Annotated in this window: 52 protein-coding genes, 2 pseudogenes and 1 riboswitch (2 of these 55 cut by a window edge); of the genes and pseudogenes, 35 read left to right on the top strand and 19 right to left on the bottom strand. The window is 63.2% G+C overall.

The features are described 5' to 3' along the window. From CKW22_RS16190 to CKW22_RS16165, 5 genes and pseudogenes are all read left to right on the top strand, one after another. Nucleotides 1–108, top strand: partial view of a hypothetical protein gene (locus CKW22_RS16190; RefSeq protein ID WP_033698126.1) — the 3' portion only. 150 nt of this gene lie to the left of the window's left edge; 108 of the gene's 258 nt are visible here — the last part of the coding sequence; its start codon lies beyond the left edge, outside the window; it ends in the stop codon at nt 106–108. 505 nt (nt 109–613) lie between these two features. Then, nucleotides 614–934 carry a hypothetical protein gene (locus CKW22_RS16180; protein ID WP_033700074.1) on the top strand — a complete coding sequence of 107 codons (321 nt, stop codon included), beginning with the start codon at nt 614–616 and terminating at the stop codon, nt 932–934. A gap of 183 nt (nt 935–1117) precedes the next feature. Next, nucleotides 1118–1375: pseudogene (locus CKW22_RS27885) on the top strand (site-specific integrase); the annotation flags it as partial. A 21-nt stretch (nt 1376–1396) separates the two neighbouring features. Beyond that, entirely contained in the window at nt 1397–2983 is a 1587-nt protein-coding gene (locus tag CKW22_RS16170; protein WP_047583047.1) for an ABC-F family ATPase, read from the top strand. A gap of 192 nt (nt 2984–3175) precedes the next feature. Then, on the top strand, nt 3176–4369 hold the full coding sequence (locus CKW22_RS16165) for an MFS transporter (RefSeq protein WP_033698237.1): 1194 nt from the start codon (nt 3176–3178) through the stop codon (nt 4367–4369). Here CKW22_RS16165 and CKW22_RS16160 read toward each other — a convergent pair. Next, a complete protein-coding gene (locus tag CKW22_RS16160) occupies nt 4331–5377 on the bottom strand; it encodes a dienelactone hydrolase (RefSeq protein WP_095064415.1) in 1047 nt (348 codons plus the stop codon). The genes CKW22_RS16165 and CKW22_RS16160 overlap by 39 nt on opposite strands. 199 nt (nt 5378–5576) lie before the next feature. On the opposite strand from CKW22_RS16160, the gene yghU reads away from it, so the two are divergent. From yghU to CKW22_RS16120, 8 genes are all read left to right on the top strand, one after another. After that, the gene (gene yghU / locus CKW22_RS16155; RefSeq protein ID WP_095064414.1) at nt 5577–6416 is read left to right on the top strand and encodes a glutathione-dependent disulfide-bond oxidoreductase; all 840 of its coding nucleotides are present in this window, start codon (nt 5577–5579) and stop codon (nt 6414–6416) included. A 137-nt stretch (nt 6417–6553) separates the two neighbouring features. Further along, a complete protein-coding gene (locus CKW22_RS16150) occupies nt 6554–8260 on the top strand; it encodes an amidase (RefSeq protein ID WP_095064413.1) in 1707 nt (568 codons plus the stop codon). 72 nt (nt 8261–8332) lie between these two features. After that, nucleotides 8333–9034 (top strand): transcriptional regulator, encoded by a 702-nt coding sequence (locus CKW22_RS16145; RefSeq protein WP_095064412.1) that lies wholly within the window; start codon nt 8333–8335, stop codon nt 9032–9034. 15 nt (nt 9035–9049) lie between these two features. After that, the gene (locus tag CKW22_RS16140) at nt 9050–9967 is read left to right on the top strand and encodes a pyridoxal-phosphate dependent enzyme (protein WP_033698246.1); all 918 of its coding nucleotides are present in this window, start codon (nt 9050–9052) and stop codon (nt 9965–9967) included. Nucleotides 9968–10178: 211 nt separating this feature from the next. Continuing rightward, complete coding sequence (nspC, locus tag CKW22_RS16135; RefSeq protein WP_033698248.1) at nt 10179–11276, top strand: carboxynorspermidine decarboxylase; 1098 nt, start codon at nt 10179–10181, stop codon at nt 11274–11276. A gap of 31 nt (nt 11277–11307) precedes the next feature. After that, nucleotides 11308–12552, top strand: coding sequence for a saccharopine dehydrogenase family protein (locus CKW22_RS16130; protein WP_033698250.1), 1245 nt, complete (start codon nt 11308–11310; stop codon nt 12550–12552). 129 nt (nt 12553–12681) lie between these two features. Continuing rightward, on the top strand, nt 12682–13062 hold the full coding sequence (locus tag CKW22_RS16125; RefSeq protein WP_033698252.1) for a RidA family protein: 381 nt from the start codon (nt 12682–12684) through the stop codon (nt 13060–13062). Between the two features lie 146 nt (nt 13063–13208). Continuing rightward, entirely contained in the window at nt 13209–15209 is a 2001-nt protein-coding gene (locus CKW22_RS16120) for a U32 family peptidase (RefSeq protein WP_033698254.1), read from the top strand. A gap of 81 nt (nt 15210–15290) precedes the next feature. Here the strand turns inward: CKW22_RS16120 and CKW22_RS16115 are convergent, their stop codons facing one another. Continuing rightward, nucleotides 15291–16613, bottom strand: a complete 1323-nt coding sequence (locus CKW22_RS16115; protein ID WP_033698255.1) for a sigma-54 dependent transcriptional regulator — start codon at nt 16611–16613, stop codon at nt 15291–15293. Between the two features lie 342 nt (nt 16614–16955). On the opposite strand from CKW22_RS16115, the gene CKW22_RS16110 reads away from it, so the two are divergent. After that, nucleotides 16956–17222, top strand: a complete 267-nt coding sequence (locus CKW22_RS16110; RefSeq protein ID WP_013972506.1) for a hypothetical protein — start codon at nt 16956–16958, stop codon at nt 17220–17222. A gap of 116 nt (nt 17223–17338) precedes the next feature. Here CKW22_RS16110 and CKW22_RS16105 read toward each other — a convergent pair whose 3' ends face one another. The 4 genes from CKW22_RS16105 to cobW all read right to left on the bottom strand — a co-directional run bounded on the left by CKW22_RS16105 (nt 17339) and on the right by cobW (nt 23845). Further along, complete coding sequence (locus CKW22_RS16105) at nt 17339–17929, bottom strand: VWA domain-containing protein (RefSeq protein WP_095064481.1); 591 nt, start codon at nt 17927–17929, stop codon at nt 17339–17341. Between the two features lie 77 nt (nt 17930–18006). Beyond that, complete coding sequence (locus tag CKW22_RS16100) at nt 18007–19011, bottom strand: ATP-binding protein (RefSeq protein ID WP_033698257.1); 1005 nt, start codon at nt 19009–19011, stop codon at nt 18007–18009. A 1-nt stretch (nt 19012) separates the two neighbouring features. Then, nucleotides 19013–22774 (bottom strand): cobaltochelatase subunit CobN, encoded by a 3762-nt coding sequence (gene cobN, locus CKW22_RS16095; RefSeq protein ID WP_047583043.1) that lies wholly within the window; start codon nt 22772–22774, stop codon nt 19013–19015. A gap of 3 nt (nt 22775–22777) precedes the next feature. Next, the gene (cobW, locus tag CKW22_RS16090) at nt 22778–23845 is read right to left on the bottom strand and encodes a cobalamin biosynthesis protein CobW (RefSeq protein ID WP_033698261.1); all 1068 of its coding nucleotides are present in this window, start codon (nt 23843–23845) and stop codon (nt 22778–22780) included. 98 nt (nt 23846–23943) lie between these two features. Next, nucleotides 23944–24158: riboswitch (cobalamin riboswitch) on the bottom strand. 111 nt (nt 24159–24269) lie between these two features. Between cobW and CKW22_RS16085 the strand changes: the two genes are divergently transcribed. The 5 genes from CKW22_RS16085 to CKW22_RS16065 all read left to right on the top strand — a co-directional run bounded on the left by CKW22_RS16085 (nt 24270) and on the right by CKW22_RS16065 (nt 28521). Further along, nucleotides 24270–24647: a glyoxalase superfamily protein gene (locus CKW22_RS16085; RefSeq protein WP_033698262.1), complete on the top strand. Its 378-nt coding sequence runs from the start codon at nt 24270–24272 to the stop codon at nt 24645–24647. Then, complete coding sequence (locus CKW22_RS16080; RefSeq protein WP_033698264.1) at nt 24644–25003, top strand: hypothetical protein; 360 nt, start codon at nt 24644–24646, stop codon at nt 25001–25003. The genes CKW22_RS16085 and CKW22_RS16080 overlap by 4 nt, the downstream gene beginning before the upstream one ends. A 289-nt stretch (nt 25004–25292) precedes the next feature. After that, nucleotides 25293–26312, top strand: coding sequence for a branched-chain amino acid aminotransferase (locus CKW22_RS16075; RefSeq protein WP_047583041.1), 1020 nt, complete (start codon nt 25293–25295; stop codon nt 26310–26312). A gap of 159 nt (nt 26313–26471) precedes the next feature. Further along, nucleotides 26472–27152: a response regulator transcription factor gene (locus tag CKW22_RS16070; RefSeq protein ID WP_033698266.1), complete on the top strand. Its 681-nt coding sequence runs from the start codon at nt 26472–26474 to the stop codon at nt 27150–27152. Then, nucleotides 27130–28521: a HAMP domain-containing sensor histidine kinase gene (locus tag CKW22_RS16065; RefSeq protein ID WP_033698268.1), complete on the top strand. Its 1392-nt coding sequence runs from the start codon at nt 27130–27132 to the stop codon at nt 28519–28521. Before CKW22_RS16070 ends, CKW22_RS16065 begins: the two co-directional genes overlap by 23 nt. Here the strand turns inward: CKW22_RS16065 and CKW22_RS16060 are convergent. Further along, nucleotides 28512–29279: pseudogene (locus CKW22_RS16060) on the bottom strand (helix-turn-helix domain-containing protein); the annotation flags it as partial. The gene CKW22_RS16065 and the pseudogene CKW22_RS16060 overlap by 10 nt on opposite strands. A 113-nt stretch (nt 29280–29392) precedes the next feature. Here CKW22_RS16060 and CKW22_RS16055 point away from each other — a divergent pair. Continuing rightward, entirely contained in the window at nt 29393–30283 is an 891-nt protein-coding gene (locus CKW22_RS16055) for an EamA family transporter (RefSeq protein WP_095064411.1), read from the top strand. A gap of 71 nt (nt 30284–30354) precedes the next feature. Here CKW22_RS16055 and cysS read toward each other — a convergent pair whose 3' ends face one another. Then, entirely contained in the window at nt 30355–31737 is a 1383-nt protein-coding gene (gene cysS / locus CKW22_RS16050; RefSeq protein ID WP_033698271.1) for a cysteine--tRNA ligase, read from the bottom strand. Nucleotides 31738–31746: 9 nt separating this feature from the next. Beyond that, a complete protein-coding gene (locus CKW22_RS16045; RefSeq protein WP_033698273.1) occupies nt 31747–33450 on the bottom strand; it encodes a glutamine--tRNA ligase/YqeY domain fusion protein in 1704 nt (567 codons plus the stop codon). Nucleotides 33451–33697: 247 nt separating this feature from the next. On the opposite strand from CKW22_RS16045, the gene CKW22_RS16040 reads away from it, so the two are divergent. Together CKW22_RS16040 and CKW22_RS16035 are read left to right on the top strand one after the other, a co-directional pair. Then, the gene (locus tag CKW22_RS16040; protein WP_033698274.1) at nt 33698–34198 is read left to right on the top strand and encodes a peptidylprolyl isomerase; all 501 of its coding nucleotides are present in this window, start codon (nt 33698–33700) and stop codon (nt 34196–34198) included. Then, nucleotides 34199–34930: a UDP-2,3-diacylglucosamine diphosphatase gene (locus CKW22_RS16035; protein ID WP_033698276.1), complete on the top strand. Its 732-nt coding sequence runs from the start codon at nt 34199–34201 to the stop codon at nt 34928–34930. It begins immediately after the preceding gene. 61 nt (nt 34931–34991) lie between these two features. On the opposite strand, the gene CKW22_RS16030 is transcribed toward CKW22_RS16035, so the two are convergent. Further along, nucleotides 34992–37301, bottom strand: coding sequence for an acylase (locus tag CKW22_RS16030; protein WP_095064410.1), 2310 nt, complete (start codon nt 37299–37301; stop codon nt 34992–34994). Nucleotides 37302–37497: 196 nt separating this feature from the next. On the opposite strand from CKW22_RS16030, the gene CKW22_RS16025 reads away from it, so the two are divergent. Further along, nucleotides 37498–37872 carry a fe2+ zn2+ uptake regulation protein gene (locus CKW22_RS16025; RefSeq protein WP_033698279.1) on the top strand — a complete coding sequence of 125 codons (375 nt, stop codon included), beginning with the start codon at nt 37498–37500 and terminating at the stop codon, nt 37870–37872. A gap of 36 nt (nt 37873–37908) precedes the next feature. Here the strand turns inward: CKW22_RS16025 and CKW22_RS16020 are convergent, their stop codons facing one another. Further along, nucleotides 37909–38097, bottom strand: a complete 189-nt coding sequence (locus CKW22_RS16020) for a hypothetical protein (protein WP_033698281.1) — start codon at nt 38095–38097, stop codon at nt 37909–37911. 149 nt (nt 38098–38246) lie between these two features. Between CKW22_RS16020 and CKW22_RS16015 the strand changes: the two genes are divergently transcribed. The 4 genes from CKW22_RS16015 (at nt 38247) to CKW22_RS16000 (ending at nt 40713) form a co-directional block, all read left to right on the top strand. After that, nucleotides 38247–38705 (top strand): hypothetical protein, encoded by a 459-nt coding sequence (locus tag CKW22_RS16015; protein WP_033698283.1) that lies wholly within the window; start codon nt 38247–38249, stop codon nt 38703–38705. Between the two features lie 252 nt (nt 38706–38957). Beyond that, nucleotides 38958–39338 carry a Mor transcription activator family protein gene (locus CKW22_RS16010; protein ID WP_033698285.1) on the top strand — a complete coding sequence of 127 codons (381 nt, stop codon included), beginning with the start codon at nt 38958–38960 and terminating at the stop codon, nt 39336–39338. Nucleotides 39339–39403: 65 nt separating this feature from the next. Beyond that, nucleotides 39404–40090, top strand: coding sequence for a DUF2589 domain-containing protein (locus CKW22_RS16005; protein WP_033698286.1), 687 nt, complete (start codon nt 39404–39406; stop codon nt 40088–40090). A gap of 59 nt (nt 40091–40149) precedes the next feature. Next, nucleotides 40150–40713 carry a DUF2589 domain-containing protein gene (locus CKW22_RS16000; protein WP_033698288.1) on the top strand — a complete coding sequence of 188 codons (564 nt, stop codon included), beginning with the start codon at nt 40150–40152 and terminating at the stop codon, nt 40711–40713. 9 nt (nt 40714–40722) lie between these two features. Here CKW22_RS16000 and CKW22_RS15995 read toward each other — a convergent pair whose 3' ends face one another. From CKW22_RS15995 to CKW22_RS15985, 3 genes are read right to left on the bottom strand one after another with little or no spacing between them, the layout of a single operon-like run. Further along, nucleotides 40723–44397 carry a translocation/assembly module TamB domain-containing protein gene (locus CKW22_RS15995; RefSeq protein ID WP_047583033.1) on the bottom strand — a complete coding sequence of 1225 codons (3675 nt, stop codon included), beginning with the start codon at nt 44395–44397 and terminating at the stop codon, nt 40723–40725. Further along, complete coding sequence (locus CKW22_RS15990) at nt 44394–46136, bottom strand: autotransporter assembly complex family protein (RefSeq protein WP_033700096.1); 1743 nt, start codon at nt 46134–46136, stop codon at nt 44394–44396. The genes CKW22_RS15995 and CKW22_RS15990 overlap by 4 nt, the downstream gene beginning before the upstream one ends. Nucleotides 46137–46187: 51 nt before the next feature. Further along, the gene (locus tag CKW22_RS15985; protein ID WP_033698291.1) at nt 46188–46838 is read right to left on the bottom strand and encodes an N-acetyltransferase; all 651 of its coding nucleotides are present in this window, start codon (nt 46836–46838) and stop codon (nt 46188–46190) included. A 162-nt stretch (nt 46839–47000) separates the two neighbouring features. Between CKW22_RS15985 and xthA the strand changes: the two genes are divergently transcribed. Then, complete coding sequence (xthA, locus tag CKW22_RS15980; protein WP_033698293.1) at nt 47001–47813, top strand: exodeoxyribonuclease III; 813 nt, start codon at nt 47001–47003, stop codon at nt 47811–47813. Between the two features lie 109 nt (nt 47814–47922). Here the strand turns inward: xthA and CKW22_RS15975 are convergent, their stop codons facing one another. Together CKW22_RS15975 and CKW22_RS15970 are read right to left on the bottom strand one after the other, a co-directional pair. Continuing rightward, nucleotides 47923–48675, bottom strand: a complete 753-nt coding sequence (locus tag CKW22_RS15975) for an anti-sigma factor (RefSeq protein ID WP_033698295.1) — start codon at nt 48673–48675, stop codon at nt 47923–47925. Then, on the bottom strand, nt 48672–49193 hold the full coding sequence (locus CKW22_RS15970) for a sigma-70 family RNA polymerase sigma factor (RefSeq protein ID WP_033698297.1): 522 nt from the start codon (nt 49191–49193) through the stop codon (nt 48672–48674). The genes CKW22_RS15975 and CKW22_RS15970 overlap by 4 nt, the downstream gene beginning before the upstream one ends. 131 nt (nt 49194–49324) lie before the next feature. On the opposite strand from CKW22_RS15970, the gene CKW22_RS15965 reads away from it, so the two are divergent. The 5 genes from CKW22_RS15965 to CKW22_RS15945 all read left to right on the top strand — a co-directional run bounded on the left by CKW22_RS15965 (nt 49325) and on the right by CKW22_RS15945 (nt 53119). Beyond that, the gene (locus tag CKW22_RS15965) at nt 49325–50371 is read left to right on the top strand and encodes a catalase family peroxidase (protein WP_047583032.1); all 1047 of its coding nucleotides are present in this window, start codon (nt 49325–49327) and stop codon (nt 50369–50371) included. Then, on the top strand, nt 50368–50901 hold the full coding sequence (locus CKW22_RS15960; protein ID WP_047583031.1) for a cytochrome b: 534 nt from the start codon (nt 50368–50370) through the stop codon (nt 50899–50901). Before CKW22_RS15965 ends, CKW22_RS15960 begins: the two co-directional genes overlap by 4 nt. Nucleotides 50902–50986: 85 nt before the next feature. Next, nucleotides 50987–52192, top strand: coding sequence for an MFS transporter (locus tag CKW22_RS15955; protein ID WP_047583030.1), 1206 nt, complete (start codon nt 50987–50989; stop codon nt 52190–52192). Between the two features lie 79 nt (nt 52193–52271). After that, on the top strand, nt 52272–52817 hold the full coding sequence (locus tag CKW22_RS15950; RefSeq protein ID WP_027594799.1) for a cupin domain-containing protein: 546 nt from the start codon (nt 52272–52274) through the stop codon (nt 52815–52817). A gap of 77 nt (nt 52818–52894) precedes the next feature. Further along, a complete protein-coding gene (locus CKW22_RS15945; protein ID WP_371856430.1) occupies nt 52895–53119 on the top strand; it encodes a hypothetical protein in 225 nt (74 codons plus the stop codon). Here CKW22_RS15945 and CKW22_RS15940 read toward each other — a convergent pair. Then, nucleotides 53092–53706, bottom strand: a complete 615-nt coding sequence (locus CKW22_RS15940) for a 2-hydroxychromene-2-carboxylate isomerase (RefSeq protein WP_033698307.1) — start codon at nt 53704–53706, stop codon at nt 53092–53094. The two genes, CKW22_RS15945 and CKW22_RS15940, sit on opposite strands and share 28 nt — an antisense overlap. A 28-nt stretch (nt 53707–53734) precedes the next feature. Continuing rightward, nucleotides 53735–54466, bottom strand: a complete 732-nt coding sequence (locus tag CKW22_RS15935; RefSeq protein ID WP_095064409.1) for an SDR family oxidoreductase — start codon at nt 54464–54466, stop codon at nt 53735–53737. A gap of 88 nt (nt 54467–54554) precedes the next feature. Here CKW22_RS15935 and CKW22_RS15930 point away from each other — a divergent pair, with 88 nt between their 5' ends. Together CKW22_RS15930 and CKW22_RS15925 are read left to right on the top strand one after the other, a co-directional pair. Further along, nucleotides 54555–55118 (top strand): TetR/AcrR family transcriptional regulator, encoded by a 564-nt coding sequence (locus CKW22_RS15930; protein ID WP_033698309.1) that lies wholly within the window; start codon nt 54555–54557, stop codon nt 55116–55118. Next, complete coding sequence (locus CKW22_RS15925) at nt 55105–55698, top strand: DUF4157 domain-containing protein (RefSeq protein ID WP_047583028.1); 594 nt, start codon at nt 55105–55107, stop codon at nt 55696–55698. Before CKW22_RS15930 ends, CKW22_RS15925 begins: the two co-directional genes overlap by 14 nt. 43 nt (nt 55699–55741) lie before the next feature. On the opposite strand, the gene CKW22_RS15920 is transcribed toward CKW22_RS15925, so the two are convergent. Beyond that, nucleotides 55742–55776, bottom strand: the end of a protein-coding gene (locus CKW22_RS15920; protein ID WP_033698311.1) for a bile acid:sodium symporter family protein. The gene runs 958 nt beyond the window's last position; the window shows 35 of its 993 coding nt (coding positions 959–993); the start codon falls outside the window, past its right edge; it ends in the stop codon at nt 55742–55744.

The following is a 55776-nucleotide window of genomic DNA, read 5'->3' as shown; positions in this document are numbered from 1 at the left end:
CGATTCACGATTACCAAAATGGTGTCGGGTCGATATCGCATCCGTGATGAAGGAGAGAACGCCATCACCGATGCCGGGCGGGCTCGCCTCGAGGTGATTCGAGGCTAGCGCCGCCCTCAATAGAGCGTTCAGCCAGCTTCACCTCAAGCGCTGGGCAGGTATGCACCTCCCGCTTAGCATCGAGGTGAAGCCCCACGCCCAGTTCACAACGAATAAACAGGTCCTGCTTCAGGTGGCCAGAAGATACGCGGCGACACCCTTGATCAAGCGCCAGGGCTTCCAGAGTGAAAGGTGCTCGAACAACCTGCTGGAGTTGCCCGCCAAACCTGCAATCCAGAGATAGACGAACCACTTTCGTAGCAACCTGAGGGCTTTCTTTGTTTTCACTCGCAACAGTCAACACGCCTTGATCAATGCCCCTGCCAGCAAAAATGAGAAGCACGTGAACACGCACACGCTGTGGCAGACAAATCAGTTCCAAAAAAAGCGGGATTAGACCGCCTGTGACCGGCATTCTACAAGGGTCGCCGTTTAAGTTTTTAACGCATTTCAACGAAAACCTTCAGGGTCAGCTAGAGTTTTTCATGAGTTCAAACACCGTGAGATGACGATCATGCTAAAACAAGAAGCGGATGACGTGATTGAGCGTATCAGGGACGATTTAAAAAGGCATGGGGTACTGATCGGCTACGATCCCGAGTTCACCACGCCTGAATTCGGCTGCGACCTGGATCACCACGTTGCTCAGATCAGAGAAGATCCGGAAAGCCATGTCGTGCGCATCGTGATCCATGACGAAGGCTTGTGGGCGCAGCTCAGACAGGGGTCCGTGTATCGCTGCGTCGTCAGTGAATGTAAAGGGAAGCTATTCGGCATGCCAATTACCATCGAACCTCGAACCGATGCGTCCTACACCATCCAGTACAAGCTCTGAAGCTTCTGCAGGGTTGTCTGGCGGCAGGACTGCCCTGCAGGTCGAAAGCCGAACAATTCAGTGAAGCCCACTCGGCCTCCCAGGCCGTAAAGTGCTGGTTTCCGCTCATGCCCGTGTGCATCTTTCTCTCTTTGTCCATCGCGCGCGCCTGCGAGAGAAGGGTTGATTCGTGCGGTTCGAAATCTGCACCCTCAATGGCGCCCGCCCCCTAAGACGCTGGGGATCAGATACCGCCCCCCGTATAACTGCCGCCATACCTATGCGACAATAGGCTCAATGTCTGGTCTCAACCCCGCATTTATCGCCCAACAGCTCGGGCATGGCGTGCAGATGCTCTTATCGACTCATGCGCGCTGGATTGACACGTCCAACGACTGGCAGGAGCTGGAACCGCTCCAGATTGGTCCGAAATGGGCTCGCAGCTGCGACGAAGCCACGTAAGTTATTGATAGGTAAGCTCCTTTGATCTCCACCGCTAACATCACCATGCAGTTCGGCTCCAAGCCGCTGTTTGAAAACGTTTCCGTCAAATTCAACAACGGCAACCGCTACGGCCTGATCGGCGCCAACGGTTGCGGCAAGTCGACCTTCATGAAAATCCTCGGCGGCGACCTCGAGCCGTCCGGTGGCCAGGTCATGCTCGAGCCGAACACCCGCCTCGGCAAGCTGCGCCAGGACCAGTTCGCCTACGAGCAATTCACCGTGATCGACACCGTGATCATGGGCCACGGCCAGCTGTGGAAGGTCAAGGCCGAGCGCGATCGCATCTACTCGCTGCCGGAAATGACCGAGGAAGACGGCATGGCCGTCGCCGAGCTGGAAACCGAATTCGCCGAGATGGACGGCTACACCGCCGAATCCCGCGCCGGTGAACTGCTGCTGGGCCTGGGTATTCCACTGGAACAGCACTTCGGCCCGATGAGCGAAGTGGCTCCGGGCTGGAAGCTGCGTGTGCTGCTGGCCCAGGCGCTGTTCTCGGACCCGGACGTGCTGCTGCTCGACGAACCGACCAACCACTTGGACATCAACACCATCCGCTGGCTGGAAACGATCCTCACGGCGCGTAACAGCACCATGATCATCATTTCCCACGACCGGCACTTCCTGAACAGCGTCTGCACCCACATGGCCGACCTGGACTACGGTGAACTGCGCCTGTTCCCAGGCAACTACGACGAGTACATGACCGCAGCGACCCAGTCGCGCGAGCAACTGCTGTCGGACAACGCCAAGAAGAAAGCGCAGATCGCCGAGCTGCAGACCTTCGTCAGCCGCTTCTCGGCCAACGCCTCCAAGGCCAAGCAGGCCACCTCGCGGGCCAAGCAGATCGACAAGATCCAGCTGGCCGAGGTCAAGCCGTCGAGCCGGGTCAGCCCGTTCATTCGCTTCGAGCAGACCAAGAAGCTGCACCGCCAGGCCGTCGTGGTCGAGAAGATGGCCAAGGCCTTCGACGACAAAGTGCTGTTCAAGAACTTCGACATCACCGTCGAAGCCGGCGAACGCGTTGCGATCATCGGCCCCAACGGTATCGGCAAAACCACCCTGCTGCGCACCCTGGTAGGCGAGATGACGCCGGACGCAGGCTCGGTGAAGTGGACCGACAGCGCCGAAGTGGGCTACTACGCCCAAGACCACGCCCACGACTTCGAAGACGACCTGAGCCTGTTCGACTGGATGGGCCAGTGGACCTCCGGTGAGCAGGTGATCCGCGGCACCCTCGGGCGCATGCTGTTCTCCAACGACGAGATCCTCAAGTCGGTGAAGGTGATTTCCGGTGGTGAGCAAGGCCGCATGCTGTTCGGCAAGCTGATCCTGCAAAAGCCCAACGTACTGGTGATGGACGAACCGACCAACCACCTGGACATGGAGTCGATTGAGGCGCTGAACCTGGCGCTGGAAAACTACCCAGGCACGCTGCTGTTCGTCAGCCACGACCGTGAGTTCGTGTCGTCGCTGGCCACCCGCATCATCGAGCTGTCGCCGGACGGTGTTGTCGACTTCAGCGGAACCTATGACGACTACCTGCGTAGCCAGGGCGTCGTGGTCTGAGGTAGCTGAGATGGCCTGGCCCTTTTGAGCTGGCCAGGCCGGTCTCTTCGCGGGTGAACCCGCTCCCACGATGTGGAAGCGGGTTTCCCAGCGCTCGATACACTCAACGAATAATTCGTTAGCCTGCTTTCATTTCCTTCGCGCAGCGGCCATGATGAAACAACGCCCCACCGCCTGCCCGCGAACGAGCCCATGACCGCGCAACAACCCGCCCCCGCCAGCAACACCTTCAACATCACCCTGCAGATCCTGTCGATCGTCTTCTATACGTTCATTGCCTTCCTCTGCATCGGCCTGCCGATCGCGGTGCTGCCCAGCTATGTGCACGACCAGCTCGGCTTTGGCGCGGTGATCGCGGGGGTGACGATTGGCCTGCAATACCTGGCCACCCTGCTCAGCCGCCCGTTCGCCGGGCGGGTGGCGGATACCCTTGGCGGCAAGCAGGCAATCCGCTTCGGCTTGCTGGGCATCGCCAGTTGCGGGGTGCTGACCCTGCTATCGGCATGGACGCTGACGATGCCGCTGCTGAGCCTGGCGCTGTTGCTGGGCGGTCGCTTGCTGTTGGGCATCGCCCAGGGGCTGATCGGTGTGGCCACCTTGAGCTGGGGCATCAGCCAGGTCGGCCCGGAGCACACTGCCCGGGTGATCTCGTGGAACGGTATCGCATCATATGGCGCCATTGCCATTGGCGCGCCGGTGGGTGTGCTGGCCGTGGATGGCCTGGACTTCAGCGTGCTGGGGCCGACCTTGCTGGTGCTGGCGCTATTTGCCCTGCTGGTGCTGCGCAAACGGCCAGACGTGGTGGTGGTGCGTGGCGAGCGGCTGGCGTTCTGGTCGGCATTCAGCCGGGTTGCGCCCTGCGGCCTGGGCCTCACCCTGGCGTCGATCGGCTACGGCACACTGACCACGTTCGTCACCCTTTATTACCTGGAGCGCGGTTGGGCCGGTGCGGCTTGGTGCCTGAGTGCCTTTGGGGTGTGCTTCATCATTTCGCGGCTGATGTTCGTCAACGCGGTCAACCGGTTTGGCGGCTACAACGTGGCGGTGGTGTGCATGGCCACCGAGGTGGTCGGCTTGGGCCTGCTGTGGCTGGCGCCCTCGCCGCCTTGGGCACTGGCAGGCGCCGGGCTCACGGGCTTCGGCCTGTCGCTGGTGTACCCGGCGCTGGGCGTCGAGGCCATCAAGCAGGTGCCCAGCAGCAGCCGCGGCGCAGGGCTGGGTGCCTATGCGGTGTTTTTCGACATGGCCTTGGCCATCGCTGGCCCGGTGATGGGCGCGGTGGCCGTGCACCTGGGCTATGCCTCGATCTTCTGCGTCGCAGCCCTGCTCGCCCTGCTGGGCGTTGGCTTAACGCTGCTGTTGGCGCGGCGCAGCCGACGCGGCTGAGCGCTGGTCCAGCGCTGGCGCGCCCAAGGTCTGGCTGAAGAAGGCTGCGGTGTCGCGTTGCAGCGAGTGGTGAATATGCCGGCGGTCGACGCCGTCCGCGTCCTTGCACAGTGCCGGCATGCGCGCGCGCTGTTCATCGTCACAGCGCGCCATGAACACAAAATGCCCGGCGCCGGCCAGCAGGCGGTAATCCGGTGTGATGGGCAGCTTGCGGGCCAAGGCTTCGGCGTTGCGGTCCACAGCCACCAACTGGTCACTGTCACCGCTGTAGATCAATGCCGGAATATGCACCCCGGCCAGCGCATGACGGCCGAACAGCAGGCTCAGAGGCGCCATCAGCATCACCGCCCCCACCCGTGAGTCGGCCTCGGGCGCCAGCTCGCTGCGGTCGGCAATCAGCACGCCATGGGTCTTGCAGGCGTCGGCATCGCCGGGGCGCTCCAGGCAGTACTGGCGCAAACGGTCCAGGTCGGGTTGCGCCCCCGACACGATCAGCGCCGTTTCGCCCCCCGCCGAATAACCGATCACACCGACCTTGCCATCGTTCAGGTAGGGCCCCAGCAGCGCATCGTCACGGGCCGCCGTGATCGCGGCGCTGACCTGCAGCGGCCGGCCATACAGGTTGCTGAGGGTACCCAGCCGGCTGTGATCGCGCGCGTTGTCACCCGGGTGCACGACCGCCACCACCACGAACCCCTGGCGCGCCAGAGCGGTGGCCAGGTAATGCAAGGCCAGCGGGCTGCCGGTATTGCCGTGGGAGAGCACCAGCAAAGGGAACTGCCCCAGCGCTACCGGGGCTTCTTCGGCGACATCGACCGGGTAGCCGTCGATACGGCTGCTGCGGGTGGCGCCAATGGCAGGGTAAAACGCCAGCGCCTGCATGGGCTGGTCATCGACGGGGTCGGTCAGGGTCATGTGGTGCAGGCCGGCGACCCACGGCGCGGCTTCGGCCTGGGCCAACAGGCCGCCGAGCAGGACCAGCGCCAGCAAGCAGCGAGGGATGTTCATCGGCCGGCTGTTCCGTGCAGGGCGAAGGGATAGCGCCAGCATAAGGCTGCTGCCGGCAATGACAGATGAAAACTGGATGAAAAACGCGCCATGCAGCCAGCGCCAGCGCCCTATGCAATTGCGCTTTTCCACGAACCCGTGGCATAGATGCAGGTCAACGTCTTTAGCTGACCCTTTCGCGGCATTCAAGGAGCACCCCATGAGCAAGCCCCCTTACGCCCCACCCAAGGTCTGGCGCAATGACGCGGCCTCCGGTGGCCAATTCGCCAGCATCAACCGCCCGGTTGCAGGGCCAACCCACGACAAGGCGCTGCCAGTGGGCAAGCACCCTTTGCAGCTGTACTCCCTGGCCACGCCCAATGGCGTGAAGGTCAACATAGCCCTTGAAGAGCTGCTCGCCCTGGGCCACAGCGGCGCCGAATATGACGCTTGGCTGATCCGCATCGGCGAGGGCGACCAGTTCTCCAGCGGCTTCGTCGAGGTAAACCCCAACTCGAAGATCCCCGCCCTGCTCGACCGCAGCGTCGAGCCACCGGTGCGGATGTTCGAGTCGGGGGCGATCCTGCTGTACCTCGCAGAAAAGTTCGGAGAACTGTTGCCCAAGACCCCAGCTGCACGTACCGAAAGCCTGAACTGGCTGTTCTGGCAGATGGGCGCTGCGCCGTACCTGGGTGGCGGCTTTGGCCACTTCTATGTCTACGCACCGGAAAAGTTCGAGTACGCCATCAACCGCTTCACCATGGAAGCGAAGCGCCAACTGGACGTACTCGACCGCCGCCTGGCCGAAAGCCGCTACCTGGGCGGTGATGAGTACAGCATCGCCGATATCGCCGTGTGGCCGTGGTACGGCGAACTGGTGCGCGGCAATCTTTACGGCGCGGCGGAGTTTCTAGCGGTGCACGAGTACACCCATGTGCAACGCTGGGCCGAAGCGATCGCCCAACGCCCCGCAGTGCAACGCGGGACACGGGTCAATCGCACCTGGGGTGACGAGGCCAGCCAGGTGCCTGAGCGGCACTCGGCGGCAGACCTGGATTGACTGCCCGGGGCCGCCGTGCGGCCCCGACAATGCCTGCCTGCATAAAACCATTTGCCCCTGCGCAAACCTGCGTACACCAATGCCTTCTTGTACACTCCTCGCACTAGCCCCCACCTGCAAAAATTTTTGGTGAAAGCATGATCGAGGTAACCGAGGTTTCCATTGCCGAGCTGCGCGACGCGCTCGAGTCGGGCCGCACCACAGCGGTCGAGCTGGTCAAGGCCTACCAGGCGCGTATCGACGCCTACGATGGCGCCAATACGCCGACCGCGCTCAACGCTGTGGTGGTACGCAACCCAGACGCACTCAAGGAGGCCGAAGCCTCCGATGCCCGCCGCGCCAAAGGCCAGCCGCTGAGCCCGCTGGACGGCATCCCCTACACCGCCAAGGACAGCTACCTGGTCAAAGGCCTCACCGCCGCCTCCGGCAGCCCCGCCTTCAAGGACCTGGTAGCCCAGCGCGACGCCTTCACCATCGAGCGCCTGCGGGCCGCCGGTGCCGTGTGCCTGGGCAAGACCAACATGCCGCCCATGGCCAACGGGGGCATGCAGCGGGGTGTGTATGGTCGGGCCGAGAGCCCCTACAACTCCAACTACCTGACCGCCCCCTTCGCCTCGGGCTCGTCCAACGGTGCCGGTACTGCCACCGCCGCCAGCTTCAGCGCCTTCGGCCTGGCCGAAGAAACCTGGTCGAGCGGCCGCGGCCCTGCGTCCAACAACGGCCTGTGCGCCTATACCCCTTCGCGCGGGGTGATTTCGGTACGTGGCAACTGGCCGCTGACGCCGACCATGGACGTGGTGGTGCCGTATGCCCGTACCATGGCCGACCTGCTGGAAATCCTCGAGGTCGTGGTGGCCGATGACGCCGACAAGCGCGGCGACCTGTGGCGCCTGCAGCCGTGGGTTGCGATCCCGGCCGCCTCCTCCGTGCGCCCGGCCTCGTACCTGGACCTGGCAGTGGATGCCAGCGCACTCAAGGGCAAGCGCTTCGGCGTGCCGCGCATGTACATCAATGCCGACCCCGAGGCCGGCACCTCCGAGAAGCCAGGTATCGGCGGCCCGACCGGCCAGCGCATCAACACCCGCGACAGCGTCATCGAGCTGTGGCAACAGGCCCGCCAATCCTTGGAAGCGGCAGGCGCCGAAGTGCTCGAAGTGGACTTCCCGCTGGTCTCCAACTGCGAAGGCGATCGCCCTGGCGCCCCAACCGTGTACAACCGCGGCATCGTCAGCAAAGCGTTCCTGCATGACGAATTATGGGAACTGTCGGGCTGGGCCTTCGATGACTTCCTGCGCGCCAACGACGACCCCAAGCTCAACCGCCTGGCCGATGTCGAAGGGCTGAAGATCTTCCCCCACGACCCAGGCACCCTGCCCAACCGTGAGGACGACCTGGCCGCCGGCATGGACGAATACGTCAACATGGCCAAGCGCGGCCTGAAGACCTGGGACCAGATCGAGACCTTGCCCGATGGCCTGCGCGGGCTGGAAAAAACCCGCAAGCTGGACCTGGAAGACTGGATGGACGAGCTGGGCCTGGACGCGGTGCTGTTCCCGACCGTGGCCGACGTGGGGCCGGCAGATGCCGACGTCAACCCGGCTTCGGCGGACATTGCCTGGAGCAACGGCATCTGGGTGGCCAACGGCAACCTTGCTATCCGCCATCTGGGTGTACCGACAGTGACCGTGCCGATGGGCGTGATGGCCGATATCGGCATGCCAGTGGGGCTGACCTTCGCTGGCCGTGCCTATAGCGACAACAACCTGCTGAGCTTTGGCGCGGCGTTCGAGGCAACCGGCTCGCGCCGTATGATCCCGCCGCGTACGCCAGCACTGGGCGCGTAAATTCGCACCTGCATCGCCAATTTCAACTTTGTGTGTAAAAATGCACAAACCGTTGAAATTGGTGATGCTTTCATGCCGCTTTCCCCGCCCGAAGAACGCCAGCTAACCCTCACCATCCTCAAGGCTGCCATCCAGGCCCTGGGCAGTGTTGCCGCCCGCAACATGGAAATCCTCCTGCACGACCTCGACCACCCGGAGCGCTCCGTCGTGGCGATCGTCAACGGCCACCTTTCCGGCCGCGTCGTCGGCAGCCCGATTCTCGCCGCCCCCGAACAGGATCAAGGCTTCAAGGCACTGATGCAAGCCAGCGCCGAACGGCACGGCTGCGACCCTGTGGTGCTGCCCGACTACCCCACCACGCTCAAGGGCCGCACCCTGCGAAGCGCCACGGCCATCTTCCGCGACAGCAGCGGCCACCCCTTTGCCAGCCTGTGCATCAACACCGACGTCACTGGCCTCGACACCGCCCTGAGCTTCTTGCAGCAGTTGCAGCCAGTGGGCGCTTCGCCTGCATCGACCCCCCCCCAGGAACCTGCAGACATGGAACTGTTGATGAGCGAGATCATCCAGAACTCGCTGTTGCGCAGTGGCCAGGGCCGGATGAACAAGCAAGCCAAGGTCGAGGCCGTGCGGGTGATGCAGGAGCGCGGCCTGTTCATCGTCAAGGGCGGCGTGGAAAAGGCCGCCAACGCCCTCGGCGTGACCCGTTACACCGTTTACAACTACCTGGAGCAACTGCGCGGCGAGAGCCCTTCGGTTGCCCGTGAAGACTGACCTGTGGAGCACGCCATGACCTTGCATATCCAGACCCCCCTGATCGAATCCCGCCCCCTGTCGCTGGCCGCTGGCCGTACGGTCTGGCTCAAGCTGGACGCCCTGCAGCCTTGCGGCTCGTTCAAGCTGCGCGGCGTGGGCCATGCCTGCGAAGTTCACCATGCCCGGGGCGCACGCCATTTCGTCTCGTCGTCCGGCGGTAACGCCGGGCTGGCGGTGGCCTATGCCGGCCGCAAACTGGGGGTGCCGGTGACGGTGGTGGTGCCCGAGACCACCACCGAGCGCGCCAAGGAACTGCTGCGCCTGGAAGACGCCAATGTGGTGGTGCACGGCAGCTCCTGGCAGGAGGCCAACGAGCTGGCGCAGACCTTGCTCGGCACCGGCGATGCCTTTATTCACCCCTTCGACGACCCCCTGCTGTGGGCCGGGCATGCCAGCCTGATCGACGAAGTGGCCGCCAGCAGGGTCAAGCCCGATGCGGTGGTGTTATCGGTCGGTGGCGGCGGCTTGCTCAGTGGCGTGGTCGAGGGCCTCAAGCGCAACGGCTGGGATGATGTGCCGGTGCTAGCGGTGGAAACCACGGGCGCTGCCTCGCTGCATGCAGCTGTACAGGCAGGCCACCCGGTTGAACTCGAGCGCCTCGCATCGGTGGCGACGTCCCTGGGCGCCAAGCGCGTAGCCGACCAGGCATTGGAATGCGTGCGTAGCCACCCGGTGCACAGCCACCTGGTGAGCGACCGTGCGGCACTTGAAGCCTGTGAACGCTTCTTGCTCGACCACCGGGTACTGGTAGAGCCCGCTTGTGGCGCTGCGCTGGCACTGGCTTATGAGGCCGATACCCTGGCCCGCTACAGCAACGTACTGGTGGTGGTCTGTGGCGGTGCGACCGCAACGCTGGAGCAGATCCACACCTGGTTACAACAGGCCGATTAAGCCCTGCCTGTCCCCCCTGGCCGTGACCGTTTTGTACGGGCAATGATTACGACGGTCACATGAGCCTGATCTACTGAGCCTGCCGCAACCGGAAAAAACCCTGCGCAACGTCTGCAACAGTGACGAAATGCATGCCTTACCCTTTCGGTCTGCGGCAAGTGAAGGCACAATGCGTGTCCTTTTTTTGGCCGGCCTTGCCGGGGGCCTTTAAATGATCAAGACGCCGTACTACCTCATCGATAAAACCAAGCTGCTGAGCAACATGGAGAAGATCGCCTACGTGCGTGAACACTCCGGTGCCAAGGCGCTGCTCGCCCTCAAATGTTTTGCCACCTGGTCGGTGTTCGACCTGATGCAGCAATACATGGACGGCACCACCTCTTCGTCGCTTTTCGAACTCAAGCTCGGCCGCCAGAAGTTTGCCGGCGAGACCCACGCCTACAGCGTGGCCTGGGCCGACGACGAGGTCGAGGAAATGCTCGAAAACTGCGACAAGATCATCTTCAACTCGATCGGCCAGCTGCAGCGCTTTGCCGAACAGTCCGAAGGCAAGGTCCGTGGCCTGCGCGTCAACCCGCAAGTCAGCAGCTCCGACTACCTGCTGGCCGACCCGGCCCGCCCGTTCAGCCGCCTCGGGGAGTGGGACCCGGAGAAGATCGAGAAGGTCATCGAGCAAATCTCCGGCTTCATGTTCCACAACAACTGTGAGAACGGTGACTTCGGCCTGTTCGACAAGATGCTCAGCCACATCGAAGAGCGCTTCGGCCACCTGTTGCACAAGGTGCAGTGGGTCAGCCTCGGTGGCGGCATCCACTTCACCGGTGAAGACTATGCGGTCGATGCGTTCTGCGCGCGTCTCAAGGCCTTCTCGGAAAAATACGGCGTGCAGGTTTACCTGGAGCCGGGCGAAGCCGCCATCACCAACAGCGCCTCGCTGGAAGTGACCGTGCTCGACACCCTGTACAACGGCAAGCACCTGGCCGTGGTCGACAGCTCGATCGAAGCGCACCTGCTCGACCTGCTGATCTACCGCCTCAACGCCAAGATGGCCCCCAACGATGGCGAGCACACCTACATGGTCTGCGGTAAATCGTGCCTGGCCGGTGACATCTTCGGCGAGTACCAATTCGATCGTCCATTGGCCATCGGCGATCGCCTGTCGTTCATCGACACGGCGGGTTACACCATGGTCAAGAAAAACTGGTTCAACGGTCTGAAAATGCCCTCCATCGCGGTCAAGCAGCTCGACGGCAGCGTCGAAGTGGTGCGCGAGTTCGGTTTTGAAGACTACGTTTCCAGCCTGTCGTAAGACCGGCATTCAGTAAGGAGCAAGGGATAAATTGAAGAAGAACGTTCTTATCATTGGTGCAGGAGGTGTCGCCAAGGTGGTGGCCCACAAGTGCGCGCAGCATAACGACGAACTCGGTCGTATTGCTATTGCGTCACGGAACATCTCCAAATGCCAGGCCATCATCGACAGCGTCAAGGCCAAGGGTAGCCTCAAGGTACCCGCCGACATCCAGGCCTTCTCGCTCAACGCCCTCGATGTCGAGGCGACCAAGGCACTGATCCGCGAGACCGAATCGCAGATCGTGATCAACGTGGGCTCTGCCTTCCTCAACATGTCGGTGCTGCGTGCCTGCATCGATACCGGTGTCGCCTACCTGGACACCGCGATTCACGAAGAACCAGGCAAGATCTGCGAAACACCGCCCTGGTACGGCAACTACGAGTGGAAACACCTCGAAGAGTGCCAAGAAAAGAACATTACCGCCATTCTCGGCGTCGGTTTCGACCCGGGTGTGGTGAACAGCTACGCAAAACTTGCGCAGCAGCAATACTTCGACCGCATTGATTCGATCGACATCCTCGACGTCAATGCTGGTTCGCATGGCAAATACTTCGCCACCAACTTCGACCCGGAAATCAACTTCCGCGAGTTCACCGGGCAAGTGTGGAGCTGGCAGAACAGCCAGTGGACCAGCAACACCATGTTCGAGGTCAAGCGTACCGACGACCTGCCGGTCGTAGGTTCGCAAAACCTGTACCTGACCGGCCACGATGAAGTGCATTCGATTTCGAAGAACCTCAACGTGCCGAACGTGCGCTTCTGGATGAGCTTCGGCGAGCACTACATCAATGTGTTCACCGTGCTGAAAAACCTTGGCCTGCTCTCCGAGCAACCGGTCAAGACTGCCGAAGGCCTGGAAGTGGTCCCGCTGAAAGTGGTCAAGGCCGTGCTGCCTGACCCGGCCTCCCTGGCCCCGGGCTACACCGGCAAGACCTGCATCGGTGACCTGGTCAAGGGCACCAAGGACGGCCAGCCACGCGAAGTGTTCATCTACAACGTGGCGGATCACGAAGAAGCCTACGCCGAGACCGACAGCCAGGGTATTTCCTACACCGCCGGTGTACCGCCAGTGGCTGCCGCCCTGCTGGTCGCCCGTGGCGAATGGGATGCCAAGCGCATGGTCAACGTCGAAGAACTGCCAGCCGAGCCGTTCCTCAAGGCGCTGGACGTGATGGGCCTGCCGACCCGCGTCAAAGATGAGAAAGGCGATCGTCCGTGGGACGCTGAAGCCTAAGCAACACCAGGAAGGGCGCCAACAGGCGCCCTTCTTTTTATCCTGCATTCGCCACTGCCCATGGCTCGACCCCTGCCGTTTGCTCGCGTAGGCTTGCCGTTTTCCTTCCGTCGCAAGGCAAACGTTCCCATGGCAAATACAGACATCACCTACACCCCCGACCCGGATGCCGATTCCATTTCGTCCGACGTCGCCGAGTACAACGGCGTATTGGTCACCACCCAGATCCCAACCCACGCCGATGGCAGCCTTGAGCTGGGCGATATCGTTGCGCAAAGCGAATGTACCCTGCAGGCGCTGAAAGTGGCCCTGGAGAAAGCCGGCAGCGGCATGGACCGCGTGCTGCACCTGACCATCTACCTCACCGACATGGCCGACCGCGCTGCGTTCAACGAGGTGTACCAGCGCTTCTTCAGCAACCCGTGGCCGGTACGCGCTGCCGTTGGCGTGGCATCGCTGGCGTTCGACGGCATGCGCGTGGAAGTGACCGCGATGGCGGCCAAGCGCTGATCCCTTTGTGAACGGCCTAGCCGGGGCGCCGGCCAGGCCGCTCACACACAGGTTGCGCAAGCAGGGTATGCAGCGCAGGGATGCCACCAACCCGTTTCACCGCTACAATGCCCGCCTAAACCGTGACCGCCCGAAAATATAACGACATGTCCCTTCCAAAGAATCACCTGGAACTGCTCAGCCCTGCCCGTGACGTGGCCATCGCTCGCGAAGCGATCCTGCACGGCGCTGACGCCATCTATATCGGCGGCCCGAGCTTCGGCGCGCGCCATAACGCCTGCAACGAAGTCAGCGAAATTGCCGAACTCGTCGAGTTTGCCCGTCGCTACCATGCACGCGTGTTCACCACCATCAACACCATCCTCCACGACAACGAGCTGGAGCCCGCGCGCAAGCTGATCCATCAGCTTTACGACGCCGGCGTCGATGCCCTGATCGTGCAGGACCTGGGGGTGATGGAGCTGGATATCCCGCCGATCGAGCTGCACGCCAGCACCCAGACCGACATCCGCACCCTGGAACGGGCCAAGTTCCTCGACCAGGCGGGTTTCTCGCAGCTGGTACTGGCCCGCGAGCTGAACCTGCAGCAGATTCGCGCCATTGCCGCCGAAACCGATGCAGCCATCGAATTCTTCATCCATGGCGCGCTGTGCGTGGCCTTCTCCGGCCAGTGCAACATCTCCCACGCCCAGACAGGCCGCAGCGCCAACCGTGGCGACTGTTCGCAAGCCTGCCGCCTGCCCTACACCCTCAAGGATGACCAGGGCCGCGTGGTTGCCTTCGAAAAACACCTGCTATCGATGAAGGACAACAACCAGACCGCCAACCTGCGCGACCTGGTCGACGCCGGCGTGCGCTCGTTCAAGATCGAAGGCCGCTACAAGGACATGGGCTATGTGAAGAACATCACTGCCCACTACCGCAAAGAGCTGGACGCCATCCTCGAAGACCGCCCGGGCCTGGCCCGTGCCTCTAGCGGCCGCACCGAACACTTCTTCGTCCCAGACCCGGACAAGACCTTCCACCGCGGCAGCACCGACTACTTCGTCAGCGACCGCAAGATCGACATCGGCGCCTTCGACTCGCCGACCTTCACCGGCTTGCCGGTGGGTGTGGTGGAAAAGGTCAACAAGCGCGACATGCTGGTCATCACCGATGTGCCGCTGACCAACGGCGACGGCCTCAACGTGCTGGTCAAGCGTGAGGTGGTGGGTTTTCGCGCCAACATCGCCGAACCCCGCGGCGAATTCGAGGAAGACGGCCAGAAGCGCTACCGCTACCGCGTCGAACCCAACGAGATGCCCGACGGCCTGTACAAGCTGCGGCCGAACCACCCGCTGTCGCGCAACCTCGACCACAACTGGCAGCAAGCCTTGCAGCGCACCTCGGCCGAGCGCCGGGTGGGCGTCGAGTGGCACGCAGTACTGCGTGAGCAGCGCCTGATGCTGACCGTCAGCAGTGAAGAAGGCGTCAGCGTGCAAGTCGCCCTGGACGGCCCGTTCGGCGCGGCCAACAAGCCGCAACAGGCACTGGAGCAGTTGCACGACCTGCTGGGCCAATTGGGCACAACCCAGTACCACGCCAACGCCATCGAGCTGGATGCACCGCAGGCGTACTTCATCCCCAACTCGCAGCTCAAGGCCCTGCGCCGTGAGGCCATCGAGGCGCTGACCGCTGCCCGGGTCAAGGCGCACCCGCGTGGCGGGCGCAAGGCCGAGACCACACCACCACCGGTGTACCCGGAGTCGCACCTGTCGTTCCTGGCCAACGTGTACAACCAGAAGGCCCGCGACTTCTACCACCGTCACGGCGTGCAACTGATCGACGCGGCCTACGAGGCCCATGAAGAACACGGCGAAGTGCCGGTGATGATCACCAAGCACTGCCTGCGCTTCTCGTTCAACCTGTGCCCCAAGCAGGCCAAGGGCGTGACCGGCGTGCGCACCAAGGTCGCGCCGATGCAGCTGATTCAGGGTGACGAAGTACTGACCCTGAAGTTCGACTGCAAGCCGTGCGAGATGCACGTGGTCGGCAAGATGAAGAGCCACATCATCGACCTGCCGACCCCCGGCAGCGCGGTGGCCCAGGTAGTGGGGCATATCAGCCCGGAAGACCTGCTCAAGACCATCCACCGCGCCCCGCACTGATCGATCGGGGTATCAGGAAACTGTGGGGGCGGGTTTACCCCCCCACAAGGTCGGCAGCTATGCACAGCCTAAGGCCTGTTGTCAGCGGATCTGGTGCTTGTGCAACAGCCGATAGAACGTCGGGCGTGAGACCCCCAGCACCTTCGCCGCGATGCTCAAATTGTCGCTGTGCCGGTTAAGCACATCACACAAAGCCTGGCGCTCCGCCCGGTGCTTGTACTCCTCCAGCGTCCCCAGCGGCTGCTGTTCCTGCTCGATCTGCAAGCCCAGGTCCGGCGCTTCAATCTGCCGCCCTTCAGCCAACACCAACCCGCGTCGCACCCGGTTGGCCAGTTCGCGCACGTTGCCGGGCCAATCATGCCGGCCCATGGCTGCCAAGGCATGGTCACTGAACGAGCGCGGCCTGCGCCCAGTTTCAAGGCTGTAGAAATGCGCAAAATGGCTGGCCAGCATCGACAGGTCGCCATGCCTGTCACGTAGCGGCGCGGTCACCACCTGCAACACATTGAGCCGGTAATACAGGTCCTCGCGAAAGCGCCCCTGTTCGATGGCCTTTTCCAGGTCCACGTGAGTGGCCGCAAGCACCCGCACATCCACCGGGATCGGCTGGCTGCCTCCGACCCGTTCGATGTGCTTCTCCTGCAGAAACCGCAGCAGGTTGGCCTGCAGCTCCAAGGGCAAGTCACCGACCTCGTCCAGAAACAGGGTGCCGCCATGGGCCGCTTCGATTCGCCCGGCCTTGCGCTGATGGGCGCCGGTAAACGCGCCCTTTTCGTGCCCGAACAACTCGGACTGAATCAGGTGTTCGGGTATCGCCCCGCAGTTGATGGCAATAAACGGCTGATCGCGCCGCTGTGACTGGCGATGCAGGGTGCGCGCCACCAGTTCCTTGCCTGTGCCGCTCTCACCGCGTATCAGCACCGGCGATTCGGTGGGCGCCAGCTTGCCCAGCAATTTGCGCAGTTCGCGAATAGGGCGGCTTTCACCCAACAGCTCATGCGTCGCCTCGTCCACCCGCGCCGTGCCCTTGCCGCGCAGGCGTGCCATGCCAAAGGCACGCCCGAGGGTGACCTGCACACGGGAAACATCGAACGGCAAGGTATGGAAGTCGAAAAACCATTCGCAGACAAAATCACCCACGTTCTGCATGCGCAACTGCTCGGCGCTGAGCACGGCAATCCACTCGGTATTGCTGCGCTTGATCATGTCCTTCACGGCGTCGGGATGGCGCAGGTGCGATGCCTGCAGGCGCAGCAGGCCAACATCGCAGGTGTGCTCCAGCGCGGCGCCGAGGATACAACTGTCCACGTCCCAGCCGGCACTGCGCAGGCCCGGCAGCAATTGGTGGCAGTCGTCGCAGGGGTCGACGATGAGCAAACGGCGTTGGGAAGCGGGTTGCTGCATGACCGTTCCTTGGCGCCAGAGTTTGGTTTTGTGAAGTAAAACAGCAAGTTGTGGCGCCCAATTAACAGTAGCAACGAACTTGACGGTGCCCAGTACCGTCTGTCTGCCGAATCATTTTTTTACAATCCATGACGGGAATTTTCGCACTTTATCGACATCACATGGCGGCGTAAGCGTGAACAGATTCGCCCCTGACAAAAATTTTTACACCCAATGTGTGACTTACCCCCGGACAACGAGCATCAGTACACATAACCCCGCGCTGCACTTCGCGATTATTGAGGCGACTTTGAAGCAACGCGGACTTTACTTCGATGTTTGGGACCATAGAGAGACCGAACCATGAATGCCCCGCTCCGTGTCAACGAAGCACTGCTGATTGCCGACCACGCCTTCGAACCTTTCCAGTGCGTAGCCTGGGATGCACCCAACGGTACTGGTGAGCTGAGCCTGGCAGTGATCGACCGGACCAGCACCCGCATCGGCAGCAAGCAAGTGTCCTCGCGCATTTATTCCGACCCTGCGCAATGGGCCAGCCTGATCGAGGAAGTGCGCGCCGAACTGTGCGAAAAAGGTTACGACCTGCAACCGTGGTCGATGCCGAAGTAATACCGATTACCCCGCCAAGTGCGTGCCCTGTCACGCACTTGCGCAACTTTCCAGTTGCGGCTCTCGCAACTTTTGTTATTGCGACATAGTGTCGCAACCTCCCCCGCCGCCGTAACTCAATCCACAACCTTGAACTGTTCCAGGTGCTGATAATCCGCCTGCAGTTGTTCTGCCAACTGTTGTGCGCGCCCCAGACGAACGGGCGCCAGTTCCATGTCGACCAATAGCGTGGCACACGGCATGGGCTGCACGGCATCCCAGCGCTGCAGCCGTCCGTCGGTGAACACCAGGCAACGCACAGCCTCATTGGGGTGGGCCTGCTGCCGAGTCTGCAGCCACTGCCGTGCCTGCTCCAGCGCAGCGATCAACGGCGAACCACCGCCCGCTCCCAGCGCTTGCAACCAGGGCTGCAGGGCTGCCGAGGCCTTCAGGCCGTGACGCTGCCACTGCGGTGTCCGCCCACTGGCGGTCAGCAAGGCCAGCCGGGCGCGCTGCCGGTATGCCTGGTCGAACAACGCCGCCAGCAAGCCTTTGGTCTGCGCCAGTGCCTGATGGCGGCGGGTTGACGCAGATGCGTCGATAATCACCAGCCACAGTTCGTTAGCCTGGCCCTGGCGCTGTTGCCAGCACAGGTCGTCACGCAGCCGGGGCCGCCCCTTGAGCAAGGTCGGCAACCACGCCACCCGGCCCGCCGCGGCACTGCGCACACGGCCACGGCTGGCGCCTGCCAGCTTGCCCACGCGTGGTCTGGCATCCGCCCCTTGAGCCTGCCGTGGGCGGATGCTCAGGGCTTTTTTGCCCAGTTCGGCACCTCGCGACGCGCGCCACTCACTACCGGTTGAGGTGGCAGCGCACCCCAATCACCCTGCCCGCCTTGATTGTCTGCGCCCTGCTGGCCTGCCTCGGGCGGTGTCGAAGGCGGCTGTTGTTGCTGCGGCGTCACCCGGCGGCGATGGCGCAGGGCGAACTCGGCCACCGCGTCCACATCGGCTTCTTCTATGGCCGCGCCCCCGCGCCAGGCGCAATGCGCCCGTGCAGCGCGCAGCCAGACCAGGTCAGCACGCAGGCCATCGACCCCGGCGGCATAACAGCGCTCGGTGATCCAGGCCAGGGCCTGATCGTCCAAGGCAATCAAGGCAAGGGCGTGGCGCGCTTGCTGGCAACGCTCACGCAGTTGCGCCTGGGCGGCCGCCCATTGCGCGCAAAAGGCCTGCGGGTCGCTGTCGAACGCCAGGCGGCGACGGATGATCTGCTGGCGCGCGTGCGGCTCGGGCAAACCTTCTAGTGCCACATTCAAGCCAAAACGGTCGAGCAACTGCGGGCGCAACTCGCCTTCTTCCGGGTTCATGGTGCCAATCAGCACAAAGCGGGCGCTATGCCGGTGCGAGATGCCGTCGCGCTCGATGCGGTTGGTGCCGCTGGCTGCCACGTCGAGCAACAGGTCGACCAAGGTATCGGGCAGTAGGTTGACCTCGTCCACGTACAGCACACCGCCATCGGCCTGGGCCAACACGCCCGGCGAAAACTGTGCCTTGCCCTGCCCCAATGCAGCGTCCAGGTCGAGGGTGCCGACCAGGCGCTCTTCGCTGGCGCCCAATGGCAGCGTGACGAACGGGCCTTCGCCGAGCAGGTCGGCAAGGCCGCGGGCCAAGGTGCTTTTGGCCATGCCGCGCGGGCCTTCGATCAGCACGCCACCGATCTTCGGGTCGATGGCGGTCAGGCACAGGGCCAGTTTCAGCTCATCGGCACCGACCACTGCAGCCAGCGGGAATTGTACGGGTTCACTCATTTCAAGCCTGTTCCTCGCCGTCGAGCAACTGCTCCTCAAGGGCTTCGCGGTAGTCGCCAGGCGCCTCCCAGAGGCCGCGTTGCTGGGCCTCCAGCAAACGCTCGGTAAGGTCGCGCAGGGCCTCGGGGTTATGCTCGCGCATGAAGTCGCGGGTCGCCGGGTCGAGCACGTAGGCATCGGCCAGGGACTGATAATGATGGTCGTCGATCAGGTGCGTGGTAGCGTCGAAGGCGAACAGGTTGTCGACTGTCGCCGCCATCTCGAAGGCGCCTTTGTAACCATGGCGCTTCACCCCGTCGATCCACTTCGGGTTGAGCGCACGGGCCCGGATGACCCGGTTCAGCTCTTCCTTGAGGGTGCGGATACGCGGCCGGTCGACCTGGCTGTGGTCGCCGTGATAACTGGCTACCGACGCGCCAGACAAGGTTTCAGAGGCGGCCAGCATGCCACCTTGGAACTGGTAGTAATCGTTGGAATCGAGCACGTCGTGCTCGTGGTTGTCCTGGTTCTGCAACACCGCCTGGACCTGGCCCAGGCGGTGCGCGAACTGGGCGCGGGCCGGGGTGCCCTCGTCGCTTGCGCCGTAAGCGTAGCCGCCGTGATTGAGGTAGACCTCGGCCAGGTCGTCACGGCTGTGCCACAAACGGCCATCGATGGCGTTCTGCACGCCAGCGCCATAAGCACCGGGCTTGGCCCCGAACACTCGCCAGCCAGCCTGGCGGGCCGCCTGCTCGGCGTCGACGCCCTGTGCCTGCAGCGTTTCGCGCTCGTTGCGCACCCGTGCTGCCAGCGGGTTGAGGTCATCGGGCTCATCCAGCGCCGCCACGGCCTGAACGGCGGCATCGAACAAGCGAATCAGGTTGCCGAAGGCATCGCGGAAAAACCCCGAGACGCGCAAGGTCACATCTACCCGCGGGCGATCAAGCACACCCAGCGGCAGGATTTCGAAATCGTCGACCCGCTGGCTGCCGGTGGCCCAGACCGGGCGCACACCCATCAAGGCCATGGCCTGGGCGATGTCGTCACCGCCGGTGCGCATGGTTGCTGTGCCCCATACCGACAGGCCCAGTTGCCGCAGGTGGTCGCCGTGGTCCTGCAAGTGGCGTTCGAGAATCAGGTTCGCCGACGCGAAACCCAGGCGCCAGGCCGTGGTGGTGGGCAGGTTACGCACATCCACGGTATAGAAGTTGCGACCGGTGGGCAGCACGTCCAGGCGCCCGCGGCTTGGCGCGCCACTGGGGCCCGCCGGGACGAAGCGGCCAGCCAGGGCCGCCAGCAGGCCGTCGATTTCTGCCGCACCACAGGCATCCAGGCTCGGCGCCACCGTTGCACAGAGCGCTTGCACCACTTCGTGCACCGGTTGCCATTCGCTCACTGCAGGCAGTGCCGAAGCTCCGCCCAGTGCCTGCTCGATCATCTGCAGGGCCAGCAGTTCAAGGCGCTCACGGGTATCACCGCAGGTGCGCCATGGCGCGTCGCTCACTGCCTGCAAAAACGCTGGGCACGCGCCCTGCCAAGGCTGCCCGAGGTCGCAGTCGAGTGGGTCGAAGCCGGGCACCAGGGCCTTGGCCAGTGTGCGCAACAGGCTGGCATTGCCACCCCGGCCATCGCCGCGCTCCACGCGCAGCAACGCCAGCAAGGTGTCCAGGCGCAGCCTACCTTCAGGAGACTGGCCAAACACATGCAAGCCATCGCGGATCTGCGATTCCTTGAGGTCGCACAGGTAGGTGTCCAGGCGCGGCAGCCATACGGCGGCATCGTCCAGCTGGCCTTCCAGTTGCAATTCGCGATCGATGTGGTTGGCCTTGACCAGTTCCAGGATGTCGCGCTGCAGCTCACGGGCACGCCGCGGGTCGAGCAGCTGCGCTTCATAGAATTCGTCGGCCAGTTGCTCCAGGTGACGCAGCGGGCCGTAGGTTTCGGCGCGGGTCAACGGCGGCATCAGGTGATCGATGATGACCGCTTGGGTGCGACGCTTGGCCTGCGCGCCCTCCCCCGGGTCGTTGACGATGAACGGGTAGATGTTCGGCAACGGGCCGAGCAGCGCGTCTGGCCAGCATTGCGCCGACAGGCCGACCCCCTTGCCGGGCAGCCACTCCAGATTGCCGTGCTTGCCAACGTGAATCACCGCATCGGCAGCAAAGGCATGGCGCAGCCAGAAATGAAACGCCAGGTACCCGTGTGGCGGCACCAGGTCGGGGTCGTGGTACACCGCACTTTGATCAACCTGGTAGCCGCGTGCCGGCTGGATACCGACGAAGGTCTGGCCGAAGCGCAGGCCTGCCACCATCAGCCGCCCACTGCGGTACATGGGGTCGTGTTCCGGCGCCCCCCAACGCTCCAGCACCGCTTGGCGATTGGCCTCCGGCAGGCGGGAAAACGCTGCCTGATAGTCATCCAGGCTCAGGCTCTGCGCGCAGGGGCGCTGGTCGAGATGGTCGAGGTCGTTGGTCACGCCGCCCAGCAACTGGTGGATCAATTGGGTGCCCGTGCCCGGCAGGTCGGCCAGCGGATACCCTTCGCCCTGCAGCGCCTTGAGGATGTTCAACGCAGCCGCCGGCGTGTCCAGCCCCACACCGTTGCCAATTCGGCCGTCGCGGGTCGGGTAATTGGCCAGCACCAGGGCCACGCGTTTCTGGCCATTGGGCAAGCGGGCCAGCGCTACCCAGCGCCGGGCCAGCTCAGCGACGAAGTCCATGCGCTCGGGATGGGCGCGGTAGCAGACCACGTCGGACTGGCTGCGCTCGCTGCGCCAGGCCATGTCCTTGAAGCTAACCGGGCGCGTGATGATGCGCCCGTCCAGCTCCGGCAAGGCAATGTGCATGGCCAGGTCGCGCGCGCCCAGGCCTTGCTCGCTGGTTTCCCAGGCGGGTTGGTTGTCTTGCGCGCAAATAGCCTGCAGTACCGGGATATCGCGGCGGAACGGGCGCAGGTTGGGGCGCTCGGGGCTGGACAAGGCAAACCCCGTGGTATTGATCAACACCTCGGCACCGACCTCGTCCAGCCAGGCCTCGACTTGTTCCAGGCAGGCACTTTCCTTGAGGCTGGCGACGGCGATCGGCAAAGGGTTGAGCCCGGCCGCCAGCAAGCGTTCGCAGAATACGTCGATGAATGCGGTATTGGCCGCCTGCAGGTGAGAGCGGTAGAACAGCAGCGGTGCCACCGGGTGTTCCGGGTGCCACTGCGTATACCATTCTTCAAGCGCTGCACTGCCCTTGGCCGGGTGGTACACCGAGGTGCGCGGCAAGGGCTGCGGCTCGTCCCAGCGATAATCGCGGCCCAGCCACTGGTTGGCCAGGCAGTTGAAGAGGTTGATGGCGTTGGCCTTGCCGCCCTGGCGCAGAAAGTGCCAGAGGCGCTCGGCCTGCTCGCCGGTCACCGTGCCCAGGCCCGTCAGCTCCGGGTCCGGGCGGTCGTCGCCCGGCACCAGGATCAGCTGCACACCTTGGGCCGACAGCGCGACCAGTTGCTCGACGCCATAGCGCCAGTAGCCAACGCCACCGTGCAGCGACACCAGAATGACCTTGGCATGGCGCAGTACCTGGTCGACATACAGGTCGACCGAGGCATGGTTCTGCACCTGCATCGGGTTGGCCAGGCGCAAACTGGGGAAGTCGTCAGGCAATTGCTCGGCCGTGTCGGCGAGCAATGCCAGGTGTGAATCACCGCTGCAGAGGATCACCAGGTCGGCGGGGCTCTGGCCGAGGTCGGCGATGCTGTCATCCGGCACGAAGCCGCCGGGCTGGGTCCGCAGCAGGTGCATGGGTCAGGCGCCCAGTGCTTGGCGCAGACGCGCTTCGAGTTGCGCAGCGTCAAGCGCTTGGCCGATCAGTACCAGGCGCGTGATACGCGGCTCGTCGGCGCGCCAGGCGCGGTCGAAGTGCTTGTCGAAGCGGGTACCCACGCCCTGCACCAGCAGGCGCATTGGCTTGCCCGGGATGGCGGCGAAGCCTTTGGCGCGGAGGATGCCGAACTCGACCACCAGTTGGGTCAGGGCATCGAGCAACAGGCTTTCGTCAGCCTCGGGCAGGTCGATGGAGATCGAATCGAAGGCGTCGTGGTCATGATCGTCGTGGTCGTCGCCATCGTGGTGCGAATCATGGTGGGTACGGCGGCCGTCGATGTGCGCCTCGGACTCGGCGCCCACCCCCAGCAGCACTTCCAGCGGCAGGCGACCGCTGCTGGCCTCGACCACCTTGACGGCGGGCGGCAGCTCTTCGGCCACTTCGGCGCGGACCTTGGCCAAGCCTTCGGCGTCGATCAGGTCGGCCTTGTTCAGCACCACCAGGTCGGCGCTGGCCAACTGGTCGGCGAACAGTTCGTGCAGCGGCGACTCGTGGTCCAGGTTAGGGTCGAGTTTGCGCTGTGCATCCACCTGGTCCGGGTAGGCGGCAAAGGTACCGGCAGCCACGGCCGGGCTGTCGACCACGGTGATCACCGCGTCGACGGTGCAGGCGTTGCGAATTTCCGGCCACTGGAAGGCCTGTACCAACGGCTTGGGCAAGGCCAGCCCACTGGTTTCGATGAGGATGTGGTCGAGGTCACCACGGCGCGCGACCAGTTCGCGCATTACCGGGAAGAATTCTTCCTGTACGGTGCAGCACAGGCAGCCATTGGCCAGTTCGTAAACGCGGCCGCTGGCTTCTTCTTCGGTGCAGCCGATGCTGCACTGCTTGAGGATGTCGCCATCGATGCCCAGTTCGCCGAATTCGTTGACGATCACCGCGATACGGCGGCCCTGGGCGTTATCGAGCATGTGCCGCAGCAAGGTGGTCTTGCCCGAGCCGAGGAAGCCGGTAACGATGGTGACAGGGAGTTTGGCCAGTGTTTTCATGTCGCGGTGCCCTTGGCAGATGGCGCGGGCATGCAGGACGACAGCCACGGGCCAGGTCGGCCGGGCTTGTTCGCCACCGGATCACCCCGCCCGGTTGAAAGTCGAAAGCGCTTCGAGGCAGGTCTCCTGGCTCGCACCATGCCCGCCGCTCGGTAAAGAGCAAGGCTGGCCGGATGACGCCTTCCCGCGCGGTTTACGCAGTGGCTGTGTCGATCCTTTGTCGGTGCTTACAGTTGCGGGGGCAGCCGCGGCATGTACCGCGTTCCCGTCTTAGCTTCGGCCTGGCCGAAGAACCTCGAACTGGCAAGGCTACGCAGTGGCCGGCAGGTGGTCAACCATTGCCGTCGGCCCGGCAGCCAGAGACGCGCAGGCGACCGCCTAACTGCGCTACAGTGGCACCTTTGCCAACGGTCAAGGACGCCTTATGCCGCTCGCCCCCGCCATCCCGGTACTGCGTATTTTTTCGGTCGACAAGGCCAAAGAGTTCTACCTCGATTTTCTCGGTTTCAGCCTCGACTGGGAGCACCGCTTCAGCCCGGACCTGCCCCTGTACGCGCAAATTCATCGCGACGGGCTGATCCTGCACCTGACCGAGCACCATGGAGACGCTACCCCTGGTTCAACCGTATTTGCCCGCATCGACGACCTGCGCGCCCTCGAAGGCGAACTGCAGGCCAAACGCTACGGCTACGCCCGACCTGAGGCCGAACGCCTGGACTGGGGCCTGCAGATGCAGGTGTACGACCCGTTCGGCAACCGCCTGCGTTTTTGCCAGCAAATAGATGATGAGGCCGCCCAATGAAGGCTATGGGTAAGCGCGAGGTGGCACGTGTGGAGCGTGAACTGGTAGTTTGCCTGACGGAGGCCTGCGATACGGCCAAGGCAGAAATCGTCGGGTTCACCTGGCTCACCCACCGCCTCGACCCCGACAACTTTCCCGCAAGCTTGCGCATCACCTGGGTTTTCCAGCGCGAGGCAGACAAAGCTGCAGCGCTGACCGGGGTGGCCAAGGCGCGCATGCTGGCGCTGACCTGTCAGGCGCTCGATGAAGTAGGGATACGCTTGGATCATCCGGCCTGGCATGTGCGTTTTGACAGTGAAGAGGCCTGTAGCCGCAGCCATGGAGGGGATTGGAACAGGCGGCTGCGGGGGGGCTGAGGGTGTTGGCAGAGATATGCATTATGGCCCCATATGGATGACGAGAGATTTTCAGCGCCTGTGAGATCGAGCGCCGCGCGGACGGCGCTCGATCTCACAGGCGCCAGAACCCTCAAGGCATGCCCCTACCCCCCTCCCGCAAAACCCAAGACACGCCTCAGCAAGCCCCCAATCGCAAGCTGTTTCGTGACTGGCCGTTCCCGATCCGCGACGGATGTATTATCGTGGCGTGGTGCGCATATAACAGCAGCCCGAGCAATCGGGCATCTGCAAGACAATCGAGGGTGTCATGAGTAACGAGAGCATTAATTGGGACAAGCTGGGCTTCGACTACATCAAGACCGACAAGCGCTACCTGTCCGTATGGCGCAATGGCGAGTGGGACAAGGGCACCCTGACCGAAGACAACGTACTGCACATCAGTGAAGGCTCCACTGCCCTGCACTACGGCCAGCAGTGCTTCGAAGGCCTCAAGGCCTACCGCTGCAAGGACGGCTCGATCAACCTGTTCCGCCCAGACCAGAACGCCGCGCGCATGCAGCGCAGCTGCGCCCGCCTGCTGATGCCGCACGTGCCAACCGATGTGTTCATCGAGGCCTGCAAGCAAGTGGTCAAGGCCAACGAGCGCTTCGTGCCGCCACATGGCAAAGGCGCCCTCTACCTGCGCCCGTTCGTCATCGGCACCGGTGACAACATCGGCGTGCGTACCGCACCCGAGTTCATCTTCTCGGTCTTCGCCATCCCGGTGGGTTCGTACTTCAAGGGCGGCATGAAGCCGCACAACTTCCAGATTTCCAGCTTCGACCGCGCCGCCCCGCAAGGCACCGGCGCAGCCAAAGTCGGTGGCAACTATGCCGCCAGCCTGCAGCCGGGCGCTGAAGCCAAGAAGGCCAACTTCGCCGATGCCATCTACCTCGATCCGCTGACTCACACCAAGATCGAGGAAGTCGGTTCGGCCAACTTCTTCGGCATCACCGCCAACAACGAGTTCATCACGCCGAAATCGGCCTCCGTGCTGCCAGGCATCACCCGCCTGTCGCTGATGGAACTGGCGTCCTCGCGCCTGGGCCTGAAAGTGATCGAAGGCGATGTCGAGATCAACAACCTCGACCGCTTCATCGAAGCCGGCGCTTGCGGTACCGCCGCGGTGATCACCCCGATCGGTGGCATCGAGTACAACGGCAAGCTGCACGTGTTCCACGACCTGGAAAAAGTCGGCCCGGTCACCCAGAAGCTCTACAACGAGCTGACCGGCATCCAGAGCGGTGATGTCGAAGCACCGGCAGGCTGGATCGTCAAGGTCGCCTGAGGCGCTGCGACAGCCTGAAAACGGGGCATGCCAGGCAATGGCATGCCCTTTTTTTTTGGCCGCTTGGTCGACCGTGCTTTGCCAGATGAATTTTTCTTAAATCGCCGTTTGTCTATTCTTTGGCACAATCAAGCCTCTATTCGCCGCCCAGGAACCAGCATGCCACGCGTACTGACCATCGAAGACGACGCCGTCACCGGCCAGGAAATCGTCGCCGAACTCTCCAGCCACGGCCTGGACGTGGATTGGGCCGACAATGGCCGGGAAGGCCTGGCCAAGGCGATTGCCGGTGGCTACGACCTGATTACCCTGGACCGCATGCTGCCCGAAGTCGATGGCCTGACCATCGTCACCACCCTGCGCAGCCTGAAGATCGCCACGCCGATCCTGATGATCAGCGCCCTGTCTGACGTCGACGAACGGGTGCGCGGCCTGCGTGCCGGGGGTGATGACTACCTGACCAAGCCCTTTGCCTCGGACGAGATGGCCGCCCGGGTCGAGGTACTACTGCGTCGCAACAGCGTGCCCATGACCCAGACCCGCCTGCAGGTCGCCGACTTGCAACTGGACCTGATCAGCCACGAAGCGCGGCGCGGCGAGCACACGCTCAACCTGCTGCCCACCGAATATAAGCTGCTGGAATACCTGATGCGCCACAGTGGCCAGGTCATCACCCGGATGATGATTTTCGAGGAGGTCTGGGGTTATCACTTCGACCCCGGCACCAACCTGATCGATGTCCACATTGGCCGCCTGCGCAAGAAGATCGACTCTCCCGGCCAATCGCCGCTGATCCGTACCGTACGGGGCTCGGGCTATGCCATTGCTGAACCCGTCTAAGGGCTGGAGCTCCTCGACCAGCCGCCTGCTGGCGCTGTACAGCTTTCTGTTCGTGGCCTGGAGCAGCATCCTCATGGGGGTGCTGTACTTCGAGGTGTCCAGCTACCTGAACAAACTCACCCGCCATTCCATGCTGCAGCGCCAGCACCTGTTCGCACACATGAGCGGCAAGCAACTGGACGACGCGCTGATTGCCAGCCAGGCCTTCGAAGAGCGCAGCTTCGACGCCTACGGCCTGTTCGATGCCCAGCTCAACCCGCTTGGCGGGCGTATTCGCACCCTGCCCTCCGAGCTTGGCCTGGACGGCAAGGTTCATGAGCTCAAACGCTGCCTGGACGCCGACGACCCGCACATGCCACGCGACAGCTGCGATGCCGTGGCGATCAAGGTGCAGGATGGCCGCTGGCTGGTGCTGGTGCGGGACAACGGCTCGTTGTTCGTGGTCACCCGGATCATCCTGCATGCCCTGCTTTGGGGCATCTCCCTGACCCTGATCCCAGGCTTTGCCGGCTGGTACCTGCTGCGGCGCAGACCGCTCAAGCGCATCCGCGCCATTCAGGCCCAGGCCGAACTGATCGTGGCGGGCGACCTCACCCACCGCCTGCCGCTGTCGGCCCGGCGCGACGAGCTGGACATGCTGGCCGCCATCGTCAATGCCATGCTCGACCGCATCGAGCGGTTGATGCATGAGGTCAAGGGCGTGTGCGACAACATCGCCCATGACCTGCGCACGCCACTGACCCGCCTGCGCGCCCAGCTGTACCGCATTCGCCAGCAGAGCGACAGCGATTCGGCGCAGGCCGAGGCACTCGACCAGGCGATAGGTGAAACCGACACACTGATGGCACGCTTTCGCGGCTTGCTGCGTATCAGCGAACTGGAAGACCGTCAGCGCCGTGCCGGCTTCGTTCAGCTCGACCCACATGGGCTGCTGGTGGAACTCCACGACTTCTACCTGCCATTGGCCGAAGATGGCGCTATTCGGCTTGAATTGGACCAGCCCGAACAGTTACCGGCGCTGCACGGTGACCGCGAATTGTTGTTCGAGGCGCTGGCCAACCTGGTGGGCAACGGCATCAAGTTCACGCCAGCGGGCGGCTGCGTGCGGGTTTCGGCGACGCAGGATGAACGGGGCCTGCATATCGCCATCGAGGACACTGGGCCGGGCATTCCTGAAGAAGAGCGCACCGCTGTGCTGAAGCGCTTCTATCGCAGCGAGGAAGGCCACCGTCACCCGGGCTTCGGGCTGGGTTTGTCGATCGTGGCGGCGATCGTAGACCTGCATGGGTTCGGATTGGAAATCGGCTCCAGCGAACTGGGCGGGGCCAAGCTGGTGCTGCATTGCCCATTGGCGGGATCGGCGAAGTAGCGGCTGGGAGCAGCACCGAGAAAACGCTTGAAAACCGTCGCGAAAGCGCTTGGAGTGCTGTACCCAAGCGCTGTCGCAACACGCGTAACGGGCTCACCATTGCCCAGCCGAACCACGGCTGCCAGCAAGCATGCCTGCTGGCGCCATTCGTTAAAACTGATCCCGGTGTGCAGGCGAAACTGGCGGGTGAAGGTGCGCCGGCTCATGCTGGCGCGCTCCGCCATCCCGTCGATGCCTGTTTGCAACGAGGGCTCCGCCAGAAACGCCCTGCACGCCCGTGCAAGGCGTGGCTCCTCGGGCATAGGGGCATTGAGTGACACACCCGGCATGCCGGCGATCTCATGAAGCAGCAGCCCCATCAAACACGCATCACGCCCCTGCGCGGGATACTGGGCAGGCACTTCAATAGCCTTCTCAAGCAGCTCGCGCACCAGGGGCGAAACTGCAAAAACCTGACAGTGCTCAGGAAGGCCGACCCGCTTGGCTGACTGCGGGCAAATATAGGCGTTGAGCATGGTGACGGGGCCGCGCATGTGCATAGCGTGCGCAAGCTCGGCAGGCACCCAGATGGCCCGCAATGGCGGCACTGCCCAGGTGCCCGAACCGGTTGCAACCGTGATCACGCCACAGGCGGCGTAGGCAAACTGGCCCCGCCTGTGGCTGTGCATCGGGAACAGTTCGCCATCGGCAAAAGCCCTCCTCGTCACCACCACATCGCAAGCGGTGTCTTCGTACAGCGTGTCATCTGCATGCGTCATGGCCTGATTTTAATGGTATTTGACCTTGGATTGAAAGCGGGCCAAACCAGGCCCCGGCATATTGGCAAATGCGTCAAGGCCCCCTGCCGCGACTTTCACAAGGCTGTCAAACCATGCGTAGAAAACACCTGATCCTCGCAGTGCTGGTTACTGCGCTATGGGGCATCAACTTTCCGATTACCAAACTGGGCTTGGCCCACGTCGACCCGCTCCTGCTCTCAGGCATCCGCTTTGCGCTGTGCGCCTTACCGTGGGTGTTTTTCGTGAAGCGCCCGAATATCGCGATCGGCTGGCTGGGTGCTTATGGCTTGATCTTTGGCGTCGCTATGTGGGCTTTGATCAACCTGGGGATTGCCATGGGTGTGCCGCCAGGCAGCGCCTCGTTGCTGATCCAGTTCAGTGCATTCTTTACGCTGGCCTGGGGCTGTTTGCTGTTTCGCGAACCCTTGGCCTGGCCCCAACTGATCAGCATCGTGCTGGCGGCAACCGGCTTGCTTGGCATCCTCGCCGCGAGCCCTGGCAAGACCACGACCATCGGTTTGACGCTGGTGATGATCAGCGCACTGGCCTGGAGCATCGGCAACGTCATCATCAAACTGTCAAAGGTGCGGGAGATATTCGCCTTCGTCGTGTGGGCCAGCCTCTTCGCGCCGGTACCCTTGCTGTTGCTGACCTGGTGGCTGCACGGCACAAGCCCGTTTGTGGCGCTGGTTACACAAGCGAATACCGTCGTCGCCTGTTCACTGGCATTCCAGGTGTATGCCGCGACGCACTTCTGCTATTGGGGGTGGAACTGCCTGCTGCGCGAGTACCCGGTGTCGACGGTGGCGCCGTTGTCGTTGCTGATTCCGGTGTTCGGCATCGTCAGCTCGGCCGTGATCGTGCATCAGGTTCCGAGCGGATGGGACTGGCTATCGATCGCGTTGATCTTGTTGGCGCTGGCGGTCGGCATGAAGAAAGGGCGTGCGGTGTTGGGAAGAAAAGCGGTTTCTGCTGTTTCGTAGTGTGCCGCAAGGCTTGAAGCCTGGGCCAGGTGTCGTGAAAGGGCTGCCTGGCAGCCCCTTCACAGCGCCGATCAGTCAGCCAGGCGCCAGGTGGTTGCGCCTTTGCTGTCTTCCAGCACCACCCCCATGGCGGTCAACTGGTCGCGGATACGGTCCGACTCGGCCCAGTTCTTGTCAGCCCGTGCCTGCAGCCGCGCCTGGATCAAGCTTTCAACCTCAGCAGCATCCACCTTGCCTTCAGCGCCGGCCCGCAGGAAATCATCAGCCTCCAGCTGCAGCACACCCAGCACATCACCCAGCTCACGCAGGCGACCCGCCAGGCCAGCAGCAGCCTCAAGATCGCTGTCACGCAGGCGGTTGATCTCGCGCACCAGGTCGAACAGCACAGCGCAGGCTTCCGGGGTGCCGAAGTCGTCGTTCATCGCCATGCTGAAGCGCTCGACAAACGCTTCGCCACCTTTGGCCGCCACGCGCGGCAGGCCGCGCAGTGCGTGGTAGAAGCGCTCCAGAGCGCCCTTGGCATCGCGCAGGCTGTCCTCGGAGTAGTTGATGGCACTGCGGTAGTGGCTGGCCACCAGCAGGTAACGCACCACCTCCGGGTGGTACTTCTCAAGCACGTCGCGGATGGTGAAGAAGTTGTTCAACGACTTGGACATCTTCTCGCCATTGATACGGATCATGCCGCAGTGCATCCAGGCATTGGCGTACTGCTTGCCGGTCGCGGCCTCGCTCTGGGCAATCTCGTTCTCGTGGTGCGGGAACTCAAGATCGCTGCCACCGCCGTGGATGTCGAAGCTTTCGCCCAGGCAGCAGGTGGACATCACCGAGCACTCGATGTGCCAGCCCGGACGGCCCGGGCCCCACGGCGATTCCCAGCTTGGCTCGCCCGGCTTGACGCCCTTCCACAGCACGAAGTCCAGCGGGTCCTGCTTGGCCTCGTCGACTTCGATGCGCGCACCGATGCGCAGGTCTTCGATCTTCTTGCGCGACAGCTTGCCGTAACCGACGAATTTGCCTACCCGGTAGTACACGTCGCCGTTACCTGGCGCGTAGGCGTAACCTTTGTCGATCAGCGTCTGGATCATTGCGTGCATGCCAGCGATGTGGTCGGTGGCACGCGGCTCCTGATCCGGCGGCAAAATGTTGAGGCGGCGCTCGTCTTCGTGCATCGCGTCGATCATGCGGGCGGTCAGCGCATCGAACGTCTCGCCGTTCTCGTTGGCCCGGTTGATGATCTTGTCGTCAATGTCGGTGATGTTGCGCACATAGGTCAGCTCATAGCCGCTCTTGCGCAGCCAGCGGGTGACCAGGTCGAAGGCCACCATGCTGCGACCATGGCCAAGGTGGCAGTAGTCGTACACGGTCATGCCGCAGACGTACATGCGCACCTTGTTGCCATCGAGCGGCTTGAAGGCTTCCTTGGTTTTGCTCAGCGTGTTGTAGATGTTAAGCACGACGGTTCCTTAGCTGCCCCAGGAGTCACGCAGGGTGACGGTGCGGTTGAACACCGGGCGGCCCGGCTGGCTGTCCTTGAGGTCGGCGCAGAAGTAGCCTTCACGCTCGAACTGGAAGCGGTCTTCAGGCTGCGCCTGACCCAGCGACGGTTCGGCACGGCAGCCAGTCAGCACTTGCAGCGAATCCGGGTTGATGTTGTCGAGGAAGCTGCCGCCGTCCTCGGTCTTTTCCGGGTTAGGCGAGCGGAACAGGCGGTCGTACAGGCGCACTTCGCATTCGACGCTGCCTGCGGCCGGCACCCAGTGGATCACGCCCTTGACCTTGCGGCCCTCGGGGTTCTTGCCCAAGGTGTCCGGGTCGTACGAGCAGCGCAGCTCGACGATGTTGCCGTCGGCATCCTTGATCGCCTCATCGGCGCGGATCACGTAGCTGCCACGCAGGCGCACTTCACCGGCTGGTTCCAGGCGCTTGTAACCCTTCGGCGGCTCTTCCATGAAGTCGTCACGGTCGATGTACAGTTCGCGTGCGAACGGCAGTACCCGCACACCCATGTCTTCCTTCGGATGGCGCGGCAGTTCGAGTTGCTCGACCTGGCCTTCCGGGTAGTTGGTGATGACCACTTTCAGCGGGCGCAGCACGCACATGGCGCGTGGCGCGGTGCGGTCGAGGTCGTCACGGATGCTGAATTCGAGCATCGACATGTCGACCACACCGTCGGAACGGTTGGTGCCGATCATTTCGCAGAAGTTGCGAATCGACGCCGGCGTGTAGCCGCGGCGACGGAAGCCGGACAAGGTCGACATGCGCGGATCGTCCCAGGCATCGACGTGTTTCTCGTCGACCAACTGCTTGAGCTTGCGCTTGGAAGTGATGGTGTAGTTCAGGTTCAGGCGGCTGAACTCGTACTGACGCGGGTGCGCCGGGACCGGCAGGTTGTCCAGGAACCAGTCGTACAGCGGACGATGCCCTTCGAATTCCAGGGTGCAGATCGAGTGGGTGATACCCTCGATGGCGTCCGACTGGCCGTGGGTAAAGTCGTAGTTGGGGTAGATGCACCACTTGTCACCGGTCTGGTGGTGGTGGGCATGACGGATGCGGTAGAGGATCGGGTCGCGCAGGTTCATGTTCGGCGACGCCATGTCGATCTTGGCCCGCAGCACGCGCTCGCCGTCCTTGAACTCGCCGGCCTTCATGCGGGCGAACAGGTCGAGGTTGTCTTCGACGCTGCGCTCGCGGAACGGGCTGTTCTTGCCTGGCTCCTTGAGGTTGCCGCGGTACTCCTTGGCCTGATCAGGGGTCAGGTCGCAGACATAAGCCTTGCCACGCTTGATCAGCTCGACGGCCCAGTCGTGCAACTGGTCGAAGTAATTGGAGGCGTAGCGCACATCGCCGGCCCAGTCGAAGCCCAGCCACTTGACGTCGCTTTGGATGGCGTCGATGTACTCCTGGTCTTCCTTGGCCGGGTTGGTGTCATCGAAACGCAGGTGGCAGACACCACCGAATTCCTTGGCCAGGCCAAAGTTGACGCAGATCGACTTGGCGTGACCGATGTGCAGGTAGCCGTTGGGCTCCGGCGGGAAACGGGTGACGATGCTGCTGTGCTTGCCCGAGTCCAGGTCGGCCTGGATGATCGGCCGCAGGAAGTTCGCAGGGACAGCGGGGGCGCCTTTGGCAGCGGCGTTGGGCGCGTTGTCGGCAGTGGGCTTGCTCATAGGATCCTTGAATGCACGTGTCCGGCCTGGGTAGGCCGATTGAATCAAAGGGCCTATCATAGCCGAAGCAGTCAAGCTGCTGACAGCCGGCCGCTGACAAAGTGGCGCGATTTATCGCAGCAAATTGTCGCGATCCGGCAAAATGGGCCCCGCGTACGTGTGCCGCGGCAGCCCGATCCAGCGTCAGGTGACTGAGCGTGAACCTGCGCAACCTATTTCCGAATGCCCTGTGAGAGCGAATTTCAGCATGTCCAAAGTCAAACTGAGCACCAACCACGGCGACATCGTCCTGGAACTGGACGCCGATAAGGCCCCTCTGACCGTTGCCAACTTCCTGGCCTACGTTGAAGCCGGCCACTACTCGAACACCGTGTTCCACCGCGTGATCAAGGGCTTCATGATCCAGGGCGGCGGCTTCGAGCCAGGCATGAACGAGAAGAAAGACAAGCGTGCCAGCATCCAGAACGAAGCCGACAACGGCCTTAAGAACGACAAGTACACCATCGCCATGGCCCGTACCATGGAGCCGCACTCCGCCTCGGCGCAGTTCTTCATCAACGCCTCCAACAACGACTTCCTCAACCACAGCGCCAAGAACACACAGGGCTGGGGTTACGCCGTGTTCGGCAAAGTGACCGAAGGCCAAGACGTCGTCGACAAGATCGAAGCCGTTTCCACCGGTTCCAAATCCGGCCACCAGGACGTGCCTAAAGAAGACGTGATCATCGAGAAAGCCGAGATCGTCTGAGTGATACTGCTGATCTCTGATCTGCACCTGCAAGAAGAACGCCCGGATATCACCCGGGCGTTTCTTGATCTGCTCGACGGCCGTGCGCGCCACGCCAAGGCCCTGTACATCCTTGGCGATTTCTTCGAAGCCTGGATCGGCGACGATGCCATGACGCCCTTCCAACAATCGATTTGCCAGGCCATGCGCCAGTTGAGCGACAGCGGTACGGCGATCTACCTGATGCACGGCAACCGTGATTTCCTGATTGGTCAGGATTTCTGCGATGCCGCCGGCTGCACCTTGCTGGCCGACCCGAGCGTGATCGAACTGGGCGGTGAGCAGGTATTGCTGATGCACGGCGACACACTGTGCACCCGGGACCTGGCCTACATGAAGCTGCGTCGTTACTTGCGCAACCCGTTGAGCCTGTGGATTTTGCGGCACCTGCCGCTGTCTTCGAGGCACAAGCTGGCGCGCAAGCTGCGCAGCGAAAGCCGCTCGCAGACCCGCATGAAGGCCACCGAGATCGTCGACGTCACGCCAGAGGAAGTACCTAAGGTGATGGCGGCGCACGGTGTCAGGACGTTGGTGCATGGCCATACCCACCGGCCGGCGATTCACAAGCTGGTGGTGGACGGCCAGCCCGCACGGCGCATCGTGCTGGGGGACTGGGACCGCCGAGGTTGGACCCTGCAGGTTGACGAGCAGGGTTTTCAGCTGGCGCCGTTCGAGTTTTCTGCAAACGGATGACAACCGGCTTGTAGGAGCGCCCGGCGAGGCCGCTCCTACGACAACCGCCTCGGACAGAGGCTCAATGCTGGGCCACTGCCCCTTTATCCCCCTCACTGATCACATATTCACGATACTCGGGGTCCGCCTTGATCTGCGCCTCGGTAAACGGAATCACTGCCAGCTGCTTGGCCGAGAACGCCTTGGTCTGGTCATGGGCATGCGCCGAACCCGCCTCGCTCGACTGGGAGAACGCCAGCAGCCCCCGAGCCTGTGGGCCCTGATCGGTGAAGCTGACCAGTTGCAGGTAGCTGGTACCACTGACCACCAGGCGCTTGCCCGGCCCATGCGGCACGCTGTGGATCGCGTTATAGACCCCAAGCCCCTGCGGGCCACCCGGTACAGGCGTACCGTCAAGAGCCTGCTGCACCTGCCCCCACTGGCTGTCGCGCCCTACTCCGCTTTTACCCACCTGTTGCAAGGACGCCAAGGCCGCCTCGCGCAACAGCTTGCGCACCGCCGCCTGTTCGACCGCCAGGCCGCGCGGCGTGTGCTGCGGGTCCGCCGGGTCGAAGGCCACCCGCCAGCTTTCAGGGTGGGCCGCCAGGGCATTGAACATGTTCTCGAAATGCACCAGGCCAATGCCGCTGTCCAGGTCTGCCTTGCCGTTCCAGGCCAACAGGCTGTCACACACTGGCTGCAGGTCCGCTTCGGCTCCTTTGCACCACGCCAGCAGGTCCGGCAGCAGCAAGCTTGCGAGGTAGACTTCATCGTCCGTGACCATGCGCTGCAGGTCGTCGACGCCAAGCTTGGCGCTACCTTGCAGGCGGTTCAGGGCAAAACGCCCGCGCATGCCCAGCGGCTGGTCGTTGCGGCTGACCAGCGGTGAAAAACCGGTCAAGGGCTGCGCGGGGTTGGCCATCCAGGCGGGGTCGTTGGAGTTCTGCACAAAGTCCTTGCGCTCAAGGCTGGGCAGCAATCGCGCCGGGAAGATCCCGGGCTGCGCGGCCTGCGCATCGACCTTCCACGCACAGCCACTGCGCGAGCCATTCAGCACCACCAGGCGCCCTGAGGCCTTCGGGTTGCTGCAGGTGCTCAGCAGTTGCTGGTCGACATAGGGCACCACCGACTGGTTCAGGTACAGCGCTTGGCCACCTTCATCCACGGCAAGCGTGTTGACCCAAGGGATGCCCTGCAACTGCTCCACCGAGCCCTTCAGCGCGTCCAGGCTGTCGGCCCGGTTGATGCGGTACCACTGCTGCAGCACCCGCGTATTGTCCAGGTTGGCGTCGCGGAGGCTGTAAGCGGCTTGCGCGTCCCAGTCCAGGCGCCCTGGCCACTGCACCACGGGCCCGAACTTCGAGCTGTAGACTTGGCGTTCGACCTGGCTCAAGGTGCCATCCTCGGCCTTGACCGTGACGCTGACAGCTTGGCGCATCAACGGCAGCGACTTGCCGTCGAGCAGGTAGCGGCTCGGGTCCTTCGGATCGAGCTGAAGACGGTAGAGCGTGAAATGGTTCGACGTGTCGACCGTGTGCGTCCAGGCCAGGTGGCGGTTGAAGCCGATGTTCACCACCGGCAAGCCTGGCAATGCAGCCCCCATCACGTCCAGCTGGCCCGGTATGGTCAGTTGCATCTGATAAAAGCGCATACCGCCCATCCACGGGAAATGCGGGTTGGCCAGCAACAGGCCACGGCCGTTGGCCGAGCGCTGCGACCCGACAGCCACCGCGTTGCTGCCTCGTTCCGAAGCGAAACTCGCCTGCCGAGCCAGCGCCCTGGCAAAACCGGCCGCCGCGCGTTGGCTGGTCAGCGAAGGGGGCTGCGCCCCTGCCAACGCCTCGACGAACTGGCCGACACCCCCCTCAGCCAACAGCCGGCGGGTCAACTTGACCAGGTCCTGGCTGGTGATCGACCGCACCCACTCCCCAGTCCCGCACTCTGGCGGCAACCCTTGGCTGCGGCGCTCGGCCAGGGCGCGGTTGAAGCCACCTGCATAGCCGTCCAGCAGGTCACGCACCGGCGCTGGCTGAGCGTTTAGAAACGCACCCACGGCAGTCGGCGTGTTGAGCCAGGTGAAAAACAGGTCACTGGCCAGGTTGTCGCGTTGTTCGAAGGTCTTGGCCTTGGCACCAAAATAGCGCGAGCGCTCGCCGCTCACCGTCAGCACCTCGTTGGCCAGCAGGCACAGGTTGTCCTGGGCATACGCATAACCAATGCCATAGCCCAGGCCGCGCTCATCCTTGGCCACGATGTGCGGCACCCCGAAGCTGGTACGGCGGATCTGCGCGCTGGCATCGGCGCTGGCGGGCTGCGCTTGCAAGGCAATGCTGAAGGCGACCAGGGCAGCGGCCAAGCTGGCACGGGTCATGGGACGCGAAATTGAGAACACGGGCACACCTCGGAGTCAGGGGTCATCCCGATCAGACGAATGGCTGAATGAAAATTTTACGTATTACAACGAGGTAGAACGTCTTGAACAGCAACAGGCAATTTTTTTGCGAGCGGGCTGCAGATTTTCCGTTCTCATTCGTCCTAGTAAGTGAGGCAACCACATTTCGGGTTAGTCCACGAAAAGGAGCATTCACATGTACAACCCGCAACCCTCAATGCAGGCCGGGCACATCCCGGGGAAGGCGCCCAAAGGACAGGACGCTTTCGCCGAGGAACGTGTTGGTAACGAACAGATTCGCGAGCTGCTGCGCACCTTTGGCCTGCGCACCAGTCTCATTCGGCTCAAAGTGATTGATGCCCTGCATGCGGCAGACCGCAATGGCCGCAGCATCGGCGTGCGTGGTGTGCACGCACAACTGGAACAACTGGATATCCCGCTGTCGTTCCTCAGTGTGCGCGAAGTACTCAAGCGGCTGTGCGCCGAAGGCGTCATCAACCTGGGCAGCGACAAATGCTACAGCCTCAACCCCCAGGCCCGCGCCGTGCTGGATCAAACCGCCCCCCGCTGAGCGTATGGCCGGCCACAGCTGGCCGGCCCGCACAGCTCAGCGCTTGACTTTGCGCCGCAGAATGCCGTTTATCACGACCACGACCACGGCAATGGCGATCGCCAGCATCTGGAAGGTCTGCTCACTGATCGTGCCTTGCTTTTGCAGGTGGGACAGGCCCAGCATTAGGCCCAGTACCACCAGGATGATCAGAAGTGAATATTTGAGGCGCTGCACGTGTGTCATTCAAAGTTCCTTGCAACATCAGGGGCAAATGGCTCGCAACGAGCCGCGGCAATGATACAACGCTCACCCGCACCAGCGCTGCATTTCCTGCTTAGCGTGGTGCCGTTCGCCTGAAAGCATGGGTCCTCATCGCCCGTGCCGGAGGCACCATGTACAGATCCATGCTGTTCGCATCCCTTGCCCTGACTTACCTCCCTGTCTACGCGCTGGACACTCGCCAGGCGCCCGCCGAGCAGTTGTTCAAGCTAGGCAGCGAACTGGCCGCCAACGCCGGCTCTAGCCAATGGCAGCAACTCTGGCAGCGCGCTCGCGAAGCCGGCTACCTGCAAGCCCGCACCGGTCAGGTTCATTTCACCGTGCCTGCATCGCTGCTGCCAGAGCTGGCCCGCCAGACCTTGGCGCAGGCCGATCAGGTTTACCCCGTGCAGCAGACCCGAGCACTTTATCGCCGTGACTTTCCCGATCGCACTGTAGGAAAGCGCGGCGAGCATGCGTTCAGTGCTCTGTGCCTGCTGGTCGACTGGCGCGCCCTGCCACAGGGCATGAGCACAACCCCCAAGGCCTACTTGAAAAGTGCCAGCCTGTTGAGCAGCTATCCGTGCGACTGAGGGTCCCCGCCCCCAACTTGCAAGCTGTGAAGTGCGACAACGGAAAATCAACAGCTGCGGCGAGTAGTTGAAGCAGCGTCCTACAACAAGCGAAATCGCTGCCTGCAACCCCTGCTCACCGAGGCTACAAACCCCAGCCTAAATGCCGCCTAGCGACGCGCCCTGGCTCTACCTGAGAATCCAGTCACACCTTCGACATAACGCCGCGGGTGATCGCTTACCGCATCGCAACCCTGAACGAAGGAGCGTCGCATGGAGTTACCAGACCTCACCTGCATAGACATCAGCCATTTGCCGCATTCATTGCAAGCGCTGATCGACTGCATCGGTATCGAAAACGCTTTCCAGCTGACCTGCGCCTATGGCGGCAGACCCAAATACATCCCCAAGCACCGCGAGCGGACCAAGCTTGCCGATGTACTCCCGGCCGAGGCGCTCGATGCGCTGATCAAACGCTTCGCCGGCGTAGCCCTGGAAATCCCCAAGGCCGATCACTTCATGCGCCAGCTGCGCAACCTGCAGATCCAGAAAGAAAGCGCCGATGGTTTGTCACGCAGCTTGCTGGCCGACAAATACGGCTTGAGCCTGCGCCAGATCGGCAATATCCGCCGCCAGGAACCTTGCGTTCGCTAGCCAATGAGCAACGAGGTCGTTACTGACGACCCTTCATGCAACCCCACTAAAAAGAGAATCCAGCTATGTCGATAGACTCTAGCCTCATCGGATCCGTCATCAATGCCTTGCCGATGGACCGTATGATTGCAGGCCCCCTGCAAGCTATGGTCCAAGCACAGGTCACCGCCAGCAAGTCCTATGCAGACTTCCTGATGCAAGTCTGCGTTCAGGAAGGCAAGGCCGTCGCGATCCAGTTCGACTATGACGAAACCATCGTCGATGAACAGGGCGAGTACCAAGGCGTCGTCAGCAAAACGATGAAAGTGCCGCTGGTGGCAGCGATCACCCACCCGAACATCTCCATCGAAGAAGGCAAAGTCGAGTTCGAACTGACCATCAATCAGATGTCGGAAGATGTAACCGACAAAAACATGGCCGCAGAAGCCACCGGGTCCCTTGGCTGGGGGCCATTCAGCCTCAACGTCAAGGGCAGCATCAGCCACAAGTCCACGCAAACCCGCAAGACCGATACCCGCGCCCGCTACGCGTTCAACACTACCTTGAAGCGGCAGGACCCGCCCGAAGCAATGATGAGGGTCATCGACTTCCTGACCGAAGCCGCAACCAAACCCACCATCGTCAAGAGCGCGACGCTTGATAGCCCAGACGCTATCTCGCAGGCCGACAGGTTGAAAGGCCCCACGGCAGGCACCAATCCGCAGGCCCCTGGCAAACAACCAGCTGACAGTGACACCCCGCCAACAAATTGAAGCTGGCAAGAATCGCCCCCTCGCAGCAGGGGGCACCACCCCACCCAGGAGCCGAATGATTGGACAAGTCCCTAGCCCCCATGACATCCATCGACCTGCGCGAGATCACGCGGGGCCTGCAAGAAGCCGCCAGTGCCACCAACAGCCTGATTGCACAACAGTACATCAACCTGTTCGATCAGTTCTTCGACTGTGACACCGAAGCACTGGGCGCCCCGATGAAGGCCAAGATGGTCGAAGTGGCCATGGATGAGCAGCACATCATGCGCGTGCCCTTGTTTGCGCTGGTATCACCCAAGGGCCTGGCCCTGGAACGCATGCAGGTCGACTTGTCGGTTCGGGTCAAGGGCACCGAGGCGCAAGAAGCATTGCTGACCGCCAGCGAGCAAACTGCGGCCAGCTTCAAGGTCACCATTGGCGGCCAAGGCCGCCAGGGCGAAAGTCGCGACCCCGACGAGGTACAGATCCGCATGCAGTTTCAGGCCAGCGAGCCGCCTGAAGCGCTGAACCGGCTGATCGAGGAATACACCAGCCTGATCACACCGGTACGCCTACCCAGGTCCAGTCCCCCACCCCTCTCCGGCTCCAATGAATTCATCGAAGCGGCCACGGTCCGTTGCTGACCGCGGCGATCAGAAGTCCCGCTTGTAGAAGATATCCAACGAGCTGGCCAACCCGCTTGCCGCCTCGAGGTAGACCATCCGGCTCAACTTGTAGCGCAACGCGATGGTGTTGGCAGGCTCGAACACCCCTACCCCGTAACGCAGGCTCAGTTTCTCGGTCAGGTTGCCGCTGGCGACCACGCTGGTGGTGTTGCCCGAACCTTCGGTATCCAGCTGGAAATCATCGATGCCCAGGCTCGACGCCAGGCTCCCAGTGATACCGGCACTGCCGGCAAGCCCCAGGCCCAACGCTGCTTCGGCAAGCATGTTGTTGTCTTCACCCGATGTGCCCAACGGGCGCCCCAGCACCAGGTACGACAGCGCCTGCTCCTGGCTCATGGCGGGTTCGGAAAACACCTGCGTGGTCGGTTGCTCGGCACTGCCACTCAAACGGATACCGGCAATCACATCATCGACCTTGCGAATGGCCTCGATGTCCAGATACGGCTGATCAATCGGACCAGCGAACAGCAGCCGCGCCCGGCGAATGGTCAGGCGCTGCCCATAGGCACGGTAACGGCCATCGGCCAGGCTCAACTCACCCCGGGTATCGAGGTTGTCGCCGATGTGCACATGGCCGAGCAGGTTGGCAGTGAGGCCAAAACCACTGAACGACAGCTTGTCTCGCCCAACCTCGACATCGATGTCCATCGCCATTGCCAGGGGCTGTTTACCCTCTTCGGTCTGATGGCCGATGATCACCGTGTCATCGGACACCTTCACGGTCGATGGCGGAAGTTCGCGTACCGTGATCTTGCCTTTTGGCACTTGGACCTTGCCCGTCACTGCCAGCTTGTCGTCGATCAGGCGCAAGTTCAGGTCAGGGGCGACTTCCAGGGTCGCGTAGGGCTCCACCGTCACCGGCAATTGCTGCCCCTGCAAACGCAGGTCCATGCCCAGCGCCTGGCCCCAGGTCAGGTTACCGGTCAGTTGGCCGCGCCCTGCTTCGCCACTGCGCCAGTTGCCATTGAGCTGAACCTGCTCGCCCGCAATGGCTGCCTGCAATGACAAGTCTTGCAGGCTTAGCGGCAACTCGGCGCCGCTGACCTCGCCACCGCTCAACACCAGGTTGCCGTTGACCTGTGGCGCAAGCAAGGTGCCCGACAAACGACCGCTGCCATTGAGTTGCCCGGTCAGGCGCTCGACCATGGGCACGAATGGTCGGGCCACCGACAGGTCCAGGCCCGTCAGGCTGAAATCACCCGACAGCGGTTTATTCTTGCCCAGTGGGTCAATGCGGGTATTCAAGCTCAGTTCACCCAGGCGCTCGCCGCGAAATGCCAGGCGGGCATCGATACGTCGTGGCGCCAAGGTGCTGTCCAGGCGCAAGGCCTGATAAGGGAAGTCGACCCAGCGGTCCTTGTCACGCACCCGCAGGGTGCCGCCACTGGCGTCGACTACGATGCTGCCCTTGGGGCCACTGGCCGGCACATCGAGGTTGACGTCGGCGTTCAGCAGGCCTTGCCAGGCAAAATCTTTTGGCAGCCACTGGGCCAGGCTGTCCAGGGGGAACTGCTTGAGGTGATAACGCAGGCGTGGCTCCGGTGCCAGGCGCTGGTCTTCACCACACAGGCTGGCTTGACCGGAACGCCAGCAATGGGCGCCGAAATCTAGCTGGCCGCTGGCCAAGCGCTGCAAGCGTGCCGGAGCCTGCAACTGCCAGTCCTGGCCACCGGCCTGGATCCGCCCACTGGCCAACCGACCACGCCAATCGCCCTTGTTCAACTGGCCGTCCAGGCCAAGGTCGAGCTTGAGCTGCGGGCCGTCGAGCGCCAGCGTCAGGGCCTGCTGGCGAATGTCACCTTTGCCATTGGCCTGCAAGGTGCCCAGTGCCGTGTCACCCAGGTGTATGCCGCCCGCCTTGAGCTCGATCACACCACGCTGGGCGTTATCCAGCCGGGCGTCGAGGTCCAGTCGCTGGATACGGTTCTCGGCCTGCGCCAGTTGCTGGCCCTGCAGGGTGAGCGTGCCCTGGGGCGCTTGCAAGGTGCCAGCAATGTCCAGCCGGCCTTTGACTTGCCCCTGCAGCCTCGGCCATAGCTGGCCCAGGCGCGGCAGGTCGAGATCCACCCGCCCCGCCAGCCGCTGTTGCAAGCTGCCACTGCCATTGATGCGGTTGTCACCCAACTGGATCGCCAGGGCGCCGAGGGTCCAGCTCTGCCCTGCCCCTTGCGCTTCGACCTTGAGCACCGCCGGCTGACCGCGCAGGCGGCCTTTGAGGTCGAGCTGGGCATCGAGCTTAAGCTCGTCACCCTTCATTTCACCTTTGCTGCGCAGAGGCCCGGCCAGGGTACCCGGCAGTTCGGCAAGCCAATACGCAGGGTCCAGCGCCGAAAGCTGCACATCGACGTCCCATGCCAGGGTATCGGCGAAGCGCACCGCGACACTGCCGGCGGCCTTGCCCTGCCCCGCGGTGAGCGCCAGCTGCGGCAGCTTCACCTGGGTCAGGTCACCCTCGAACGGGCTGGCCAGCGTGAAGGCACCCGCCGGGCCGTCAAGGTCGCCATTGAAGGTGCCCTGGTAGTTGCCATCGCGGTAGCGAACCTGGGCGTTGAAGCGCTTGAGCGTGACGTCGGGCGGCGTTTCCAGTGGGTACAGGCGCAGCCATGGGAAATCCAGCCATTCGAGCTGGGCATCGGCGCTCAGGCCCTGTTGCCAGTCGGCACTGGCCTGTAGCTTGAGCCGCTGGCTATCGCTGGCGCTGAGGTCAAGGGCATCGAGCTTGGCACCCTTGCTGTCGACCCGCCCGGACAAGGCCAAGGCGATCGGCGACTGTTCGGCGGGCAAACTGGCCGAACCCGACAGTAAATAGCCCTTGAGCAGATCGCCCTTGGCGTTGAGTTCGAGCTGTTTGAACTGCAGGGTATCTGGCAACGAAGCAGTCGGTTTGAACGCCTCGGAGCGAATCTGCAGCGTTGCTGGCAGGTGTTCCGCCAACGCCTGCAACTCACCGCTCAAGCTTGCATCGAGGTAACCCGAGCTGGTGCCTTCGAGCGTGAGGGTTTTCTGCAGCTCGCCTTTGGCTGCCAGTGCCAGCTGCCAGCTTTTGCCCTCCACCGAGGGCAGTTGAACCTGCCCCTGCAATTGCACAGGCCAGTCGCCTTCAGGCTGCAAGTCACCTTGCAGGTCCAGGCGCAGGTCGTCCCGTTGCAGTTGCAGGCTATCGATGCGCATCCCGGTCCGGGTCCAGTGCGCCGCCAGTTGCAGATCACCGAGCAGGTCGCTGCCGTCCAGGCGCAACTGGCCGACCTTGACCTCACCCAGTTCGATGTCAACCGGCAAACGCAAGGCCGGGAGCTGCAAAGGGCCACTGTCGACTGGCGTTTCACTCGGCGCAAACGCCATGTCGATGCGCTGGGCATGCAACTGCTCGATACACAAGGTGCCACGCAACAGGCACGCGGGCGACCAAGCCAATAGAGGCGCCTGTACTTCGACTCGGTTACCGCCGTCGACCCAGCTCAGCCGACTGGCTTGCCAAGTGCCGGCCAGTCGCCCCGTGAAATCAGCAACCTCAAGCCCCGGCACCTTTGCCAACGCCCAGCGGCTGCCGCTTTCGGTACCTACCAGCATGCCAAGCGCCAGGCCCACGGCCAATACCAGGCCGAGTAGACCCAGCAGAATGAATTTGAACACACGTGTCACAGCTCAGGCCCCATGGAGAAGTGCAGGCGGATACCACCCTCGTCATCGAGTGCCTTGGCCAGGTCCAGGCGCAGCGGCCCAACCGGTGAAACCCAACGCACGCCAATACCTACCCCAGTCTTGAGGCTGGGCAGCTCGAGCGTGTTGAACGAGTTGCCTTGATCGACGAAGGTCGCCACCCGCCACTTCTCAGTCACCGAATATTGGTACTCGACGCTGCCTGCCACCAGGTAGCGCCCACCAATGCGGTCGCCATCACTGTTTTTCGGCGACAGGGTCTGGTAGTCATAGCCGCGCACGCTCTGGTCACCACCGGCGAAGAAGCGCAGCGAAGGCGGGATGTTGTTCTTGTAACCGTTGGTGGCGCTGCCGCCGAACTGCACCCGGCCGAGGAAGCGATGGTTGTGGCCGAGCGTGGTCAGGCCTTTGAGCAATACGTTGCCGTGCAGCAGGTTGGTGTCGGAAACCAGCCCTTCCTTGGCCACCTGTGTGTCGAACTGCAAGCGGTAGCCGTTGTGTGGGTCGATACGGTTGTCGCTGCGCAGGTACGAAAAGCTCACACCCGGCATCAGCAGGTTGCTCAGCCCCGAGTCATCACCCAGGCGGTATTCCTCACGCTGGTACTTGAGCGAGATGACCCGCTGCCAGCCACTGGGCAACTTGCTGTGCCATTCCGGGCCAACCGTCAGCAGCTTGCTGAGGGTGTCGGTACCGGCGATTTCCTCGTTCTGGTAACCGCCAGCAAAGCGCAACTTGTCGGTCAGCGGCGGGTCCAGCGGGATGTCGTACCACAGGCCGACGTTCTGCCGGGGGGCCGACAGCTCGGTTTCCCAGCCATAGCTGTGGCCTTGGGGGTTGACCCAGTGCCGCGTCCAGTTCGCCTTGCCGCGTGGCCCGACGTCGGTCGAGAAGCCCAGGCCCAGGCCCATGGTGCGGGGTTTGCGGGTTTCCAGGCGGACATCCACGGGGATGTCCTCACCTACGGCAGCGGTCGGCGCGGCATCTACCCGCACGCCTTCGAAGTAGCCACTTGATTGCAGGTCGTTGTTGAGCTCGGCGATCAGCTCGGAATCGTAGGGTGTGCCGGGTTTGAACGAGACCATGCGCTGCAGCAGGTCATCATCGAGGGGGGTGTCACCACCGAACTTGACTGCGCCCAGGCGATAGCGAGGGCCGCTTTGGTAGACCAGTTCGATGTCGGCCACACCGGCCTGGGGGTCGACCGCCAGGCGCTGGCGGCTGAAGCGGCCGGCGAAGAACCCATAGCGCGAGGCCTGATTCTGGATCAGCCGCTTGGCATCCTCATACAGGCCGTGGTTGAGCTGCTCGCCAGCGCGCAACGCCTTGCTGTCGGGCACCCGGAACGCCTTCATTTCACTGGCAGGGCCTTCGATACGCACGGTCACGTCGCGCAGCCTTACCGGCTCGCCCGGCGTGATCTGGATGATCAGTTGCGCGGGTTGCTCGGCCTTGGCAGGGGGCTTGACCTCGGTTTCGATCTGGGCCTGATAGTAGCCAAGTGCCTGCGCTGCTTTGCGCGCCTGCTCCTCGGCCCCGCGGCTGAAGCGCAATAGCGCTTCTTCGTCGCGGTCGCCAAGGTTGCCAATATAGCCTTCGACATTGGCCTTGAGCGCTTTGTTGGCGGGCTTTACCTTCACCAACAACTCGCTCTGGCCCCATGCTGCAAAACTGGCGACCCAGAAAACCAGGCCCCAGGTCAATCTTCCTGAATACGTCATGCGGCGCATGCTACCAGAGCCGGGCGCTCAAGGGAGCCGTCTGGCGGCCTGTCAGGCAAAAGCAGGATTCGAAGAGACCGGGTTGGGGTGAAAAAATACCCGCTCGCGGATAGGCCCTACAGCAACCTCGCCAATTTCCTCATAGCCCTGACGCTGATAGAACGCCAGGTAGTGCTCATTGCCGGTGTCCAGCACCACGCCCTGGGTGCTCGGGTCTTCTGCGCACCAGTCATGCACAGCCTGTAACAATTGCTCGCCGTACTGGCGCCCCTGAAACTGTGGATGCACCCCCAGCAACGGCAACACGTGCACCTGGTCTGTGGGCAGGCAACTGGCCAATGCCGCCTGGTAATCCATATAGCGCCGTGTGCAGCGCAGGCCAGTACCCAGCATCATGCGCAAACGCCAGGCCCAGCTGTCGGCCACCCCCAGCCTGCGCAGCGGCGGCACGATCAGGGCCACGGCAATCAGGCGGTCATCCACCAACAGGCCGATTGCAGGCAATTGCAGATAGAAATGCTGGCGTACCCATTCACGCACCATCACGCGCAAACGCCGCTCATAGCCTGGGCGCTGCGCTTCGAAAATGTAGGCGAACGTAGGCTCGTGGCGGTAGGCGTTGTACAGCAGCGAACGTGCCTCGCGACTGTAACCATCGTCGAGCTGGCAGATACGGGCTGGGGTGGCAGTGGTGTCGGGCATTGCGGGCAGTCCTCCTGGAATGGGCTTACAGTGCCTTGGAGGGGCGCCACCGCGCATCGTTCACCCCCTACAGCACGTTAGCAGCAGCACCCGCAACCCGCCATGCTGGTGATGACGCGCGATGTCGGCTAGCATCGCGGCTTTTGCCAGGATTGTCTTTCCATGAAGATCGTCTGTTTCAACATCAACGGCCTGCGTGCCCGCCCGCATCAGCTGGCGGCCTTGATCGACAAGCACCAGCCGGACGTGATCGGCCTGCAGGAAACCAAGGTCAGTGACGATCAGTTCCCGCTGGCCGATGTCCAGGCGCTGGGTTACCACGTGCACTACCACGGCCAGAAGGGTCACTACGGCGTTGCCTTGCTGTCGCGCCAGGCCCCCCTGAGCCTGCACAAGGGCTTTGCCACCGATGAAGAAGACGCCCAGCGCCGTTTCATCTGGGGCACCTTCGCCGATGCCGATGGCAACCCGGTCACCATCATGAACGGCTACTTCCCCCAGGGTGAAAGCCGCGACCACCCCACCAAGTTCCCGGCCAAGCAGCGCTTCTACAGTGACCTGCAGGCGTTGCTCGAAGGTCAGTTCCGCAATGACCAGCCGGTGCTGGTGATGGGCGACATGAACATCTCGCCCCAGGACTGCGACATCGGCATCGGCCCGGACAATGCCAAACGCTGGCTCAAGACTGGCAAATGCAGCTTCCTGCCCGAAGAGCGCGAGTGGATGGAGCGCCTCAAGGGCTGGGGATTGGTCGACAGCTTCCGCCACCTGTACCCGGAAGTGGCCGACCGCTTCAGCTGGTTCGATTACCGTAGCCGTGGTTTCGAGGACGATCCAAAACGTGGCCTGCGCATCGACCTGATCATGGCCTCGCAGCACCTGGTGCCGCGGATCAAGGCAGCGGGCGTGGACTATGAACTGCGTGGGATGGAAAAGCCGTCAGACCATGCGCCGATCTGGCTGGAGTTGAGCTGATCGAGGCTGGGTGTAGGCGGTAGATTTGCAGCGCCTGGGAGATCGAGCGCCGCGCGGGCGGCGCTCGATCTCATAAACGCTGAAAATCCACCGCCCTGCACCTGCCGCTCTACAACCCCAACCGCAACGCCGCCCCCACCCCTGCCCCACGCGTATCGTCCGCCGCGCTGACCAGCGCAAAGTTGTAAGCCCCATGTGACCAATACCGCGCCTCCAGTTGCCCATCAACCCGCTGCCCATCAGGCATGCGTTGGTAATGCTCGCTGGGCGAGCGCATGAACAGGCTGATCCGTTCACCCTTGCCATCCTGAAACACCAACAATGCCGCCGGCCCCTGCTCGTTGCTGAGCAATCGCGCGCCCACCGGCCGGAACCCGTAACCCGCCAGATCCGGCAACTGCCCTACGCGGTTGAAGTGACGCCCCAGCCATTCACGCAATTGGGTCGGGTCGCTGGCCTGGATATCCAGCGCCTCACTGCCGGCAAACAACCGATGAGCCTGGACCGCATCGGCCATCGGCAGATCGACCCTTACCAGCGTGGCATCCCGCATCTGCCAGCCGCCCATCCCCCCCACGCCGAGCGCCAGCAGCAACACCGCCGCCGACGCCCAGCGCCGTTGACGACGCTGGCGCAGCCGCAGGCGCAGCTGGCCCAGGTCGAGTTGCGCAGCCCCTGGTTGTTCACCCAGGCCGGCCAATGCCGCACGCAGGCGGCGGGCATCACTGCGCCAGGCCTCGACCCTGGCCGCTTGCTGCGGGTTGGCCGTAAGCCAGGCCTGCACTTCGGCCCGACGCCCCGGCGCCAGGCGTTCATCGACATAAGCATGCAATTCGTCTTCGCTGGGGATCAGGCGCGTCATTTCAGTCTCCGCAAGGCCGGGGGTTGAGGGTTGCCCTCGGTCAGTTCGCGCAAGGCATTGCGGGCGCGCGACAGGCGCGACATCACAGTACCGATGGGGATGCCCAAAGCCTGGGCGGCCTCCTTGTAACTCAAGCCTTCGATGCTCACCAGCAACAGCAAGGCACGCTGCTCGGCAGACAACCGGGCAAACGCCTGCAGGTCGGCCTGGGCCAGGACGATGGCCTCGATATTGCCGCCGACCGGCTCGCTTTCCACCTCGGCACGGCCAAACCAGGACAGCCAACGGGCATGCAGGCGGTCGCGACGCTTGCCGTCGAGAAACAGCCGGTAAAGGATGGTGAACAGCCAGGCGCGCAGCGCCTCTGCCTCGCGTTGCTGGCCATGGCGGCTCAAGGCGCGCTCGACGGTGGCTTGCACCAGGTCGTCGGCGCTGCCGGGTTCGCGCGTCAACCACAAGGCAAAGCGCCGCAGACGTGCAAGCAGCTCGCGCCATTGGTGTTCGTCCAGATCGTGCATGGCAAATGTCCCGGCCTCTGGGGTTGTCAGTGTATGGGGCAGACGCCCGGCAACAAAATCTATTCCCTCCCAGGGAATAAGTTTTGCCCTGCCCCGTCGTACCGGCATCTTCACTGAACCGGACGACAACCATGAACTCACCCTTGTACGGCCCCGCCAAGGCCCTGCGCCTGGCCGCCATCGGCGCTGTGATGCTGGCAGCGGGCGTTGGCTTTGCCTATGCCGCAGGCTGGATCGGCGCAGCCAAGCTGACGCCGCAGCGCATCATCGACACCTTCGAAGCCCAGGCCGGGCACTACCCGGGCTACCGCAAGAACCACGCCAAAGGCCTGTGCGTCAGCGGCTACTTCCAGGCCAGCGGGCAGGCTGCCAGCCTGTCCACGGCGCGGGTGTTCAGCCAGGCACGGGTGCCGGTGATCGGCCGCTTCGCCATCGGTGGCGCCAACCCTTATGCGCCAGACACCGCCATCCCGGTGCGCAGCCTGGCGCTTCAGTTGAGCAGCGACGACGGGCAGGTCTGGCGTACCGGCATGAACAACCCGCCCGTGCTGGCGGTGAGCACGCCGCAAGCCTTCTATGAACAGGTACTGGCGAGCACGCCTGACCCAGCCACCGGCAAACCGGACCCTGCCAGGCAGCAGGCGTTCTTCGCGGCTCACCCTGAAAGCGCGGCGTTCCGCCAGTGGGCCGCGAGCTACAAGCCAAGCAACAGCTTTGCCAGCACCCAGTACCACAGCATCAATGCCTTTCGCCTGATCGACGCCGCCGGGGCAGCCCAGCCAGTGCGCTGGCAACTGGAGCCGCAGACGGCGTTTACGGCGCTGCCAGGGCAGGTGGACGACAAACTGTTCCTGCAGCATGACCTGCAACAGCGCCTGGCCCAAGGGCCGCTGCGCTGGACCCTGCGCCTGGTCCTGGCCGAGCCCGGTGACGCCGTGGACGACCCCGCCAGCCCCTGGCCTGCACAGCGGCGCAGTGTGGATGCCGGCACGCTCGTGCTCGAACAGGTGGACGCTGCTGAACAAGGCGCTTGTCGAGACCTGAACTTCGACCCGCTGATCCTGCCCCATGGCATCGAAGCGTCCGCCGACCCGATCCTCGCCGCCCGTTCGGCCGCGTATTCGGAATCGTTCAACCGCCGCAGCCGCGAATCGCTCGGCACCGGAGCCCGCCCATGAAACCCGAAGCCTTCCATCCCCTCGCTCGCCTGCTGCACTGGCTGATGGCCGTGCTGATCGTGGCCATGCTGTTCATCGGCGTGAGCATGGTCAGCGACCTGTCACTGCGCCATCCATTGCTGATCGAGCTGCACAAGGCAACGGGCCTGGCCTTGCTGGTACTGGTGCTGCTGCGTATTGCCCTGCGCTTGACGCTGCCTCACCCATCGCTGCCACGCGACCTGCCAACGCTGCAACGGCTCGCCGCCGGGGCCTCGCACCTGGTGCTCTATGCCTTGATGCTGGCCATGCCCCTGCTGGGTTGGGCGATGCTTTCGGCCGGCGGTTATCCGCGGCCCCTGCAGTTGCCTGCGATCGCCCCGCATGACCTTCAGCTGTATGCCGTGCTGCGCCAAGCCCACGGCTGGGCCGGCTACCTGCTGTTCGCGACGGTTGTGCTGCACCTGGGCGCAGCCCTGATGCATGCCTTGGTGCGTCGCGACGGCGTCTTGCGTAGCATGTGGCCTGGCCCCCTGCGTCGCAGCGACTGAGCCGAAGCGGTCCGGGGCGTTCGACATTCGATAATAATTCTTATTAAGATCGGCGTACTTTTCGCTAAAAACTCTGGACTGCCCTATGAACGTCGCAAAGGATCCTGCCACTCTCGTTCCTGCCAGCACCCTGGACTTACGCCCACTGCTGCTGGCCAACATGGCCTGTACCATGTCGATGATGGCCTTCGTCGCCCTGATCGGCCCGATCGCACGCCAACTCGGCATGGCCACCTGGCAAGCCGGTGCCGCCGTGACGGTGGCCGGTGTGGTCTGGGTACTGCTGGCCCGCCCCTGGGGCCGCGCGGCCGACCGGCTCGGGCGCCGGCGCGTGCTGCTGCTTGGCAGCGCAGGCTTCACCCTCGCCTACTGGCTGTTGTGCCTGTTCGTCGAAGGCGCGCTGCGCTGGCTGCCGGGCGCAACCCTGGCCTTTATCGGCCTGATGCTAGCCCGCGGGTGCATCGGGGCGTTCTATGCCGCCATCCCGGTGGCCTGCAATGCAATGATCGCCGACCATGTCGAACCGCAGCAGCGGGCGCGGGCCATGGCCTCGCTGGGTGCGGCCAACGCCGTCGGCCTGGTGCTGGGCCCGGCCTTGGCCGCACTGCTGGCGCGGCACAGCCTGAGCCTGCCGTTCCACCTCATGTCGCTGCTGCCGGCCTGCGCGTTCTTCGTGCTGCTGTTCACCCTCAAGCCACAGGCACTGGCCAAAAGCCACGCGCCCAGCCCTGTGCACTTGAGCGATCCGCGCCTGCGCCGGCCTTTGCTGGTGGCCTTCAGCGCCATGCTCAGTGTCACAGTGTCGCAAATCACCGTCGGCTTCTTCGCCCTCGACCGCCTGCACCTGGGCCCGGCCGAGGCCGCCCAGGCTGCCGGCATCGCCTTGACCACGGTGGGTGTGGCACTGATCCTGGCGCAGGTGGTGCTGCGCCAACTGGAGTGGCCGCCGTTGAAAATGATTCGGGTGGGTGCCAGTGTCTCGGCGGTCGGTTTTGCCTGCGGCGCACTGGCGACCTCGGCGCCCTGGCTGTGGGCCTGCTACTTCGTCGCCGCCGCCGGCATGGGCTTTGTGTTCCCGGCATTCTCGGCACTCGCCGCCAATGCCATGCAAGCCTCTGAACAAGGTGCCACCGCCGGCTCGATCGGCGCTGCCCAGGGCATGGGCGCGGTGATCGGGCCACTGGCCGGCACGCTGGTGTATGCCCTCGACCCGCGCTTGCCGTTCCTGGCGGTGGCTGCGCTTTTGCTGCTGGTCGGGCTATGGCCGATGCCACGCGAGAAGCGGGCCTGATAAGCACAGCGCGCAAGCGTGCAGAGTGTGCTTTAATGCGTCGCTCATTATTTTTGACACCTCTGATTACAAGGCGGCTATGGACACGGGGACGCGACTCAAACTGGTGCGTGAACGCAACAACCTCTCCCAACGGGAACTGGCCCGCCGCAGCGGGCTGACCAACTCGACGATCTCGCAGATCGAACAGAACCGCGTCAGCCCTTCGGTCAGCTCCCTGAAAAAACTGCTCGAAGGCATCCCGATGAGCCTGGCGGAGTTCTTCAGCTTCGACGAGCCAGTACGGGAAGAGCGCTTCGTGTTCCGCGCCAGCGAGCAACCAGACCTGGGCCGCAACGGCCTGCGCATGCTGCTGGTCGGCGCCAGTGTCGAGGCACGGCAGATGCGCATGTTGCGCGAGCTGTACGCACCGGGCGCCGACTCGGGCGAGCCGATCGTGCATGCAGAAGGCGAAGAGTGCGGCCTGGTCACCCGTGGCACGGTCGAATTGTGGGTTGATGGCCAGGTTAGCGTGCTCAATTCAGGCGATGGCTACTACATCCCCACCACCCTGCCCCACAGCTTCAAGAACATCGGCCAGGATGAGGCCGAGATCATCAGTGCCAATACCCCGGCGAATTTCTGACAGTGAGCCGCAGCGGTACCGTGAGCACGCGGGAAGCCTATCAGCGCTTGCGCGACGCAGCCCTGGGTGTTCACGCCCTGCAAATAAGCGCCCATCGCCACGATGGCCTGGTCGATGTGACGATCGAAGGCTGGCAGATGACCCTGGCCGTGGACGCTGAAGGCCTTGCCCATTGCGTCCACTGCCAGGCACCCAACGGCGATCAGGCCGGGCTTGAAGACTGGTACCGCTACGGCACCAACCCGGCCGACCTGCTCAGCCTGTGGGAGCGCACTCAGCTGGAAACACGCCTGGCACGCTGACGCAGCGCGTCCTCGACAAAGTCCAGGCGGTCTTGCCCAAAGAACATCTCATCACCAACAAAGCAGGTCGGTGCGCCAAACACGCCGCGCGCCACCGCATCCTCCGTCGCCTGCTTGAGCGCAGCCTTCACTTGCACATCGCCGGCCAGCGCACTGAATGCGGCAATGTCGAAGCCCGCCTGTTCCAGGGTCTGTTGCAACACTGCCGCGTCACCCAGATTACGCCGCTCGCCCCACATCCCAGTGAACAATGCCTTCAACAGCGCCTCGAAGCGCTGCGGGTCTTGCAACTGCGTGCCGATCACCCCGCGCATCAGCATCAGGGTATTGAGCGGAAACCCCGGCGGCAGCCCGAACGGTACACTGTAGCGGGCAGCGAAACGCCCCAGGTCGGTGAACATGTAGCGACCCTTGGCCGGGATCATTGCCGGGGACGCATTGCCGGTGGCCTGGAACACCCCGCCCAGCAGCATGGGCCGGTAGTGCAGCGTTGCGCCTTGGCGGGCGCAAATACCCGGCAGTTGCGTCCACGCCAGGTAGCTGGCCGGGCTACCAAGATCAAAGAAGAATTCGACGGTATTGGTCATGGGTACGGTCCTTGATCGATGAGGGGGCTTACCAGCGTTCCATCCAGGGGCGCAGGTCCAGTTCGAATGTCCAGGCGTCTCGCGGCTGGGCGTGAAGGAACCAGTAACTGTCGGCAATGTGAGCCGGGTCAAGGATGCCATCCTGGTCCTTCAGGGCGTAGCGCTCGGGGAAGCTGTCACGAATGAACGCGGTATCGATGGCACCATCCACCACCACATGAGCCACATGGATATTGCGCGGCCCCAACTCGCGCGCCATGCTCTGCGCCAACGCCCGTAGGCCGTGCTTGGCGCCGGCAAATGCGGCAAAGCCGGCGGCACCCCGTGTACCTGCGGTAGCGCCGGTAAACAGAATCGTGCCGCGTTCACGCACCACCATGCGCCGGGCCACTGCCTGAGCGGTCAGAAACCCGGCAAAACAGGCCATTTCCCAGATCTTGAAGTACTTGCGTGGCGTTTCATCGAGAATGCTGCAAGGCACATTGGCGCCGATATTGAAGACAAACGCCTCGATCGGGCCAATATCACGCTCGATGGCCTCCACCAGCGCCGCCACCTCATCTTCCTTGCGAGCATCGGAGCCAAAGCCATGGGCCTGGCCGCCTGCTGCGCGTATTTCGTCCAGTAGCGGTTGCAGCTTGTCAGCCTGTCGGCGGGTGACGCAGGCGACGTAGCCCTCCTTGGCGAACCGTTTGGCAATCTCGCCCCCGGTGGCATCCCCCGCGCCGATCACAAGCACTACTTTTTGTTGTCGAGTCATGTGCGCCTCTTTGGTGAATGATCGTTTAGTAAACGAACGCTATGTTATGATCGGCCCCATCGTCAAGCCAGCGCGCAGAGGTTCATGAATGCGCTATTCCAGCGAGCACAAGCAACAAACCCGCGAAAAGCTGTTGGCCACCAGCGGTGCGCTAGCCAAACGCGGTGGCTTTACCAGCACCGGCGTGGCCGGGCTGATGAAGGCCATCGGGCTGACCGGCGGTGCCTTTTACAACCACTTCCCGTCCAAGGATGATCTGTTCACCGAAGTGGTGCGTCAGGAACTCTGCAATAGCCCACTGGCACGCCTGGCCAGCCAAGGCGCCAGCCGCGAACGCCTTGGCCGTTGCCTGCAGCAGTACCTGAGCATGGCTCACTTGCACAATGCCGAAGGTGGCTGCCCGTTGCCGCCGCTAGGGGTGGAAATCGCCCGGGCAGACCTTGCAGTGCGAGAGGTGGCCGAGCATTGGCTGGTCGAGCTGCACAAGGCCTGGGCTGCCACACTGGAGGATGAAGCGTTGGCCTGGGTGTTGATCAGCCAATGCGTCGGCGCGTTGCTGGTCGGGCGCATGCTGGCCAGTCAGGCGGTGCAATCGCAGGTGCTGGACGCCAGCCGCACCTTCGTTGAAAAGGCCTTGAATGAAACCCGTTAACCTGTTGCTTGGCCTGTGCCTGAGTGCGCCGGTACTGGCCGAGCAAGCCTGCCCGCCGGGGCAGTATCAGGTCTGCCTGATGGGGTGTTTTTGCGCCCCGGTCGACCCAGGGCAGGCCGGGCAGATCCTCAAGGACGTGGAAGCCATGGCGTCGACCAGCCTGGCCTACGCATTGCGCCAGGCCCGCGACGAGGCCAATGCCAGCGGCAGTGAACCGATCCCCCTGCACATCCGCGCCCAGCTCGAGCCCTGGTATGACTTCGCCGTGCTCGATGCCGTCCGCTTCAGGGTGGGCGACGAACAGCAGATGAGCGCTGCCAATGCCATGCTGCAGAACCCCGACGTTAATGCGGTGACGTTGATCGACACGATCATCTTTCGCCATGCCAGCGATGCGCAAGACAATGTGGCCCTGTGGGCGCACGAGCTCATGCACGTGCAGCAATACCAGGCGCTGGGGCTAGAAGAATTCGCCCGGCGCTACACGCGTGATTTCAATGAGCTTGAAGGGCCCGCTTACAAGATAGAGGCCGAAGTGGCCAAGGCGCTCCGAGAGCGCAGCTCCGGCCAGGCAAGGTAACGTGTAGGAGCGGCCTCCCGGCGAGGCCGCCCCTACACCCACATCATGACGCCGCAGGAGCCTTTTCGGCCAACCCCT

The organism is Pseudomonas sp. Irchel s3f19, assembly GCF_900187555.1.
Classification (GTDB): Bacteria; Pseudomonadota; Gammaproteobacteria; order Pseudomonadales; family Pseudomonadaceae; genus Aquipseudomonas; species Aquipseudomonas capeferrum.
Note: the sequence above shows the minus strand (reverse complement) of the source record. Positions and strands in the feature narration are given on the sequence as shown.

Excerpts from the sequence above, each read along its gene's own strand:
- CKW22_RS16045 (WP_033698273.1), bottom strand. The coding sequence starts at position 33,450 with ATGAGCAAGCCCACTGCCGACAACGCGCCCAACGCCGCTGCCAAAGGC.
- yghU (WP_095064414.1), top strand. The coding sequence starts at position 5,577 with ATGAGCAAGCCCCCTTACGCCCCACCCAAGGTCTGGCGCAATGACGCG.
- CKW22_RS15930 (WP_033698309.1), top strand. The coding sequence starts at position 54,555 with ATGCGCTATTCCAGCGAGCACAAGCAACAAACCCGCGAAAAGCTGTTG.
- CKW22_RS15925 (WP_047583028.1), top strand. The coding sequence starts at position 55,105 with ATGAAACCCGTTAACCTGTTGCTTGGCCTGTGCCTGAGTGCGCCGGTA.
- cobN (WP_047583043.1), bottom strand. The coding sequence starts at position 22,774 with ATGCACCTGCTGCGGACCCAGCCCGGCGGCTTCGTGCCGGATGACAGC.
- xthA (WP_033698293.1), top strand. The coding sequence starts at position 47,001 with ATGAAGATCGTCTGTTTCAACATCAACGGCCTGCGTGCCCGCCCGCAT.
- CKW22_RS15955 (WP_047583030.1), top strand. The coding sequence starts at position 50,987 with ATGAACGTCGCAAAGGATCCTGCCACTCTCGTTCCTGCCAGCACCCTG.
- CKW22_RS16140 (WP_033698246.1), top strand. The coding sequence starts at position 9,050 with ATGACCTTGCATATCCAGACCCCCCTGATCGAATCCCGCCCCCTGTCG.
- CKW22_RS16040 (WP_033698274.1), top strand. The coding sequence starts at position 33,698 with ATGTCCAAAGTCAAACTGAGCACCAACCACGGCGACATCGTCCTGGAA.
- CKW22_RS15935 (WP_095064409.1), bottom strand. The coding sequence starts at position 54,466 with ATGACTCGACAACAAAAAGTAGTGCTTGTGATCGGCGCGGGGGATGCC.
- CKW22_RS15970 (WP_033698297.1), bottom strand. The coding sequence starts at position 49,193 with ATGCACGATCTGGACGAACACCAATGGCGCGAGCTGCTTGCACGTCTG.
- CKW22_RS16160 (WP_095064415.1), bottom strand. The coding sequence starts at position 5,377 with ATGAACATCCCTCGCTGCTTGCTGGCGCTGGTCCTGCTCGGCGGCCTG.
- CKW22_RS16085 (WP_033698262.1), top strand. The coding sequence starts at position 24,270 with ATGCCGCTCGCCCCCGCCATCCCGGTACTGCGTATTTTTTCGGTCGAC.
- CKW22_RS15975 (WP_033698295.1), bottom strand. The coding sequence starts at position 48,675 with ATGACGCGCCTGATCCCCAGCGAAGACGAATTGCATGCTTATGTCGAT.
- CKW22_RS16015 (WP_033698283.1), top strand. The coding sequence starts at position 38,247 with ATGTACAGATCCATGCTGTTCGCATCCCTTGCCCTGACTTACCTCCCT.
- CKW22_RS16055 (WP_095064411.1), top strand. The coding sequence starts at position 29,393 with ATGCGTAGAAAACACCTGATCCTCGCAGTGCTGGTTACTGCGCTATGG.
- CKW22_RS16020 (WP_033698281.1), bottom strand. The coding sequence starts at position 38,097 with ATGACACACGTGCAGCGCCTCAAATATTCACTTCTGATCATCCTGGTG.
- nspC (WP_033698248.1), top strand. The coding sequence starts at position 10,179 with ATGATCAAGACGCCGTACTACCTCATCGATAAAACCAAGCTGCTGAGC.
- CKW22_RS15950 (WP_027594799.1), top strand. The coding sequence starts at position 52,272 with ATGGACACGGGGACGCGACTCAAACTGGTGCGTGAACGCAACAACCTC.
- CKW22_RS16075 (WP_047583041.1), top strand. The coding sequence starts at position 25,293 with ATGAGTAACGAGAGCATTAATTGGGACAAGCTGGGCTTCGACTACATC.
- CKW22_RS15940 (WP_033698307.1), bottom strand. The coding sequence starts at position 53,706 with ATGACCAATACCGTCGAATTCTTCTTTGATCTTGGTAGCCCGGCCAGC.
- CKW22_RS15985 (WP_033698291.1), bottom strand. The coding sequence starts at position 46,838 with ATGCCCGACACCACTGCCACCCCAGCCCGTATCTGCCAGCTCGACGAT.
- CKW22_RS16065 (WP_033698268.1), top strand. The coding sequence starts at position 27,130 with ATGCCATTGCTGAACCCGTCTAAGGGCTGGAGCTCCTCGACCAGCCGC.
- CKW22_RS16145 (WP_095064412.1), top strand. The coding sequence starts at position 8,333 with ATGCCGCTTTCCCCGCCCGAAGAACGCCAGCTAACCCTCACCATCCTC.
- CKW22_RS16070 (WP_033698266.1), top strand. The coding sequence starts at position 26,472 with ATGCCACGCGTACTGACCATCGAAGACGACGCCGTCACCGGCCAGGAA.
- CKW22_RS16005 (WP_033698286.1), top strand. The coding sequence starts at position 39,404 with ATGTCGATAGACTCTAGCCTCATCGGATCCGTCATCAATGCCTTGCCG.
- cobW (WP_033698261.1), bottom strand. The coding sequence starts at position 23,845 with ATGAAAACACTGGCCAAACTCCCTGTCACCATCGTTACCGGCTTCCTC.
- CKW22_RS16120 (WP_033698254.1), top strand. The coding sequence starts at position 13,209 with ATGTCCCTTCCAAAGAATCACCTGGAACTGCTCAGCCCTGCCCGTGAC.
- CKW22_RS16010 (WP_033698285.1), top strand. The coding sequence starts at position 38,958 with ATGGAGTTACCAGACCTCACCTGCATAGACATCAGCCATTTGCCGCAT.
- CKW22_RS16180 (WP_033700074.1), top strand. The coding sequence starts at position 614 with ATGCTAAAACAAGAAGCGGATGACGTGATTGAGCGTATCAGGGACGAT.
- CKW22_RS15960 (WP_047583031.1), top strand. The coding sequence starts at position 50,368 with ATGAAACCCGAAGCCTTCCATCCCCTCGCTCGCCTGCTGCACTGGCTG.
- CKW22_RS16080 (WP_033698264.1), top strand. The coding sequence starts at position 24,644 with ATGAAGGCTATGGGTAAGCGCGAGGTGGCACGTGTGGAGCGTGAACTG.
- CKW22_RS16115 (WP_033698255.1), bottom strand. The coding sequence starts at position 16,613 with ATGCAGCAACCCGCTTCCCAACGCCGTTTGCTCATCGTCGACCCCTGC.
- CKW22_RS16100 (WP_033698257.1), bottom strand. The coding sequence starts at position 19,011 with ATGAGTGAACCCGTACAATTCCCGCTGGCTGCAGTGGTCGGTGCCGAT.
- CKW22_RS16125 (WP_033698252.1), top strand. The coding sequence starts at position 12,682 with ATGGCAAATACAGACATCACCTACACCCCCGACCCGGATGCCGATTCC.
- CKW22_RS15990 (WP_033700096.1), bottom strand. The coding sequence starts at position 46,136 with ATGACGTATTCAGGAAGATTGACCTGGGGCCTGGTTTTCTGGGTCGCC.
- CKW22_RS16165 (WP_033698237.1), top strand. The coding sequence starts at position 3,176 with ATGACCGCGCAACAACCCGCCCCCGCCAGCAACACCTTCAACATCACC.
- CKW22_RS15965 (WP_047583032.1), top strand. The coding sequence starts at position 49,325 with ATGAACTCACCCTTGTACGGCCCCGCCAAGGCCCTGCGCCTGGCCGCC.
- CKW22_RS16110 (WP_013972506.1), top strand. The coding sequence starts at position 16,956 with ATGAATGCCCCGCTCCGTGTCAACGAAGCACTGCTGATTGCCGACCAC.
- CKW22_RS16150 (WP_095064413.1), top strand. The coding sequence starts at position 6,554 with ATGATCGAGGTAACCGAGGTTTCCATTGCCGAGCTGCGCGACGCGCTC.
- CKW22_RS16025 (WP_033698279.1), top strand. The coding sequence starts at position 37,498 with ATGTACAACCCGCAACCCTCAATGCAGGCCGGGCACATCCCGGGGAAG.